Raw genomic sequence first — 57,671 nt, 5'->3', positions numbered from 1 at the left:
GATATCGCCAGGTGACTCCGCCTTCGAGGGACACCACCGTCTTGTCTTGCGGGTTGATCAGTTGGAACAGATCCGTCACGCGCCAAAGATCCCCTTCAGGCTCGAAGAAGATGTTTCGGGCCTGAAGCGTGAAGGGGAATCCGCTCACCGGGGCGACGAGCGTGTCATAGGCCTGAATGGTGTATGCTGAGTCGAGCTGGACGGCCAACGTGATTGGGTTTCCGAAGTAGAAAACCCCTGAGTGTTCGATCGACACGAAGAAGACGTCCTGCCTGTCCGGGTCCGGCAGGCTGGGTAGCCGGAGGCTGAAAGACCCGTCTTGCGACACCGTCGCGGAGTCGACTTCGCCCTCACCGTCCGCACGGAGGTGATGGAGCGTGACCATACCCTCGGTAAGCATGGTATCCCCCACACTCACCGTCCCGTTCAGGACGGGGTCGCCCACGACCTGCGCCTGGAGGGCGAAGGGGCTGCACAGCAGGAGCGTGAGGAGGGCAGCCTGGTTGATCAGCCTGTCCCGACGTCCTAACGAGAGCCTACGGATTGAAGCGGCCAAAGTCCTCAGGGGCGAGTCGTTGCAGGTGTTCCTTCAGCTCTTCTGGCCCCATGTCCACCGGGCCCGGGCCATTGCCCTCCTCCGTTGCTGCAAACGGGAGTCCCTGGGGCGTTTCTTCGCCCTCAGAGATCTCGATGGTGTCGGCCTCGAGAAGTTCGTCGTCTACGAAGACCCGAGCGTTGGCTCTCAAAGCCACAGCGATCGAGTCGGACGGACGAGCATCTACCGAGAAGACCTCCCCATTTCGCTCTACAAGCAGCTGCGCGTAGTAGGTCCCTCCCTCCATTCGGGTCACGATGACCTTCTGGAGTGTCCCGCCCAGCCCGTGAAGCAATGAACAAAAGAGATCGTGGGTCAGAGGTCTCGGGAACGGGATCTCTGCCATCTGAACCGCAATAGCGCGCGCCTCGCTGGGGCCGATCCAAATGGGGAGCACGCGCTCACCTTGGAGTTCCTGCAATAACACGACAGGCGTCTTGTTGGAGTTGTCGAGCCCCAATTCCTGAACTCTCACTTCAACCAGCAACGGCGAGGTCCTCCGACCGAGGATAAAAACAGGACGGTCCGTCCTATGCGCGCCCACCAGTACTCCAAAGCGAGCGTTCGGTTCTACTCCCTCAGGCACCAACCGCATTCTTGAGGTCATCCACTCGATCCGTGAGCTCCCAAGAGAAGAACTGGACCTCGTCACCCCCCGCACTAGGCTTTCGGACCTCAGGCGTGCGCCCGAAGTGGCCGTAGGCGGCCGTGGGCGTGTAGATGGCCGATCGCAGGCCGAGTCGATCGATGATGCCCGATGGCGTGAAGTCGAAGACCTCTCGTAGTGCGCGAGTCAGTTCCGCTTCCTCGACCTTTCCGGTCCCGAACGTGTTGACCCGGATCGACACCGGCTCCGCGACCCCGATCGCGTAAGCGAGCTGAATTTCACATCGGTCCGCGAGCCCGGCAGCCACGATGTTCTTTGCGGCCCAACGTGACGCGTAGGCGGCCGAGCGGTCCACCTTGGTCGCATCTTTTCCTGAGAAGGCTCCGCCTCCGTGCCGTCCCACACCACCGTAGGTGTCCACGATGATCTTCCGGCCCGTCAGGCCGGCATCACCGTGAGGTCCGCCGACCACGAACCGGCCCGTCGGGTTGATGTGCAGGATGCAGTCCTCGTCGAACAACTCGGCCGGAATGACCGGCTTAACCACCTTTTCCGTCAGGGTCGAGATGATGTCGGATTGGTGCACATCGTCGTGATGCTGAGCACTGATCACTACGGTGTGAACCCGAACAGGTTTGTCGCCGTCGTATTCGACCGTGACTTGGCTCTTTCCGTCCGGTCGGAGCCAAGGCACCTCACCCGACTTACGCACTTCAGCCAAACGATGCGTGAGCGCATGGGCATACTGGATCGTAGCCGGCATCAATTCGGGTGTCTCGTTCGAGGCGTACCCGAACATCATGCCCTGGTCACCTGCACCTCCGGTATCCACGCCCATCGCGATATCGGCAGACTGCTGGTCCAGATTCGTCAGAACCGCGCACGTATTCGAGTCGATTCCGTACATCGCATTCGTATAGCCGATCCGAGCCAGCGTACCACGCACCACATCCGGAATGTGCACATAACAATCGGTGGTGACTTCACCCGCAACAAAGGCGAGTCCGGTCGTCACCAACGTCTCACATGCCACCCGCGAGTTGGGATCTTTGGCAAGGAGATGATCGAGGACGGCATCCGAAATCTGGTCTGCGATCTTGTCCGGGTGACCTTCGGTGACGGACTCTGAAGTAAAGAGTGTGCGACTCAATGTGATCTGCCTGGCGTTGGGGTTCTGCGGGCGGCTTCTGGAGCGGCTGAACCGTACCGAATCAATCCGGGACCGACAAGCTCCAGCGACCCTGAAAAAGCTTGAGGTCGACGGAGTCCCCTATGCCTTCAGCGAGGGCTCGGGTGACCCCACGACTGTCCGAGGCAGCCAACGCCTTTTTGGCGGCGTCGCGCGCGTCCGAAATACGAATGTCGCGGATGAATTTCTTGATCTCAGGGAGGGACGGCCACGCCATAGAGAGAGCCGTGATGTCCAACCCTAAGAGGAGAAAGGCGGCGAGAGGGTTCGCGGCGAGTTCGCCGCATACGCTCACCTCGATACCGGCTGCGCGGCCGGCTCGAGCCACCAACTGGATCTGCCGAAGGACGGCCGGATGGAACGGGTTGTACAGCTTCGCGAGGCGGGTGTTCGTGCGGTCCACCGCCAGTGTGTATTGGACCAAGTCGTTGGTCCCGATCGAAAAGAAGTCGGCATGGCGAGCGAGTTCGGCGGCTTCGAGCGCAGCGGCTGGCGTTTCGATCATCACCCCCAGCTTGTAGCCCTTGTTGTACTCGATGCCCTCCTTGTCCAGCTTCGCAGCCTCTTCCTGCACCATCTCACGGGTCCGGCGGATCTCGTCCACTTCGTTCACGAGAGGGAGCATCATGCGCATGTCTCCGAACGCCGTCGCTCGGAGCAGCGCACGTAGTTGCGTCCGAAAGAGCTCAGGCTCATCCAAACAAACCCTTATCGCTCGCCACCCGAGGAATGGGTTCTCCTCCTGAGGCATGTGAAGGAACATCGGAAATTTGTCCCCGCCCAGGTCGAAGGTGCGGATGTATACGGCCTTATTGGGGAATGCCTCGGCGACCTTCTTGTAGGCCTCGAACTGCTCCTCCTCGGTGGGCATCGTGTTACGTCCCACCACGAGGAATTCCGTGCGAAAGAGCCCCACACCGTGTGCCCCGTGAAGCCGCGCCTGTTCTCCTTCTTCGGGCTGATCCAAGTTCGCACGTAGCTCGACGAACTGGCCGTCCTTTGTGACGGAATCCAGTTCGGCGATCGTCGCGATCTCCCCTTCCCATTCTCTCAGGCGCTCACGGCGCGTTTCGAAGCGCGTGACGTCGCTTCCGTCGGGGTCGAGCACGATTCGTCCGAATCGCCCATCCACGATCGCATCCTGTCCCTCGCGCGCCTTCTTGGAAATGCCGTCGACGCCTACAATTGCCGGGATCTGGAGCGACCGGGCCAGGATCGCCCAATGCGCGGTCCGAGTGCCCTGTTCTGTTGCGACCCCACGAACCTTCAGGGCGTCGAGATGGACCGTGAGGCTCGGCGTCAGGTTAGGCGCCACGATGATCACGCCTTCCTCAGCCAGGGCCAGATCGGTCGGATCATGATGTCCCAAGAGCCTATGGAGAACTCTGATCATCAAGTCTTCAAGATCGTTTAGGCGATCCAACACCATGGGATGTGACGTCCTGGCCCACATCGCCTTCAGCTCCAGCATGCGCCACTCGAAGGCTCGCTCTGCCGAGAGGTTGTTCTCCTCGATGTAGCGGACCGTACCGTCTACGACCGCAGGGTCGTCGAGCATGAGGATCTGTGGCTCGAAGATGCGAGCCTCTACCGTACCCAGCCGTTCCTCGGTACGGGCCATAATCTCGCTCAGGCGTTCCCGCGCCCAATCGCGGGCCTCTTGGAACCGAGCCACCTCGGCCTTGGCCTCCTCCGACTTAATGGAGCGGTGGGGAACGACTGGGACACCCCAGTCCAGCAAGAACACCTTGCCAGAGGCGATGCCCTCGGAGGCAGGAAGTCCGTCGAGAATCGTGGGCATCAGTTTTCCTCGAAGCCCCGCTTCACGAGGTCCGCGAGAGCTTCCACAGCCGCCTCGGCGTCCTCACCACTGGCGGTAAGCTTGAGCGTACTCCCCTGCTCTGCGGCAAGCATGAGAACACCCATGATGCTCTTTCCGTTCACTTCCAAGCCGTCCTTCTCGATGGTCACGTTCGCGGCAAACCCCCCGGCGAGCTTCACAAATTCAGCGGCCGGGCGCGCGTGCATTCCGGCCCGGTTCACGATCTGGACCTCCTCTTCTATCCGTGCCTGTTCGGTCACGTCACAATTCCCCAAGTGGAAAGGCTCGCGATGGCGGTTACCACCGCGATTGCCGTGGGCCTCCAGATCCGATGACCGATCTTGAGTCCGACGACGAAGGCTAGCATCCCCAGGGCAGCCCAAGGCAGTCCAGTGTGTACGAGCCCCGTCGGGCTCGCCAAGGCGACCCCGACAAGGAGTCCGATCATCACTGTCGCCGCTTCTCGTAAGCGATCGTGGATGTTGACGAGATTGGCGCGGGTCAACGCCTGCGCCACCTCACGACCCTCTCGGAGACCGCTGCGGAAGCCCCACACTCGTAAGGCCAGGTGCCCCGCGTTGTAAAGCACTAAGAAGAAGACCACCGTCATCCAGTCCGGCGTTCCGACCCACCACAGGGCCAAGGCAAGCATCGATACAGCGGGCAGCCAGGTTGCCCAGACCAAGGCGTCCCCCAGGCCTCCCAAGGGGCCGCGTATGGCCATCTTGAACCGCGTCACTGTTTCCGCGTCGGTGCCATCAGCTTCGAGTCGGAGCGCGGCACCTAATGCCAGCCCGGATAGGTAAGGATGCACATTAAAATGGTTCACATGGCGTCGTAGCGACGCGTCCAACGCCTCTGGGTCGTCCCCGAACATCCGCTTCAGCGCCGGCAGCATCGCAAAGGCGAAGCCATTCCCGATCATGGTGCGGTAGTTCCACGATCCCTGGATCAAAAAGGACCGCAAGAAGGCCGAGATCACAGTGGAGCGGGTCAGCGGAGGGCTCATAAAAAGCGCGCCCCGATGATGCCCAGCGCGAGCCCAGCGACGAACAACACGCGGCGCTTGCGAAAGCCGCCCAGGTCGTGAAGTAAGATGCCTACCGAGACCGCGCCACCGACAACTAGAAGTCCCAGGGACGGAGCTTCTGCGAGGGGCCACGAGTCGGCCAAAGCAGAGACGACCAACCGTCCGAGGCCCGCTCCCACGACGGTCACAATCACCCCTCGGAGGAAGTCCAAGAGCACACTACTCAACTGAACGAGGGTTACCCTACGGACGGTCACAGATGGATCTGAGGACTCCGGAACGAGACGCCCGTTCAGTTTCCGGAGCGTCGTTACCGACCATCCGCCGACCTGGCCCCAAAAAAGGCCTGCTCCGACCGCCAACGGCAAAGCTCCCGCGCTGGGCACCACCGACGCGGCTGCGACTGCGACGACAGTGGCGGTGGTTCCATCCGGGAACCGAGCGCCCCCGCTAGGAAAGGAAACGAGCATGTAGGTCTCGAGGACGACGCCGATCGTCAAGCCGAGCGAGAGGTCGCCCAGTACCCAACCTGTGACGGCCCCTGCCACCAACGGGCGCGAAAACATGAACTGCCCGACGGACGTCGTATCAAGTGCTAGGAGGCCTCCTAGCAGCCCGATGTAGAGGAGTTCCACCTACCGGCCCACAAGCTGAGAGAGGGGGGCCTCGCGTGCGTCTGGAAGATCGCGGGCGGTAACCTTCGCGCCCCCAGCCTCAAGGGCTCTCAGGTCATCCATCTCCGCTTCTGTGAGGTGCAGATAGGTGAGCACTTCGCGACGACCGGGGCCGTGATGAATCCCCCCGAGGTTCACGGACTGGTCGCGAAGTGCTCCACTGTCCCCGAGCCGGCACATCGTTGTGACGTCGCGGGTCAGCAGGATCGTCCTCGGCTCGTCGTCACACCACTCGGCGATCCGGGACACCGCGCCCGCTGTGTCCACAAAGAGGATGTCGGCCGTACCGGCTCCAAGCCGATATAGATCCTGTTCCCATTCACTCGACGCGAGTTCGTCGTCGACAACGACGTATCGATCCGGGCGGACCTGGTGCCCCCAGCCTATGACGACCTGACCGTGGATCAGTCGTTCGTCGACCCGAAACAGTTCAATCGACAAGCGGTGAACCCATACTAGCTGCCGACCGGCGCGATCGCGGCTTGGCCCTTTTCCACGGCTCTCGCCACGATATCAGGAAGCGGCTCCTCGCTATGGAATACGAAGTCGAGAATCATCGGGAGATTGACGCCGCAGATTACGACACGCCGGACCGAATCTTTACAACAGGACAAAGCTGCCATGCCACAGCTTCCGGACTGAAGGTCCACGAAGACCACCGCTCGATTGTTTCCAGCCAAAGAGTCCAATTCCGCTCGGAGCTCGACTGGGCTCTTGCCATCGTTGGAAAGGGCGATCAACGCCTCGGCGGGAGCTCCAGCGATCTTCTTGGCCGCGGAAACCAATCCTTCGGCCATAGCGCCATGAGCTACCACGACTCCGATGGCGGCGCCTTCACTCATAATCCTGCTCCAGGTACTGACGGATCTTTTCGTCGAAACGTCGGGCTGAGTGGACGCCGGAGTACTTCAAGAGATGATCCATAGCGATCACTTCGGCGATCACCGTAATATTTTTTCCGGGATTCAGAGGCACCGTGACTTTCGGTATCTGAATCCCGAGAATGTCCTCGAACTCCTCTTCCAGTCCGGTCCGCGAGTAGTTGCCCTCCTGGTTCCAGTCTTCGAGATAGACGATGACCTCGATCCGCTTCTGTTGCCGGATCGCCCGGACACCGAACATCGCCGAGATATCGATGATCCCGACCCCCCGGATCTCCATGTGGTGCTTTTGCAGTTCGTGCCCACGACCGATGAGGACGTCGTTTCCTTGCTTCGTGACAAGGACCAGGTCATCCGCGACCAGTCGGTGGCCCCGCTCCACAAGATCAAGGACACACTCGGACTTCCCGACGCCACTCTCTCCCACGAAGAGCAGGCCCACGCCGTAAACGTCTGCGAGGGAGCCGTGGAGTGTCGTCTGCGGTGCCATCCCCCGTTCGAGGAACGACTTTATCCGCTCATAGAAGTACTTCGTGCTCTCACTGGATCGAAGTACCGGCACGTCGGCGTTCTGCGCTTCCTCGATGAAATACTCAGGCACCACCTGTCCCTTGGTGATGAACACGGCGGGGACGTCGAAGGCGAACAGGTCGCGCAACCGCGACCGAGCCTCGGCCTCGTCGAGTCCCTCGAGGTACGTCATCTCAGTCTCACCGAAGACCCACATTCGACCGAATGGAGTCCGGGTTGTGTGTCCCGCGAGGGCCAATCCGGGCGAGGTGATGTCCGGATCAGAAGCGGCGCGGTCCAGGGACACATCTGGGGTCAACACCTCAAGGCCGAGCGTCTGGCTCTTGGCTTCGAGGATGTCTCCGATTCCTACACTGTTCAAGCTCAGGAAGTCCTCACAGGCTATGCGATCCGGAACCGATACTCATCAGTCTATTCAGTCGACGCTTCCGAGAGATCTGTCGACACCTCGGACAGTTTCGGGGCTCGGTGATCGGTCCGGCGTCCCCGCTGCTTTTTGAGCATCCGGGTCAATTTGTCGAGGACCCTATCGAGAGCTGAGCGAAACTCCCTCTCTTCAGCCCTGGCGACGATCGGGGCGGCTCCGTCGATATGGAGAATTACTTCAATGTGCTTGGTGTGCTTCTCTTCGCTGTATACCACCTCGGCGGTGCCAACGTGGGGCTCATATTTGTTGAGCTTTTGGACCAAGTCTTCGGTCCGTTGGAGAACGTCATCGGTAACATCGCAGTGTCGCTGAGCGATCTGAACTCTCAAGAGGTAGCCTCCGGACTGACAGAATGACGGATGTTGCACAAAAAAGTTAGCCGGGCTGTGAGTTGCCGACCACCCGCGTGAGGAAGCGTTCGGTGGCCTCCGTTGAAGCATCCCACGAGAATGACTCGGCAAAGGCACGGGCCGCACGGCCCATCTCCGCGCGCAGGCCGGGCTCCCTCACGAGGCGCCCCAGAGCTTCTGCCAGCGCACCAATATCACCGTGTGGGACGAGCAGCCCCGTGCGTTCATGAACGACGGATTCTCTGAGTCCGGGCGAATCACTCGACACTGCGGGCGTGCCACATCCGGCGGCCTCCAAATTGGCGATTCCCCACCCTTCCTTGGGCGACGTCAGGCCATGCACCCAGGAAGTCCGCAGGAGCTCGAGTTTTGTTTCTTCGTCGACGAAGCCGAGGAAATCCACTCGGTCTTGTATGTTCAGTCCCACCGCGAGAGCCTCGAGCGAGGCACGCGCATCACCCGTACCCGCGACCTTGAAGCGCAGGCGGAGGCCTTCCTCCTCAAGGCGAGCGACTGCGCGCAACAACAGGTCGATGCCCTTGTACTTCTTCACTCGGCCCAAATACAGCAACGTGGGATCCGCCGCCTTCTGGGCGGGCGGAGCCGGAAAGTACTTCTCCAGATCGATCCCGTTGGTGATCACTTCGATGTCGGTTTTGAGTCCCCGCCCGATCAAGTCCGCTTTCGTACTCTCGGACACCGCGATACTCGGCATCCCTTTGAAGACCTGTGGGATGGTGCGCTCCAGGAGCCACGTCGCAGCAGCGAGCGGGAACGAAGCTTCCTGAAAGGCGGTCGTCCCGAACAGGTGGTGAACGAGCGGCACGACTGGAGCGTCGGTCCAGTAGGGGGTGAAAAGCGGGACCTTGTTGAGGTCTTCGACGACCACGTCGAAATCGTTGCGGGCGAGGTGCCGTTTGAAGTACCGGGGCCCGGTTAGGGAGAAGGTGTAGCGCGCCCCGGAGCGATGAACCTGAATGCCGTCCAGCACGGTCCTCTGCCTGCAGCCCTTCCAGCCGGAGCAAAGGAGGGTCACGTCATGACCTCGTGCAACGAGTCGCCCGAAGATCTGGTGCAAGTGCTCTTCAGCACCGCCAGCCTGCGGGTTCTCCCGGTCCAGCCAGTTCGCGACCAGGATCTTCATCGCCCGTCCTCGTTCGTCACCCGATGGTTTCCAGAAGTCCCTTGTAGAGGGCATCCAGAACGCCGTTCACGAAACGGGGTGACTCCGAACCACCGTACGCTTCCGCGAGCCTGATGCCTTCCTGAATCGACACTTTGGGCGGCACATCTTCCATGTACACGATTTCCGTTGCCCCGATGCGAAGTACGGCTCGGTCGATCGTAGAAAGTCGCTCCAGCCGCCAGTTGTCCAATGAGTTCTGCAGCATAGCATCGATTTCAGAGAGGTGCTCGTCCATGAGTTGCAAGACCTCCCGGATGTAGGGCAGCCGCCGCTTGGCCACGAGCCGAGTCGCTGTCGTATCGACCAAGGCGTCTCGAAGCGTTCCGTCGAATGCCGCGCTCTCCCACCGATAGTGGATCTGCAGGATCCATGCCCTCGCACGCATCCGATCGATGCGATCCGGAAGGCTGATGGTCTCATCGTCACTCAAGATTCCAACTCCCGGAAAACTTCGATCATCTCGAGCGCGGCGATCGCGCACTCGTAGCCCTTGTTGTTTTTGCCAGCCCCGGCTCGGGCCAACGCCTGAGCCGCATCGTCCGTGGTCAGCACGCCGAACAAGACCGGGATAGCGGCGTCTCGCGCGACGGCGCCGAGGCCCGCAGAGACTTCGCTACACACATAGTCGAAGTGTGGAGTATCGCCGCGAATGACACACCCGAGAGCCACTACCGCATCGTGACGCGTCTGGCGTACCACCTTCGCAGCTGTCTGCGGAAGCTCCCAAGCTCCCGGCACGAACACGACGTCAATGTCCGACTCCTCTGCTCCGTGCTCGGTGAGGCACTCAACCGCCCCGTGCAAAAGACGGTCCGTGATCTCGGAGTTAAATCGGCTCACAAGGAGAGCGATCCGGCGGCCAGAGGCGTCGAAGGCACCTTTCGAACCATCGACGTGTGATCCATCAGTGCTCAAATGATATGTCCCATTTTGGTACGCTTCGTATCGAGGTACTTCTCATTATGCTTCCCCGGCACGACGCGCAAAGGCTCTCGCCCCGTAACCTCGATGTCATAACCATCCAGGCCGACGATCTTCTTCGGATTGTTTGTAAGAAGGCGAATCGAGTGCAGTCCGAGGTCCAGCAGAATCTGGGCGCCGATGCCGTAATCACGAAGATCTGGCTTAAAGCCCAACTTCTGGTTGGCTTCGACCGTGTCGAGTCCCTCGTCCTGGAGCTGGTACGCCTTGAGCTTGTTCGCCAGCCCGATGCCGCGCCCTTCCTGCCGCAGGTATACGATGGCGCCCTGCCCCTCTTCTTCGATCTGCTCCATGGCCGCTGCGAGCTGTTCTCCGCAGTCACAACGCATGGAACCGAATACGTCGCCGGTCATGCACTCCGAGTGCATCCGAACCAAGACGTTGGCCTTCTTGTCGATATCACCCTTGATGAGCGCGAGGTGCTCGCGCTTGTCCAAGACACTTTCGTAGGCGACGACTCGGAAGTCGCCTAGGCGCGTCGGCAGGTCGACCTCCGCGATGCGCTCCACGATTCGGGTGCGCGTCAGGCGGTGAGCCACTAACTGCGCGACCGTGACGAACTTGAGCCCATGCTCTTTCGCGAAGGCTTCGAGTTGAGGGCGGCGCGCCATCGTCCCGTCATCTGAGAGTATTTCACAGATCACACCTACGGGCGGTAGGCCGGCGAGTTTGGCGAGGTCTACCGACGCCTCGGTTTGTCCGACGCGCCGAAGGACACCACCCGCCTTGGCCCGCAACGGGAACATGTGTCCAGGGCGAGTCAGGTCCGACGGCACGGAGTGTTCGTCTGCGAGGACCTCGATGGTTTTGGCGCGATCGTACGCGCTGATGCCGGTCGTGACCCCGAACTTCTGGTGGGCGTCGACGGCAATCGTGAACGCGGTGCCCTTTGGGTCGGTGTTCCGGTCGGCCATCGGTGGCAAGTCGAGCCGGTCTGCACGCTCCGGGGTCATAGCGACACAGATGAGCCCCCGGGCGTTCTTGAGCATGAAGTTGACGTGTTCAGGCGTGACCATACTGGCTGCCATGACGATGTCACCTTCGTTCTCACGATCCTCGTCGTCCGCGACGATGATCATCTTGCCCTGCCGGACGTCTTCAATGGCATCTTCGACGCGATCGAACTTCATAGCCGTATCTCCAATCGGTCAGTCGTCACGAGAAGCGAGGACTCTGCCGACGTATTTGCCGATCATATCACCCTCGATGTTGATGCGGTCTCCCGCTTCGAGAATGCCGAGGTTGGTGTGTTCGTGAGTGAACGGAATCACACCGATCCGGCACACACCAGGCGCGGGCAATTCGCTCACGGTGAGGCTTACCCCGTTGAGCGTGATGGATCCGTGTTTTACGGTGAGCCCGAGAACATCCTCGGGAATCGAGAAGTCCATCAGCCAGAATTCGCCGGACTTAATCGATTCAACGAGGTGGCCGACGCCGTCCACGTGTCCCTGGACCAAGTGCCCGTCCAGGCGTGCGCCGAGTTGCATGGGCCGCTCGAGGTTGACCCTCGTGCCGATTGCATAGGACGCGGCCACGGTTCGCTCCAGCGTCGTCCCGATCGCATCAACGGTGAAGTCACCCCCATCAATGGTGACCGCGGTGAAGCACGCACCATCGATCGATATCGAAGCCCCCAGCGACAGTGATGGAGCGAGCCCCGGCGCCCGGACCGTGAAAGTCCGCGTCGTCTCGCGGTCTTCAGTAGCCGTGATTTCGCCCATGGCTTCAACGATTCCCGTGAACATCAGGACTCCTCTCGGTCCAGAACGATGAGCGTGTCGTGCCCGTGCACTTCCGGAGCGAAGGCTGGTGAGAAGTGCTCCCAGTCCAATGGATGCACCGTGTCCGAGAAGGCCGGGACAGCTTCCGGACCCAACGTCATGGGTGCCACGAACAGGTACAACCTCTGTACGAGACTTTCCCGAAGCAGACTTCCCGCGAGCGTCGATCCGCCTTCGCACAGGATCGACTCGATACCGAGGTCGCCGGCGATACGGAGAACCGCGCTAAGGTCGAGGCGACCCTCGGAGTCGACCGGCACGGGGTGTACCTGTGCGCCAGCCTCTTCAAGTCGCTCGATGTCGAGTTCGGATGTGGCCCTACTCGTGAACACGTGCACCGGAGTCTCCGCGGCGTCGTCGAACAACGCTGCGGACTTCGTAAGCTGTGCGGACGGGTCGAGCACCAGGCGCCGGACAGCTTTTCGTCCGAGAGGTGCCATGCGCACCGTGAGACGCGGATCGTCGGATCTCACGGTGCCCGCTCCGATCAAGACCCCGTCGAAGCCGGTCCGCAAGCGGTGTACTTCGCGCTCTGCCTCGATTCCGGTGATTCGAGTCGGCTCAGGGCCGTTGGTCCCGATGCGGGCATCCATGCTCATCGCCAGCTTCAATGCGACGTAGGGCGTGTCGGACGCGCGGGCGTGGAAGAAGGCGGGATTCTCTGACCGGCCGACCTCGGCACTCCACACGGGGCCGTCGACCTCGATCCCGGCTGCTCGAAGGGTCTCGGTCCCGCCACCGGCGGTTTCACCCGGTTCCGCGACTCCGAACACGACCCTCGAGACACCAGCCTGAATCAGGGCCTTCGCGCAGGGGGGCGTCTTCCCTTCGTGATTACACGGCTCGAGGCTCACGTAGACCGTGGCCCCCTCCGCTTGTGAGCGAGCTGCCTCAAGCGCCGCGATCTCCGCATGAGGGCCACCAAATTCTTTGTGGAAACCTTCTCCGACGACGCGTCCGTCTCGGACCAGCACACACCCCACGAGTGGATTGGGGTGGACTCGGCCCCAGCCACGCCGCGCCAACATACGGGACCACTCGAGGTGGGCGTGGTCCTCTCGAGAGAGAGCGTCGTCGTTCATGTCAGATCGTGAGCCTCGCGGACAAACCTGCGAAGATCGTTCCCTTCGTCGGGTCGAATGGCGCCCCTGCGTATCCCGTGGTCGCCTCGAACCCTTGAGCCCATCCAACCTCGGCGGAAAGCTGCAGGATGAGGAAGTTCAGTGCGGCACCCCCGAACAGAATTTTGCGACCCGCTCCGACGTCCGCAGTGGACGCGATCACTCCGGTCCCGGAATTCAGGAGGATCGATGCATTAGCGGAGTACGAGTCCCAACCGACTCCCGCCACCAATCCAACGGCCAACAGGTCCTTCCCTACGGTCAAGCGATACGAAGTCGTGCCCGGATCCAGGTCGACCTGGGCAGGGTCCCCGAGCGTCGCGTTCGCGAAGCTCACCGTGCCATGGAAATTACGCATGACTGAGAGCGAGATACCGGGCAGCGTGAACGATTCCGTGAGAATGCCGATTCGAGCGCCGAGTCCGAGAGACGAAACCTTGCCGGAAAAGCCTTCGCTCCGGGGAAGGAATGCGACGCTCGTTTGACCCACGAAGTCGACGGAGAGAAAGCCTCCCACGGTTGGCATGAGCCGGAACCCGTCGAAGAGGCCTAGGGCAACGTTTCCGTGGAGGGTGGGGACGAAAATGTTTAACTCACCAGCGGGCTGGTTTTGTCGATCCGTGAGATCAGGCATGCGGAGCTGAAGTCCAGCTCCACGCAGGCTGACTGAGACACGCGGGGTATTGCCGAGTCGGCGACCGAGAGTCGATGCTGCGCCGGGCACAGAGGAGCCGAGGGCGCTCAACAGTCCGATGTGGCCCATAAGCGCGCGCGCTGCCACCGCCGCCTCAGCGCATCCCGACGCGGTTCCGGGCGATGATGCAACACATTGACCTTGGAGAGAGCCGATGTCCTGGGCACCCACTGGTGCGACTCCGGCCACAAACACCACCAAACAACAGAGCGCAGCCCGAATAAACATCAGGAGTAGGACACCCCTTCGCCGTCTTCGATCTGCCCGATGACGTAGGACGCGAGGCCCGCGGTATCCGCTGCGCCCCGAATGGCGTCGGCCCCGTCCTCGTCGACAACGGCGATCATGCCGATTCCCATGTTGAACACACGATCCATTTCGTCCCTGGTGACGTTTCCCCCGTCCTGTAGCGTCTGGAACGTTGCTGGCACCTCCCAGCTAGAGCGATCGACGCGAGCGCCGAGTCCTTCTGGTAAAACACGCGGGAGGTTCCCGGGGATGCCTCCCCCTGTCACATGGGCGAGGCCGCGAATGGACACGCCATCTGCGAGAAGGGGCAAGAAAAGCGGTGCATAACTTCTGTGGATTGCGAGCATTTCCTCGCCCACGGAGTGACCCGTTCCCGGGTACTCGTCCTCAACCCCTAGACCCATGCGGTCGAAGACGATCTTTCGGGCCAGTGTGTACCCGTTCGTATGCATGCCCGAAGACTCGATTCCCACCAGAGTCTGACCGGCCCTGATCTGCGATCCGTCGATGATCGCGTCCCGCTCTACTGCGCCCACGATGAAGCCCGCGAGGTCGTACTCGTCGGCGGCGTAGAACTCAGGCATCTGAGCCGTTTCTCCGCCCAGAAGCGCGCAGGAATTTTCGCGGCAGGCGATGGCGACGCCTCGGACGACGTCATTTACGACCGCTTCGTCCATTTCTCCGGTCGCTAGGTAGTCCAGGAAGAAGAGCGGTCTGGCGCCCTGGACCAGAATGTCGTTCACACAGTGGTTCACCAAGCACTGACCTACGGTGTCATGCCGATTGGACGCGAAGCCGAGCTTGAGCTTCGTCCCCACGCCGTCCGCACTCGATACCAGGACGGGGCCTTTGAGGTCGTCCGGAACTTGGTACAAGCCCCCGAAAGCACCGAGCTCGGACAGCGTGAATCGGTCCCGCGTCGACGCGACCAGATCCTTGAGTCCGTCTTTAGCTCGTTCTGCGGCGTCGAGGTCCACACCGGCGTCACGGTAGCTCATGCGGTCAGACACGTTGCTCGATCCCCATGTGAGTTTCGAAGGCGGTCATTTCATGGAACTCCTGCAACCTCTTGTCCACAAGAGGACGAGACAGGTCAATGAGTCGTTCCACGCTGAAGCGCTCTACTGCAAACGACCCCATCACAGAGCCGAACACCATGGCTCGCCGAAGCGAGGTTGCTTCGAGGTTCCCTGCCTGAGCTAGGGAGCCCATGAAGCCGCCGGCGAAGGCGTCGCCTGCGCCGGTGGGATCGAAGACCTCTTCGAGCGGATATCCCGGTACAAAGAAGAGCCAGTCGTCCGCGAACAGAATCGCTCCGTGTTCACCCTTCTTTATGACGACGATGTCGGGACCGCGGTCGCGAATCCACCGCGACGCCTTAAGGAGGTTTGGTTCGTCGGCGAGCTGACGAGCCTCTTCGTCGTTCACAATGAGGATGTTCACCCGCTCGAGCAGGGAATTCAGCGACTCACGGTTGCCCTCGATCCAGTAGTTCATCGTGTCGCAGGCTACGACATCAGGGGTGTCGACTTGGTCGAGAACGTCGTGCTGTAGGTCTGGATCGATGTTGCCGAGGAAGACGTATTTTGAGGACTTGAACGCGTCCGGGATCTTCGGCTGAAAATCTGCGAAGACGCCGAGCCGCGTTTCCAACGTGTCACGCGTGTTCAGGTCAAAGTGGTACTTCCCTGCCCAGAAGAAGCTCTCCCCCGGGCGTTGTTCGATGCCGGAAAGGTCCGCACCTCTCTTGGAAAGAAAGTCCAGCTTAGCGAGGGGGTAGTCGTCACCGACCACTCCAACCACTTGGACTGGACTGAACAGGGTCGCGGCTGACGTGAAGAACGTCGCGGAACCGCCGAGAACGCGCTCAGCCTTGGCAAAGGGCGTCTCGACGGAGTCGAGGGCTACGCTACCTACACAAAGAATCGACATTGTGGCGTCGGAATTCCTTCAAGAAGAAGAGTCGTCGGAAGGACGATCGAGGCGCTGTGGTGCATCGATGCCCAACACTGCGAGGCCGTTCCGAAGAACGACTTGGACCGCCCTGGCGAGCGCGAGACGAGCGTTGCGCAGGTCGGGATCGTCCACCAATACAGCCAACTCGGGGTTCCGACTTGGATTGCCGGCATGGTACCAGGCGTTGGCCGCACCAGAGGTCTTCTCGAGGTACTCGGTTACCCCATGGGCCGAAGCCGTGGCAGCACCTCGCTCAAGCGTCTTGGTGAACTCCCCAAGTTGCTTCAGGAGTTCACGCTCGAGATCGTGGCTCAGAACGGAGAGATCGACCGATTCCGCTGAAATGTCCTCCGGCTCTACCCCCGCTTTCACGAAGATCGAACACATGCGCGCGTGCGCATATTGGACCTTGAAGACCGGATTCTTATCCGACTGATCCAAAGCAGCATTGATGTCGAAGAGCATGTGCGCATCGGGCTTCCGCATTTGGAAGAAATAGCGCGTGACGTCTACGCCGACCTCGTCGACAAGCTCTCGCAAAGTCATTCCCGAACCCGACCGTTTCGAGAATTTCACCGGAACACCGTCCCGTTCTACGCGCACCATCTGGTGAATGACATACTCCGGGAAGCCTTCGGGCATGCCCAGCGCGCGAACACCACTCTGCACTCGATCTACTGTGCCGTGGTGATCCGCACCCTGCACGTTGATCACCCGGTGATACCCTCGCTCCCACTTGTGTTTGTGGTAGGCGGTGTCGGGAAGGAAGTACGTGGGCAGACCATTGCTACGCACCATCACCCGGTCTTTCTGATCTCCGAATTCGGTCGTCTTGAGCCACGTGGCACCATCGAGTTCGTAGGTGAGCCCGGTATCTTTCAGCGCCTGGATGGTCCCGTCGACGCGCCCCTCGTCGTAGAGAGAGGACTCTAGGTAGTACTCATCGAAGTGTACCCGGAACTGACCTAGGTCACGGTCTTGGTCCGCACGGACGATCTTCACCGCCATGCTTCTGATGGCATCCATGGCTTCCGGAGAAGCGTCGGCTATGAAGCGATCGCCATGGTCGTCGACGAGACTCCGGGCAATGTCGATGACGTAGTCGCCGTGATAACCGCCCTCAGGGATTTCCGCCTCGTGTCCGAAGTGCTGCAGATAGCGGGCTCGCACACTTTCCGCGAGGCGCTCCATCTGGAGACCACCGTCGTTGTAGTAGTACTCCCGGTGGACGGTCCATCCGGTCCAATCGAGGAGCTCAGCGACCGCATCGCCGAGTGCCGCTTGTCGGGCGTGACCAAGGTGTAGTGGGCCGGTCGGGTTTGCCGAGACGAACTCCACCATCACTGATTGTCCAGCACCGGTCTCGGTACGCCCGAAGTCACGATCCTTGGTGAGGATCTCTCCGAGGATGGAAGCGACAGCACCGGCGGACAGCCTGAAGTTCAGAAATCCTGGACCGGCAATCTCTGCTGCCTCCACACCCATGGCACCCAGGTCCAACGCCGCGACGATGTCTTCCGCAATCTGCCGGGGTGCCTTTTTCAGCTCGCCCGCGAGCGTCATCGCCACACTGCAGGCCACGTCGCCGTGCGAAGGGTCCTTGGGGCGCACAAGCTGGATCTTAGCGCCTGAAACGCCCATGGTCTCGAGGGCTACCGCTAACCCAGCTCTGATCTCTTCGTGCTCCATTGCTTCAGTCTTTCGAAGGAATGGGTGGAGCCGCGTCTTTCTTGGGCGCGGCCGCCTTCTTAGGCGAGTCGCCCGAGGCCGAAGACGAGTCTGAAGGCGAATCCGCTGACGCCTTCTTCTTGTAGTCATCCGAGCGGGACTCGGTGATGTAGAACCCGTCACCCTTGAAGAGAAAGCCCACGCCGCCGGAAATCACGCGCTCTGCGACAGCACCGCACTCCGCGCACTCGGACACGGGTTCGTCGGACATGCGTTGGAACACCTCGAAACGGTGTCCGTTCGGGCAGCTGTAGTCGTACGTGGGCATAGGAGGCGCGGGCCAAGACAGGGCTTGATAGAGCCCAAAAAACTAACGTTGGCGGCCTATCCTGTCAGCGACGCGCGGATGAACCGTCGTGGGTAGAGCGTCATCCGTCGTATGTGCCCCAGGCAGACCTGAGCTGGTTGCTGACCTCACCTAGAGTCACACCGGCTTTGACGGCCTCGATGATATGTGGCATCAGGTTGTCGCTCCCCCGCGCAGCGTTGCCGATCGCGTCGAGTCGGGCAGAGACCTCTCCGACATCCCTCGCCGACTTGTGCTCAGACAGTCGACCGAGTTGGCCTTCCTCTAGCTCTCCGTAGTCCGGCTTTCCGATATGAGGGCTGCCCTCGTCTTCCGCATGCACGTTGACTCCGACCACCGCACGCTCGCCCGACTCAATGTCCATCTGGTGCGCGTAGGCGGCCTGGTGGATTTCTTCCTGCATGTAGTCGATCGCCTTCGACGCGCCGCCCAATTCGTCGATCTTCTCGAGATACTCCAGCGCGATGCGCTCGATTTCATCCGTCAGAGCTTCCACGTAGTGGGAGCCCCCGAGCGGATCGGCCGTGCGTGTGATACCAGACTCGGAAGAGAGGATCTGCTGCGTCCGGAGCGCGACTTTGGCCGACTCCTCCGTAGGAAGCGCCAATGCTTCGTCGAAGCCGTTGGTGTGCAGAGACTGAGTGCCCCCCAACGCAGCAGCGAGCGCCTGAACTGTGACCCGAACCACATTGTTGTGCGGTTGCTGAGCGGTCAGCGTCGATCCTCCCGTTTGCGTGTGAAAACGCAGCCGGCTGGACTTGTCCGAGGCGCCGTAACGTTCTCGGAGGAGCGTCGCCCAAAGACGGCGGGCGGCTCGAAATTTGGCCACTTCTTCGAAGAGGTCGTTATGTGCCGCGAAGAAGAAAGACAGGCGAGGTGCGAAGGACTCTATGTCGAGTCCCGCTTCCAGAGCCTGTGACACGTACTCCAGGCCGTTCGCAAATGTGAAGGCCACTTCCTGAGGAGCGGTCGATCCCGCTTCCCGGATGTGGTAGCCTGAGATCGAGATCGTATTCCACTTCGGGATATCTTTCGAACAAAAGGCGATGATGTCAGAGACGAGCCGAAGCGAATGATCGACCGGATAGATGTACGTCCCCCGAGCGATGTACTCCTTGAGTACGTCGTTCTGGACGGTCCCTGAAAGCCGGTCACGCGACACGCCTTGCTCGTCGCCCAGCGCCACGTAGAAGGCCAAGAGTACAGCAGCGGTTGAATTGATCGTCATGGACGTGGACACCTCGCCCAGGTCGATCTGACTGAACAACCGCCTCATGTCGTCCAGCGAGTCGATCGCGACACCGACGCGGCCAACCTCGCCCTGGGCTATGGACGCGTCCGAGTCGTACCCCATTTGTGTGGGTAGGTCGAACGCTACAGAGAGCCCGGTCTGTCCTTGATCCAGCAAGTACCTGAAGCGCTCGTTGGTCGCATCAGCCGTCCCGAAGCCGGCGTACTGGCGCATGGTCCATACACGCCCACGGTACATATTGGGGTAGATGCCTCGTGTGAACGGAAAAGAGCCCGGCGCACCTCGTGCCGTCTCGTCCCCGTATAGCCGTTCGACGTCTAGGCCACTGTCTGTAGTGAATCGCGGGTCTTTCGGCTCACTCACTGACGGGCTCCTCCTCCAGCGATGTGAAATCCACCAAGACTTGGTCCTTTTCGACTGTGTCTCCCTCGGCCACGTGGATGGCGTCGACCCTTCCCCGGCCCTGGGCCTTCAGTTCGTTCTCCATCTTCATGGCCTCCACGACGGCGACGCCTTGGCCAGCCTCTACGATGTCGCCTACCTCAACTTCCACCTTCACCATGAGGCCGGGCATCGGAGCCTTCACAGGTACCGGGCCGGTCGGGCCCGCCCCTGCGCCCGTCATTTCGCGGATCGATCGGGTTCTCTCGTCCAGGACTTCGGCTTCGAATCGCCGTCCACGCAGATGAAGACTCCATCGACCCTTCCCGTCATTTCGCGCCACCAGGCGATGCGATGCGTCGTCCAAAAGCAGGTTTCTGACGTCGGTGCCGTCGACGTGCGCCATATCGACTCGAACGGGTGAGCCATCGACCTGTACCCCTTCAACGCCTATGTCGACCACGAAGCTCCGGTCACCGATCGAGACGTGGTAGATCATTCTTCGGACGCCGCTTCCAAGACTGCGACAGTCTCGATGTGGGCGGTCTGAGGGAAAAGGTCGAACGCTTGGATTCGGACCAGCTTAAAGGCCGGCGACAGACGATCGATGTCCCGGGCTAACGTCGCTGGGTCACAGCTCACGTAGATCACCCGCTTCGGAGGGCTCGCTTGAATCACGGCGGGAATAGACTCGTCCAGTCCGGTGCGTGGTGGATTGAGAATCAACACCTCGGTTGGTAGTGTCTCGGCGAGACATTCCTCCACGCTTCCCTCGACGATCTGGAGCGTCGCGGGGGCCTCGAATCGCGCCGCTTCGCAGGCTTCAGGGTCCAGTTCGATCCCGGTTACAGAGGCTCCGCGTCGGGCGAGCACCCGGGCGTACGCACCGACGCCACAATAAGCATCGACCACGGAATCAGCTTCGCCGACTTGGACACCGACGTACTGCTGCATCTCTTTCGCGACTGCGCGGTTGACCTGTAGAAATGCCCCGGCGGCCACCGGCACGGACTCGTCCTCCCAAGCCTCGAATACTTGGTCGCCCGTGATACGTACCGCGGGCTCGTTGCCTGAGGGCCGGTGCCAGATTGCGACGAGTTGCGTTGCGGCTTCCGCGAGCGCCTTGGCCCGCCACCCGGCTTCACCACCCTCCACGAGGAGGACGACGCCGCCCGCAGACTTGCGCAGTGTCAGACGTAGCCGTCCGGCGCCGGGCAAGAGGCGCGCCCCCATGCCCCAAACGGCGCGCAGTTGAATCCAAGCGCCCTTGAGTTCAGGCTCGGGAAGCATGCATTCATGCTTGACTTCAATGACGTGTGCCGGACGTCCCAGCGCATGGAAGCCGGCGATGATCCGTCCGCCTCGGAGCCTGCGAAGAGTGTAGGTCACCCTGTTCCGGTATCCGAGCGGGGCTGGAGATGGCGTCACATCTGGGGTCTCCACCTGGATGTGTGCGATCCGCTCCAGGGCATCTCGAACCCATTGGGCTTTCCACTCGAGCTGCGTCTCGTATGGAATGTGCTGAAGCGAGCAACCACCGCATTCATCGAAGAGAGCACATGCTGGCTTCACGCGATTAGCGGACTGCTCCAGCATTTCGTCGATGGTGGCCTTTCCCCAGCGCTTCTTCATTTTGCCGAGCCGGATACGCACGCGGTCGCCGGGCGCGGTCCTGGGGACGAACACCACCTGTCCTTCGGGAAGATCCGCTACGCCCGCACCGCTCGATGACAGGGCGCGCACAGAGACTTCTACCAACTCTTGGTCCGTCGCTTCGCCGCTCATCGTGCTCCATCCCGTCCCGGGAGAATCGCTGCTCGCCAGGGAGACATTCCCGAGCCGTCCGAGGTGCCGATCCGAGGAGAACGATGACGCTGCCGGTCTTCGTCTTCTAGGAGCGCGGCGGCCACGGCCACGGCAACCAGCGACGACTCGTCGGCGTCGGGCTCCAAAAGCTCGGGGTGCTCGTCCAAGTACCGGATGGTCAGCCGGCCCTCTTGAAAATCAGGTTCGTCCATCACGCGACGGTGGAACGGGGCGCAGGTGTCGATGCCCGAAATGACCAACTCGTCGAGCGCGCGTGCCATGCGTTCGATCGCCATCTCGCGGGAAGGACCATGCACGATGAGTTTTGCCAGCAACGGGTCGTAGTGCAGCGAGACCTCGAAGCCTTCCTGGATGCCTCCGTCCCAGCGTACGCCCGGTCCGGTGGGGACCTCGAGGTGGGTGACCACGCCGGTTGACGGAAGGAAGCCTGAAAGAGGGTCCTCTGACGTGATTCGACACTCGATCGCGTGCCCCGACAGCGTGATGTCGTCCTGACTGAAGTCGAGCTCTTCTCCGGACGCAACCCTGAGCTGCCAGTCCACCAGGTCAACACCTGTGACGAGTTCCGTCACCGGGTGCTCCACCTGAAGTCGGGTGTTCATTTCTAGGAAGAAGAACTCTCCGTTTTGGTAGAGAAACTCGATAGTTCCCGCACCTCGGTAGTTCACTGCCTGTGCGGCCATGACTGCGGCCTGGCCCATGGCTGCACGTTCCTCGGGGGTGAGCACGGCCGAGGGCGCTTCTTCAACCAACTTCTGATGTCGCCTTTGGATCGAGCACTCGCGCTCCGCCAGATGCACGACGTTGCCGTGTGAATCGCCTAGGACCTGAATTTCGACATGGCGCGGATTGTCCAAGTACCGCTCTAGATAGACAGCTCCATCTCCAAAAGCAGCCGTGGCCTCCCGGACAGCAGCGTCGAAGGCACGTTCGATGTCGTCCGGGCCTTCAACGACGCGCATTCCCTTCCCGCCACCTCCAGCAGAAGCCTTGAGGAGCACAGGATATCCGATCTCGCCAGCCGCCCGGAGCGCCTCCGCAGGATCAGCGAGGGCTTCCGTGAGACCCGGCACGATGGGGACGCCGGCGTCGGCCATTCGGCGCCGCGCCTCGGTCTTGTCTCCCATAGAGGAGATCGTATCCGCGGTGGGCCCGACGAAGATCAAACCAGCGGCTTCCACGTCCGCCGCAAACGATGCACGTTCCGCGAGGAATCCGTATCCGGGATGAATCGCTTCGGCGCCTGCGGCTAGGGCGACCGCAATGAGCTTGTCGGCTCGCAGATAGCTCTCCGCAGACGGTGCTGGGCCGATCAGATATGCCTCATCCGCCTCCAAAACATGAGGCGCCAGCCGATCAGGCTCGGAGAAGACCGCCACCGTGCGAATTCCGCGTTCTCGAGCGGCTCGGACGATTCGAACTGCGATCTCACCGCGGTTCGCGACAAGTAGGGACCGGATCAAGCGTGATGCCTCGAAAAGGAAGATGCGGCCCCGAAGTTAAGCCCCCTCCCTTCGATGAGGGAGTGCCCACAAAAAGCGGGCGGGGTCCCGAGTCTTCAGAAACCCGGCCCTGCCTCCATGTGATCCGTGAGAAGAGCTAGTCGCTGAGTCGTCCGGCCACACTCATCTCCGGCCCCTGCCGCATGATGTGCAGGGTGATTTCTTCGTCTTCCTGGTAGCTCGTCAGGATCCGTCGTGCTCGGTCGAACGGGTTCCCGCGAATGTGTGAAAAGCCCCTTAGAGCGGGATGTTTCCGTGCTTGCGGGCTGGATTCTCATCGCGCTTGTTGCGGAGCATATCGAGCGCGTTAATCAGCCTCGGGCGGGTTACGCGAGGGTCGATCACGTCGTCCACGTATCCGCGGGCAGCCGCGATGTAGGGATGCGCGAACTTCTCCCGGTACTCCTCGATGCGTGCGTCCGTAGCAGCCTGCGGATCGTCGGAGGCAGCAATCTCTTTTCGAAAGAGCACTTCGACTGCCCCTTTCGGTCCCATCACAGCGATCTCGGCCTGTGGCCAAGCGAGATTGATGTCGCCTCTGATGTGTTTGGAATTCATGACGTCGTAGGCACCACCGTACGCTTTCCGTGTGATCACGGTGATCTTGGGCACGGTCGCCTCTGCGAAGGCGTAGAGGAGCTTGGCTCCATGGCGGATAATTCCGCCGTGCTCCTGAGCTACGCCGGGCAGGAACCCAGGTACGTCTTCGAACACGACGATCGGTATGTTGAACGAGTCACAGAAGCGGACAAAGCGAGCGCCTTTGTCGGATGAATCGATATCCAATACTCCGGCGAGGACCGAAGGCTGATTCGCTACGATTCCCACAGAATGACCACCAAGCCGCGCGAATCCGACGAGGATATTTCCTGCGAAGTCTTTGTGAACTTCGTAGAAATCCCCGTGGTCAACTACGCGACCAATGACATCTCTCATGTCATAGGGGCGATTAGGGTTATCTGGCACGATCTCGAGTAATTTCTCGTCCTGTCTGTCATGTGGATCGGAGGTCTCGAGAGACTCTGGGAGCTCCATGTTGTTCTGCGGGAGGTACTTCACGAGATCTCGCACCGCACCGAGGCACTCGGGCTCTGAGTCCAGTGCGAAGTGGGCGACACCCGACTTGGACGCGTGAACGTCCGCGCCCCCCAGACCTTCCATATCGATGTCCTCGTGCGTCACAGTCTTCACCACGTTCGGGCCGGTCACGAACATGTAGCTCGTGCCTCGGACCATATAGATGAAGTCCGTGATGGCAGGCGAATACACAGCTCCACCAGCACATGGACCCAAAATCACACTGATCTGCGGAATGACGCCCGAAGCCAGTGTGTTTCGTAGAAAGATGTCGGCATAACCGCCCAGAGAGACGACACCCTCCTGGATACGGGCTCCTCCCGAGTCGTTCAACCCAATGATGGGGGCGCCATTCTTGAGAGCCATCTCCTGGATTTTCACGATCTTCTCGGCGTGCGTCTCTGAGAGAGACCCTCCGAAAACGGTGAAGTCCTGGCTGAAGACGTAAACCAGGCGACCGTGAACCGTGCCGTAACCCGTGACGACTCCGTCACCCAGGTATTGTTGGTCCTCCAGCCCAAAATCGGTCGATCGGTGCGTGACGAACTTGTCCAACTCAACGAAGGAGCCCTCGTCGAGTAGAAGGTCGAGACGTTCCCGGGCCGAGAGTTTTCCCCGCTTGTGTTGCGCTTCCAGGCGGGCTGCGCCCCCACCCTCTTCGGCTGAGCGGCGGAGTTCGTCGAGTCGGTCCAGCTTTTCGTGGATGGACATCAGGTCTCTATCCGATCGGGATGAGGGTACCGTTGTCGATATAAACGACTTCCGAGCGGCGCACCACTATTCCGTCGATCACGGAGAAGACACCTGTGGCGCCTTCGATATCGCGGAGTTGCTCCATGTTCGCTCGGAGTTGCCGTCGGGACGAGGGGCCGGGCCTAAGCCCCTCAAGGAGGAGCAAGGCCGCGTCGTAGCCAACTGCTGGTACGGACGAGACCAGACTTCGCTGAAAGTGGGCCTCGTAAGCCTCACGGAAGCGCCCGGCGCCGGCAGAGCCAGTGCCTCGACCTTCCGGTGCCGTGGCTACCACGCCATTTGTGTGACGCGAGTCCACATCAGCAAGCACCTGAGGATCGGTCCACGCCGAAGTGCCTAGGACGGCGATGGCGAGCGTGTCCAAGGCGTAATGAGTGATCTGTGGTGCCACTAATTCGACGTCTTCCGTCGGAATCGGGACGAACACCGCGACGGGCTCGAGCAGTTCCACATGGAGGGTGTCTTCTTCCCCGAGTTCCAGGGCAGCGATCTCGGCCCGGCGGAGCGCGTCACGGGCCCCGAGGATCTGGTCCTCGAAGTTCGTGACCCCAAGAGGGTATCCGTATCGCCCCACGACCGGGATCCCAAGCGTTTGCATGGTCGCTTCGAAGGCATCTGCTTCCGCCACCGACTCTAATGCGTCGGAGTGGACGATCGCGACGCGTAGGTATCCCTCATCCGCAGCGTAGTGCGCCATCGAGGCCGCCGCCAACGGGTCCGGTCCTTCAAGCGAATAGGCACCATCCCCAGCACGTGAGGCGCTACGGGCAGTCGGTGAAATCAGCGGCAGATCGCGTGTTCGCGCGCGCCCTCCCGCTTCGAGCGACGCATCTTCTAGAAAGCCAACGATCCCGACCGCAGATCCCCGCTCAATCTCACGAACGAGCGTACCGGCCAGAGCCGGATCAGCTTGGTCGTCCTTGGCTGTCACGCGGACATCGAATCGGCGGCCCAGCACAGAAGCCGCTGCGACTTCGACGCCTTCAGCCACGAGAGCCGCGTAGTTGGCTAAGGCCGGCGGACCTCCAGTTGGGAGGACGGTGGCGATCTCGAGCGTCGTCACGCGTTGCCTGCCCCCGTCCCCCGGCAGTTCACCTCGACGGAGCCCTTCTGCAATCACTGAATCCGGCCCAGCGGCACCCAGCACGAGCGCTCGCTCCGCAAAGGCGGTGGCCGCTGCGTCGTCACCGGCCTCTAGGGCCAACACACCGGCTCGGATCTCCAGGACCCACCGGAGTGGCGCGTCGTCGGACGTCCGAGAAAGGCCCGAGACCACGTCCGCTTCAACGAGAGTCCCCACCGCTTCACGCGCCATTCGCGTCGCGCGATCCAATTCGGTCCTGGGCACTGTGTGCGGGATCCGCATGAGGCGGTCGACCCGCGCCGACGCATCGTCCACGAAGGCCTCGGCCTGGAGTAGTCGTGCGGCAGCAATGCGTGAGTCGTCTGCTGCGAGTAGCGAGATGTATCGCTCCGCGGACGCATCGGCCGTTGCAGCGTCCTTTCCGTCACGGGCGACCTGTGCCCGCAGAATGAGCGCCCGCCCCGACACCGCACTGCTCGGATACTCATCAATGACTTGGTCCGCGAGCTCGGCTGCGACATCGAGCCGACCGACGGCGAACGCCTCACGAGCCTGTGCAAATATCTGCGCGGCTCGGTCGACGTCACCCGACGAGATTGGGGCGTCGGTGATGACTGGGTCTGCGGGGCCCATGTCCCGGGCCGGTTCCGCAGTGGACATTCCTGACACCTGACAGGCTCCGAGTAGTACTAGGAGCCACAGGAAACGCCCGGACGCATTAAGCGTCCGGGCGTTTCGGAGGTAGCGTGTCACTAGAGACAAGTCGTTACTCCTCCTTGGCGCCTTCCTCGACGTCGTCGGCAGCTGTCTCTTCCGCTTCGGCTTCAGGCTCAGCTTCAGCTTCAGGTGCTTCTTCAGCTTCAGCCTCCGCTTCAGCCTCCGCTTCCGCCTCAGCTTCAGGCTCAGCTTCAGCCTCCGCCTCAGCTTCAGGTGCTTCTTCAGCTTCCGCCTCAGCTGCAGGCGCCTCTTCGGCTTCAGGTGCCTCTTCGGCTTCTCCCTCAGCTTCAGGTGCCTCCGCGGCTTCGGCTGCTGACTCAGCTGCCGCTGCATCCGCTCCCGCGGCTGCCGCTGCAGATTCCAGCCCGCTCGGCACTGCGGCTTCTCCGTCAGACACCTCAGCCACTTCCGGCTTCGGTACGACGGCCTTCTTCTGGAAGTCCTCCTCGTCGTCCGGTCCGCCCTCGGCTTCGGCCTTCGCGGCGATCGCAGCTGCTGCAGCGAGGCGTGCCGCTTCGATCTCTTCCTGCGGCTTACGCTCAGGCGTTTCCGTCACCTCAAGCACGATGCGGCGGTTGGCCCCATCCGACTCGATCACACGTAGGCTGACCGAGTCACCGGCGCCGTAGTACTCCTCGAGCTTCTCGACGTCTTCAATGCCAGTGTTCGCTGCCGGCACGAAGCCTTCGACATCGTCTCCGAGGTCGACAACGACGCCCTTGTCTTGCACGCGGACGACCGATCCATCCTGCTCGACTCCCGGCGCGAGGCGTTCGGAGATCGCAGGCCACGGATCGTCCGCGATCTGCTTCACACCGAGGGAGATGCGCTTGTTCTCGGCATCCACGTCGAGGACGATGACTTCGAGGTCCTGACCCTTCTGGACGATTTCGGACGGGTGCTCGACCCGCTTGGTCCAGCTCATGTCCGAAACGTGCACCAGACCATCGATTCCCGGCTCGATCTCAACGAACGCACCGAACGAGGTCAGGTTGCGGACCGTACCGGCCAGCTTGGTGCCGGTCGGGTACTTCACCGGCAGCGACAACCACGGGTCCTCTTCGATCTGTTTCATACCGAGCGAAATCTTCTCGTCGTTCGGATCGACCTTGAGGACCACAGCTTCGATCTCTTCACCAATCGACACGACCTTCGAGGGGTGACGCACATTGCGCGTCCACGACATCTCGGAGATGTGCACGAGACCCTCGACGCCCTTCTCGAGCTCGACGAAGGCACCGTAGTTCGTGATCGAGACGACCTTGCCCTTCACACGCGAACCGACCGGGTACTTCTTGTCGATGTCCGTCCACGGATACGGGAGGAGCTGCTTGAGCCCCAACGAGATCCGTTCGCGGTTCCAATCGATGTCGAGAACCTTCACGTCCAGCCCAGCGCCGATGTCGACGACCTCGGACGGGTGCCCAACGCGGCCCCACGACATGTCCGTGATATGGAGCAGTCCGTCCAGGCCGCCCAGATCGATGAACGCACCGAAGTCGGTGATGTTCTTGACCTGACCCTCGCGGACCTGACCGACCAAGAGCTCCTTCACGAGCGTCTCGCGCTTCGTCTCGCGCTCGGCCTCGAGAATCACGCGACGCGAAACAACGATATTCCGGCGACGCTTGTTGAGCTTGATGATCTTGAACTTGTAGACCTCGCCAATGAGGTCCTCGATGTTCGGAACCCGGCGCAGAGCAATCTGCGAGCCCGGGAGGAAGGCGTCGACGCCCATGAGGTCGACGGTAACGCCACCCTTGATCTTGCGAACGAGTGTTCCCTTCACCGGGCGATCCGCATCGTGTGCTTCGCGGATCTTCTCCCAGACGCGGAGGAAGTCAGCCTTCTTCTTAGAGAGCACGACAACACCGTCGTCGTCTTCAAGGCTCTCAAGGAGAACTTCGACGTCGTCGCCTGCCTCGGGCGGGTCCTTGAATTCGTCGAGTGCGACCGAGCCTTCGCTCTTAAAGCCGAACTCGAGAATGACGGAAGCATCCGTAACACGGAGGACCTTCGCGTTGACGATTTCGCCTTCACGGAACTCCTGGAAGTCCGCACTGAACTCCAGGAGGAGAGCTTCGAACTCCTCCTTCGAGGTCGACAGCGGCTCTTCGCCGTACGGATCGTGGAAGAGTTCCGGTGAGATGCCGTCTGGCATAGCGGCGAGTGCGGCTGCACGAGCAGCTTCTGCAGCCTCCTCAGCGGCTTCTTCGGAGGCGAGTTCTTCGGCAGTCATGGTGGTGACTTCGCCGGTCATCGCGTCGACAACAACCTCTACTCCCTCAGGGAGTTCGTCCGTCGGGTCGACATCGGGGGTTTCGTTCTCAGTCATGGGTATCCTGCGGCCACTCTCGAGAGAAATCGAGGCGGCGCTTTGCCGGGCTCGGGGGACGAGCGCGGGTTAGGGTGTACGTGAAAGGATGACAGCCAGGAAAGCTAGATACGGCTTAAGATGGAGTCAATCGGAGAACCAGTTGGACAACCGCGGCCACTTGGGCGTCGAAGGTGAGCCCTGTGGTATCGATTTCAACGGCGTCTTCGGCTTTCTTCAGTGGTGAAAGTTCACGTTCCGAATCTCGACTGTCACGGGCACGAATCGCCTCGATCTGACGGTGGAGTTCGGCTGGGTCGTCGTCCGTCGCGCCCTCGTCCAACAGGCGTCGCCTGGCTCGTTCAGCAACGTCGGCCACGAGGTACACCTTCACTTCGGCGTCTGGGAATACGACGGTGCCCATGTCACGCCCCTCCGCGACAAGTCTCCCGCACTCACCGGCGCGTTGCTGGAGGTCTAACAAGATGGCTCGTACGGCCGGCAGTTTCGCGAGATGAGACACACCCTCCGTGACCTCCTGCGTGCGTAGCTCGGCGTCGACCACCTGACCAGACACCAGAACCTGGAAGCCATCGTCTGTCGGTGTGATGTCTACGTCGAGCGCCCCAAGATCGGCTTCGGTCAACCGCGGCCATTCCTCCTGCGCTACCCCTCTTTGCGTAAGCGCCAGGGTTAGAGCGCGGTACAAGGCCCCAGAGTCGAGGTGCCGGAAGGACAGTCGCTTGGCGACCTCTTTCGCTGTGCTGGACTTACCTGAGCCTGCTGGCCCGTCCAGCGTGACGACGGGGCCTTCGCGCGTCATTCCCCTCCCTCTGTCGAAACGTTGTGGAGCATTTCCCAAAATCCAGGGAAACTCACCGAGGCTGCATCGGGGTCATCGATCTCTATTGAGTTACCCGGTTGGGCTCCGAGAACGCCGAAAGCCATCGCGATGCGATGATCGTCAAAGCACTTAACTCGGCCAGACAGAGGTTCCCGAGAGCCCTCGACCGCCAGTCCGTCTGCAAACTCTTCGACCGAGACGCCTAACCCTCGGAGGTTCTCGACGAGCGCCGAGATCCTATCGGACTCCTTGGTCCGGAGCTCCGACGCGTCGCGGATGATCGTCGTCCCTTTGGCACGTGCACCCAAGATCGCCACCAGCGGAAGCTCGTCGATTAGTCGAGGTACTTCGTCGGGGGCGATCACCGTGGCACGCAGATCGGCTGATTCCGCAGAGATCGTGCCCACGGGCTCCGCTCCGCTGTCTGGTCTCAGGGCGATGTTGAGGTCGACACCCATCCGGCGAAGTACATCCAAAAACGCCGTCCGGGTCGGGTTGAGTCCGACGCCTTCCACGGTCAGAACGTCCTGCGTGGCGCCCAGTGCAGCGAGGGAGAGCACAAAAGCTGCAGAGGAAATGTCACCGGGTACGGCGAAGTCGAAGGCCTCGATCTGCGCTGGAGGATCTCTGAGCTCGACACGCCATCCGCCAGCGACAGCATGCGAAATCACCGAGACACCGAGCTGATTCAGCATACGCTCAGAGTGGTCTCGGGAGCGACGGGGTTCGGTGACCTGAACGAATGTGTGGCCCGTCAGTCCGGCGAGGAGAATCGCGCTCTTCACCTGAGCGCTGGCGACATGACTCGGCCAATCGACCGCGGAGAGCCCAGCCGCACTCGTGATCGTGAGCGGAAGCCGGTCCTGCTCCTCCAGAAATTCGAACGAAGCGCCCATCGCACAGAGCGGGGCGGTCACCCGCTTCATGGGTCTGCTTTGGAGCGATGTGTCCCCGGTAAGCGTCGCTCCCACCCCCGCTCCTGCCAACAGTCCCAGGAGGAGCCTCGTGCCCGTCCCGCTGTTTCCTAGATCAAGAGGCGCATCTGGGGTGGCCAACCCATCGAGCCCAACGCCCTCAACTTCGATCGCACCTCCGTCTTGAGGGATCGGCGGGATATTGGCACCCATAGCCCTCAGTGCATTGGCGGTCGATTCAGCGTCGCCGCCGAACAAGAGGCCGCGAAGCGAACTCGTTCCGGACGCAATCGATGCCAGAATCAGCGCTCGCTGGGTAAGCGACTTATCGCCTGGCACTGTGATCCTCACGAGCCGGCCTTCCACTTCGCGGATCGCATCATGGCTTCGCGCACCTCCTGCATGTCCCCACCCTCCACGGCGTCGGTCAGGTCGCTGACGGTTTTCCCAAGGAGCCGGAGTCCCACAACCAGGTCTTCCGGGAGCGCTGAAAGAATGTCGATCCATATGTCCGGGCTGGATGTGGCGAGACGCGTCATGTCCGAACCGCCTGACCCGAGTTGTTCCGGGCCGATGCCTGCTTCTGCCAACGTCGTCGCCAGAGCGTTGGCCGTGAGCTGGGGTAGCGCGCTGACCAAAGCGATCATGCGATCGTGCTCGTGGGGATCCGCTTGTTGAGGTGTCGCCCCGAACCGGGCCCATAGCGTGCGCATTCGGTCAGCGGAATCTTCGGCTTCCGGGTCGTTCGTGATCCAAACAGTGGCTCCGTCGTACAGCGTGGGGCTCGATGCCGCGAACCCAGACTCGGCAACGCCAGCCATAGGGTGACACCCGACCCACCGCCGAGTGAGTCCGGCCTCTGCGGCAGCCTCGGCGACCGGGCCCTTGAGACTCGCCACGTCCGCTACGACCACGGCGGGTTCAAGAGTCGATGCCAACTCTGCCATCATCTTGCATGTCGGTCCCAGGGGAATGGCGAGCATCACGAGGTCAGCCCCCGCGACCGCATCGCTCCAGCGTTCGGGTGCTGCGGCCACCGCTTCTGCATCAACGGCGGAGAGGCGCTCAGCGGGATCCGGAGACCACCCGACCACCTCGGCCGACGTCGTAGCCGTGGCGGCACGGGCGAACGAGCCACCCATCGCGCCCAACCCGATTACCGCGATCCGGCGGAAACTGGACTCAGTTCGTTTCGGGGTCGACGACATAGATCAGATCCACTCGGGAGAGAATTGGGTCTCTCGTGACGCAGGACATGAAGATCTCCTCATGTTCCTTCAGTGAACGTCGACGCGGGCAAACGGACCCTCCAGGTGAAGGAGGCCCCCGACGTCCCAGCGCTGACGAAGCGCCGCATGAACCGGTTCCGGGGTCGGGCCTTTGATGAGATCAGCAAGAAACGCAGTCACGAGCCGGCGCGCTTCATCTCAGTGCGGAACGGGATCTCGATGACGAGACCGTCCTTCGCCACTTTCGAGTCCGCAAAGATCTCGACTGCCTCGTCCTTCAGGGGGGACGAGTCGTCCGAGTACCGAGCCGATAGGTGCGTGACGACGAGACGTTGGACTCCAGCTCGTTTCGCGATGCCGGCCGCGCCCGCCGCCGTAGAATGAAATGTCTCTCCGGCGCGGTCCTTTTCTTTTTCTTCGAACGTCGCTTCGTGGATCAAAAGATCCGCACCCATCGCGCGAGAAACGGTTGAGTCAGCGGGTCTCGTGTCTCCTGTGTATACGACGGTCCTGCCCGGCCGCGCGGCGCCGACCAAGTCGGCAGCTCTCACCGTATTGCCGTCGACTTCGACGTCCTCGCCCTTGTGGAGTTTACCGAAGGATGGCCCTTCAGGTACGCCCATTTCCCTGGCTAGCTCCACATCGAAGCGACCCAGGCGATCCTCTTCAATAAGAGCCCAGCCGACCGCACGCGTTCCGTGTTGGACTTCGAAGGCCTCGATTCTGTATTCGTCGAGAACCAAGCCATGTCCGGGAGGAGCTTCATGGACCTCTACCGGAAAGCCGACCCGATCATTTCCCAATGCGACGGCGTCCCGCAAAATTCTGGACGAGCCGGGAGGCCCATAGATGTCCAGAGTTTCGGTGCGGCCCTGCAGCGCCATGGTCCGGAGCAGTCCAGTGATCCCGAGGAAGTGATCGGCGTGCGTATGCGTCACGAAAATGGCTCGAACTGAGAAGCCGGTACCGTACCGCATCATCTGACGCTGGGTCCCCTCACCGCAGTCGAAGAGGTAGTGGTCACCTTCTCGCTGGACGGCGATCGCGCTCACATTTCGGCCCACCGTGGGACGAGATGCAGCGGTGCCGAGAAAGGTCACTCGGATCATGTGACGCCCCCTCTACCAGACGCGGAATTGCACCTGGAGGGTACGGCCGGGCTGTGGAAGACCGCACTGATCGTAGGAAGTCGAGTTCGTAGCATTCCGCACGCTCGCAGAGGCGTCCACACGCGACAAGGCTCCACGGCCACCAAACTGGAAGATCTTTCGCAGCGAGAAGTCAGCCGATCCGCTGGCCCCGAACGATTGTAGCCCCCCAATCTCAGGGTTCGCGCACCGCTGATCGCTTACGAAGCGGAAGTCCGATGCGGCCCTGTAACCGCCCCCCAAGGGGCTCTCCAGAGAGAACTTCCCTGTCACTGACGGCTCATACTCCAGCTCGATTCGTGTCCCGTCGGGCTCCACTCCACGCACGTGCTGCAGCGTGAGGTCCGTGGAGATCGTCGCGACCCCCAAGGTGCCGATCGCCAGCATCTCGATGCCCGTGCTCTGGATCTGGTCCTGGTTCACACGCTTGAAGAGCCGTGTGCCAGAATCGTCAGTTACGGTCGTCCGAATGATTCCATCTGCGAGCCGCTGATGGAATCCTACGACCTGAATCTCGAGATCGCCGGTGTGGACTGTGAATCCGCCTTCGGCTCCCAACATGATCTCGGCCTCGAGCGACGGATTCGGGATGAAGCGCCCGAGGGCGCCTGAATAGAGTTCGCGAAGCGAGGGGAAGCGGGCCCGCCGGCTCGCGCCTCCATGCACGAGGAGGCCCCCGCTCAACAACGAACTAATCCCGATCCGGGCACCGAAGTCATTTAGGCGCGCGAGTGGAGGCTTGTCCCCGCTCTCCGGGGTATCGGCACCGTCGAGCACCGCTCCGAGCGACAGGCGGGTCCCGTCCGTCGGCCCGAGCTTCCATTCCGTTTCGGCACCCAGACTCCAAAGCCTTTGGCGAAATTCGCTTGACCCTCCTGGCGTGAGTACTTCGTCGTGATTCACATCCGCGTACGTCGCAGAGGCGCGGAAGTCTCCCTGGTCCCCGAGTGTGTGCTCACCCTCGAGCCGGAACGACAGGTTACGGTCGTCTGAATCCTCACGCTCCACGACGGACTGAAAAGCCCCCGTATCGTATTGGTCGATTCGGGTGCTGCCTAAGTCCATGCCGAGACTGACCTCGACATCGCCCCTGCCCGACCCCGTGGACCGCGAGCCGGTCCCAAACGAGAGTGCTGTGAGGAGGCGGGTCTGCTCGGGGTACCTCCAGAAGCGTGGTTCGTCCTGATGTGCTTCCGGCGGGACGCCGCGTTCGACGTCGTACGCCGTCGTGGCGAGCGAGGCCCAACCACCGTCCTCCCCTCGCACCCGAGCCGCGAAATAGGCGTCCATTCTCCTCGTGTCACTATTCAGCCGCAGGCCGTCTGCGTTCCGCAGGAACTCAGGCCGGATGTCCGGGTCGTCCGAGGCGCCGTTGGGCACGGTGTAACCGGGGCGGTCACTGAAGCCAGCCCCGGCCCGAAACAGCCACTGGGTCTCGTCTCGGTCTATGAGATGGGCCGCACCCACGGCGATGTTCGTCCCACCCGATTCGTTCACCGAAATGCCGACATCCATCGGATTCACGCTTTCGATGCTGCCTGGGACTCGGGCAACATCGACTTCGATGACCCCACCCAGCGTGTTGGGTCCGTAGAGCACGGACGAGAGTCCCCTTATCAGCCGGATCCCCTGCGCCGCGGTGAGTGGGATGATGGACAGATCTGTCCGGTGATCCCACCCCACCGTGAGCGGCACTCCGTCCAGAAAAATGCCGATTTGCCGTTCTTCAGATCCACGAATAGAGGGCTGAGACTCTCCGCGGCTGTTTTGGCGAATGACCAGGAGGGGCATCGCGCGCACGACGTCTTCCATGGTCGGGGCGGGCACCGAACGCAGTGAATCCAAGCGCATTTCGACAGCACTCGATCCGCCTGTCGTGAGGGCAGGCCGCGGCACGCTGATGGTCAGCCCCTTGATATCGTACTGGCGTGCCACTCGTGTGGAGTCCACACGAGTGGAGTCCTGAGTCGCCTGGGCCGAAAGCACGGCCGGCGCTGACAGAATGAGTGCTGCGAGAATGAGACGTAGAAATCGCATCTATTCCGAACAGAGTTGGGTTTTTTAGGATTGAGCCGCGCGCAACCATCTAGGACACCCGACGACAGATGTTCCGACCCACGCACCTGTGTCTCGCCCGATGAACACGGAAAGTAATGAGATCGTTGACCGAATCGACCCAGTAGTCGTTGGACACAGGGCCGGGCGGGGCGTATCCTGAGCTCAACTCAGACCACATAGTGGAGGACCCGATGCACAGTCGCCGTCAATTCCTCGGAGCCGCGTCATTTCCTGCCCTCGCAGCAGTTGCCGGAGTAGGATTTCGGCCGTCTGAATTACGTGCCAGTGCAACCGACGTCGCAGCGTCACTCCGGGCGCATCCCGGGCTCGCTGCGGACATCGCACGCAACGAGGATTTTTGGTTTGAGGTGGCGCGCGCCTTCACCGTGGACCGGACCCTGGTCAATCTGAACAATGGCGGTGTCAGTCCTTCACCCGGTTGGGTTCAGGATGCCATGAAGCGCCATTTGGATTTCTCAAACCTCGCCCCCTCCTACACGATGTGGGAGATCCTTGAGCCTCAACGTGAGGGGGTCCGCGAGCGGATGGCCCGGCAGTGGGGTGTGGACGCCGAAGAGATCGCTTTTACGAGGAACGCGTCAGAGAGCCTGCAGACCATGCAACTGGGCATCGATTTGCATCGGGGCGACGAGGTCCTCACGACCACGCAGGATTACGGTCGGATGATCACGACGTTCAAGCAGAGGGCGCGACGGGAAGGCATTACGCTGAACCAGATCAAGATTCCGGTTCCGGCGGAGGACCCGGCGGAGGTGGTCCGCTTGTTCGAGCAGGCGATCACTCCGCAGACCAAGGCGATCCTGGCGTCCCATATGATCAACTTGACCGGCCAAATTCTGCCGGTCACCGAACTGAACGCTCTGGCACGTCGCCACGGAATCCCGTTGATCATCGACGGTGCGCACGCGCTTGCGCACTTCGACTTCACATTGGATGAACTGGACGTCGACAACTATTCGACGAGCCTGCACAAATGGCTCTTTGCTCCGCACGGCACGGGCATGCTCTACGTGCGTAAGGAGAAGATCCAGGAGGTGTGGCCGCTTATGGCCGCGCCGGAGCGGATGGACACCGACATCCGGAAGTTCGAAGAGATCGGGACCCATCCTGCGGCCAACTACCTCGCGATTGCGGAAGCTCTGACGTTCCATCAAGGGATCGGCCCGGACCGGAAGGACGCGCGACTGGTCTATCTGAGAAATTACTGGGCCGAACAGCTTCTTCAGAATGACAATGTGCGACTCCATACCAGCCTCAAGCCTGGCCTGGCCTGCGGGATCGCAAACGTTGAAATCGTCGGCGTCGCGCCCAACGACTTACGTGACTATCTCTGGCGTGAACACCGGATCATCACGGTGTCCATCAACCATGCCGAGTTCCAGGGAATCCGAGTGAGCCCGAGCGTCTATTCGACGTTGCCTGAGCTCGACCGTTTTGTGGAAGCAGTAGACGGTGTCGCGCGCCACGGATTGCCCGCCTAATTCGGAAGCCACAACCCCAGATCGTGGAATCACTTATGCTGGATCGTCTTGTGAAGGCGGTTGGTTTCGTCGTTGGCGTGTTCTTCCTGGCTGGTACGCCGGCGGCATCTCAGGCTCCGCTCTCCATCCGCGACGTAATGTCCTATTCGTTTGCGTCGGGCTTGGTGGCCTCTCAGACCGCCGATCGCATCGCGTGGTTCGAAAATCGAGAAGGTGAACGCAACATCTGGGTCGCTGAAGGCCCATCGTGGGAAGGCCGGCAGCTGACCGACTATAGTGGCGACGACGGCCAGGAACTCGCTTCGCTCGTCTTCATGCCCGATGCCGACCGGCTGCTTTTCGTCCGAGGAGGCGCACCGAATCGCCAGGGCGAGATCCCTGACCCTCTCTTCACGCCCGACGAGGAAGGGCGAGCGATTTGGCTGGTCCCGTTCGCGGGAGGGGTGCCGGCCCAGATCATGGAGGGAGGTGGCTTTGCGCTCTCTCCCAGAGGTGACCGGATCGCCTTCAGTCGCGGGCGGGACCTCATGGAGTTGCCACTCGCGGATGGGGCCGAGCCCCGACGGTTGGCGCGTCTTCGTGGTGGAGCCAGCGGGCTGACGTGGTCCCCGGATGGTTCTGACTTGGCTTTTGTCAGCAATCGGGGTGATCACTCTTTTGTGGGGGTGTACGACGGGGACCGTGCTGAGGTTCGGTATGTGGCGCCAAGCGTGCACCACGACGGGAACCCCGTGTGGAGCCCGGATGGGCGACGCATTGCGTTCCTACGCATTCCCAACGAGCGAGTCGTGCACATGTTCGCACCGCGGCGTGAGGCCCTCCCCTTCTCGATCCACGTGGCAGACGCGGCGGGCACGACCTCGACCGAGGTTTGGAAGGCAGACCCAGGAGTGGGTAGTGCGTTCAGTGGAGTAAATGCGTCGAGCCAGTTGTTTTGGGGTGAGGGTGACAGGATCGTCTTTCCGTGGGAGGGCACTGGCTGGAAGCATCTGTATAGCGTTCCGGTCACAGGTGGCCGAGCCATGGATCTGACGCCTGGAGCTGCTGAAGTTCAGTTCGCCTCGCTCGCTCCGGATGGTCGTTCGATGATCTACGATTCGAACGACGGCGACATCGACCGCAAACACGTTTGGCGCACACGTGTGGCCGGGGGCCAGAGGGAGATCTTGACTCCAGGAGACGGCCTCGAGTGGGGTGCGGTCGTGACCGGAGCGGGCACAGTCGCGTTCCACGCAGGGTCTGTGAATGAGCCGTCCCATACGGAGGTGCTGGTGGACGGGGACCGAAACTGGGTCAGCCCAGAACTGTCCTCATCGTTCCCAAAAGATCGGTTGGTCACACCCGAACAGGTCGTATTCACAGCCGCGGACGGCATGCAGATCCACGGCCAGCTGTTCCTGCCGCCGGGTCACGAACCAGGTCAACAGCATCCCGCCATGCTCTTTTTCCACGGAGGGTCCAGACGGCAGATGCTCCTGGGTTTCCACCACCGCGGGTACTACCACAACGCTTACGCCTTCAACCAGGTGTTGGCGTCTGCGGGATATGTGGTCCTGGCCGTGAACTATCGCTCCGGCGTCGGATACGGGATGGAGTTCCGCGAAGCCGAGAACTACGGTGCTACAGGAGCCAGTGAGTTCGCGGATGTGCTGGGTGCGGGCCTCTACCTGAAAGGGCGAAGCGATGTGGATCCGGATCGCATCGGGCTCTGGGGTGGATCCTATGGTGGTTATCTGACCGCCCTGGGATTAGCCCGCGCTTCCGATCTTTTCGCCGCCGGAGTAGATCTCCACGGGGTTCATGATTGGAACGTGGTCATCAACGGCTTCCGTCCGTCCTATGAGCCCGAGGACTACCCCGAGTTTTCACGGGTCGCCTACGAGTCGTCTCCCATGGCGTTCATGGATGGGTGGCGTTCGCCGGTGCTCTTGATCCACGGGGATGACGACCGGAACGTTCCCTTCAGTGAAACCGTAGATGTTGCGGAGGCCCTTGCAAAACGCGGGGTCGACTTTGAACAATTGATCTTCCCCGACGAAGTGCACGGATTCCTCCTCCACAAGAACTGGCTTGCAGCGTACGAGGCGTCGTTGGACTTCCTCGGCCGAAAACTGCGGCGTCCGATTTCTTAATTCCCTCGCTTCTGAACCCGATATGCTCACTACTCTGACGCTCGCTTCGCTTTTCGCCTTCAGCCCCGCCGTCGGACCTTCGATTTGTGTGGCCCCTGGTCCCACTGAGGTGATCGAAAATTACCGCGAGCTGTATCAGGCCGGCATCGGATACGAAGCGTTCCTCGAGGCCGCGAATCGTCGGAAAGATCTGTGGCACGGCAATTCGGCGAAGGCAGAAGGGATTGCGATGTCCGTGGTGGAACGAGCCCGTGCGGTCGGTGGCACCTGGCACTTCTTAGTGGTCGCGATCGACTCCTGCTCCGACTCGGTCTCCACCGTGCCTTACCTCGCAGAGTTGGCGGCTCAGGTCGATGGCTTGGAAGTCCGGATCGTTGATCCGACGGCTGGACGAGCTGTGATGGAAGGACACCGTACACCGGACGGCCGAGCCTCTACTCCGACCGTGCTTCTTTTGGATTCGGAATATGAAGAGGCGGGGTGTTTCATCGAGCGTCCGATCTCTTTGCAAGATTGGATGTTGGCGAACGACGGCAAGATCGCCCGCGCTGACCTCATCAAGCAAAAGATGGAGTGGTACGCGGAGAACGCTGGCCAGGAGACCGTTGCGGAGTTGGTCTCGATCCTCGAAGCGGCGGCCAGTGGTCGAGCCGTTTGTGGTCGCTAGGTCAGCTCAGCCCACTTCCGCGGTTTGTGTCCGTCGGGTTGGCGCCGGCGGTCAAAAGCATCTGTGCCACCGCACGGTATCCGACCCGAGGGGCATACATGCACGAGTGTCGGGAGCGCCCTAGGGAGGGCTGTGGCCGGCGCGGTGACGGCGAGGCTTGGTCCCAAACCTAACAAAGCTTAAAGATTGTCCCCCGTCCGAGGCATTGGTTTCAGCAGCATTTGTGGGTGGGCAGGTTCGCCGCTGTACCCCTTCCCGCTCCCGCCACACCAGAGGCAGATCAGGTGCCGAGCTTAATCCCGACTTCTTTGCGTTTCATCGCGGTGTGTGCGCTGCTAGCGTCGTCGGCTGCGTGCGCCGATACGACGGGGTCCGAGCGCGAGAATAGGCAAGGTGTCGTCTGGCGCGCAGGTCCGGCCCTGCCACAGCCCATCACGAACAACGCGGTGGCCGCGATAGAATCGGATCTGGGCGTCGCCGTCTTCTCCTTCCTGGGGCTCGATTCGACGAAGGTCTGGGACGGCATCACGAACGCGGCCTATAGGTGGGACGTAGGGTCGGACGCGTGGATCACCGTCGCTGAAGTGCCAGGCCCCGGACGCTTGGCTTCGACAGCACAGGTGATCGACGGACTGATCTACCTGATTGGCGGATACACTGTGGCCGCGGACGGGCAGGAGCGATCTGTGCCCGATGTGAACGTCTATGATCCCGCGTCAGATAGCTGGAGCCGAGGCGCGAATATACCGCTTCCCACGGACGATGCGGTGGCAGGTGTTTGGGGGGATACGGCCGTAGTTCTCGTTTCGGGATGGCATGATGATGGCAACGTCCCCGATGTGCAGATTTACTACCCAAGCACGGACCGGTGGACGTCGTCGACCCCGATTCCTGGGACCCCGGTGTTCGGCCACACGGGAGCCGTTGCTGGGAACTCTGTCATCTACGTCGACGGTGCCGCCGTGGTGGACGATGATCCGCGATTCGCAATCGACCGCAGTTCGTGGCGCGGGGATCTCAGCGCAGGGGCTATCGAGTGGCGGTCGCTCGGGGACCATCCTGGGCCAGTCCTCTACAGAGGTGCCGGTGGTACCGTGGGCACCCTCGCCGTCTTCTTGGGCGGGAGTGAAAACCCCTACAACTACAATGGAATCGGGTACGACGGAAACCCATCTGATCCGGTTCGCCAGGTTCTGGCCTACTCGCCGGCATCTGGCGAATGGCGACACCTCGCTGCGCCACCGTTACCCAGTATGGATCATCGGAATTTGGGGGTGGCAGGTGGTAACGTATTCTTGGTCGGTGGGATGCATGAGGGCCAAGAGGTCACGGATAACGTGTGGTATGCAGCTGCCGAAGCACTGCTGGCGAGCATCTTTTAGGGGCGCCCCGAGCATAGTGCTGATGCTTCACACGGAGAGGCGATTACGTCCCTTCTTCTTCGCACCCTACAGCGCTCGCGAGGACGGTTCCGACTCCATCTCTGGGGCGCTCCCCTCCACGGGGTCGAGCGCTCCGAGGCCCAGCACCGCCGTCAAGACTGCGACCGGTGAAAGCAACCGGAAAAGAGCCAAGTGTTAAGGAGTCGCATTACGTGGGCGGACGGCTCCAGCGGGCCTCGTTCACACGGCGCTGAGGAAGTCCCGCTGGCTAGGGCTCCGAGACGATAGGAGGCAGCCCCCGCTCGACGAGCATCCGATTGAATCGAGCCAGTTCGTCCGCAGACAGCTCATCCCACATGTCCAAACTCTCTTCAAGCCACTGGCGGTAAACCTCTTGAATCTCGTTGGCCTGATTCGTCGGGGCGTCGTCTGTCCCTGAGGAGTACCCGGTCAGACTCGCGAGTTTGGCGTAGAGTTGTCGGGGCCAACGGATCGTATCTTGTCGCGCGCTCTCACCGGTGAGCCTCAGGTCGAAGAGGCGCATCTCGAGTTCCATCAGGAGTTGGCCGAGCGCCTCCCCCGCCTCGACGACGTCACTGTATCGAGCTTCTCCGCGTACGCGCTCCTCGAGGTCCATGAGCCCCTTTCGTGCCCACTCGATCCGATCGATCAAAGCCGCGGTCGAGTCGCTCATCTCTCTTAACTCCAGGTGCAGGTCAAGCTGCGCCATCATGTCTGTGGCGCTGCCATCCGAGGCCGGGTCTTGAAGCACCTCGAGCCACGTCGTTTGCTCCTCGCCCGCGATGTTAAGCGTCACCCGATAGCGACCGGGGACAGCCAAAGGCCGGATGGCACCACCGTCAGGAGCAGAACGCCAGCCTGACGGTCCTACGTCACGGTGACTGTGTTCGAGGGCCGGTGTGCGCAGACGCGGCGTCTGAGAAGCATCGTAGCGCAGGTTCCACTGGACCCGGTTCAGGCCGGCTTGGAGACCTCCTGCGCGAAGCGTCCGCACGGGGTCACCTGCTTCGGTCTCGATGGTGATCGTCCCACCGCCTTCGGCTTCTGCGAGGTAGAAGTTGATCGAGGCACCGTAGTCGGGGTTCTCACCGGCTGCGGGATCACCGGGCTGGCTGTTTGGAGACTCCCGAGGAAGGAAGCGGTAGGCGGGTCGTGGCTCGAACAGGTGGACGGAGCTGGCCAGGACTTCATCCGTCAATTGCTGGATTGCCGTGATGTCGTCCAGGATCCAGAAGCCACGCCCATACGTCGCGATGACGAGATCGTTGAAGTGCGGCTGTACCGTCAGCCAGTGCGCAGGTGCATGGGGCAGATCACCCTGGAGCGAAATCCAAGACTCTCCGTCGTTGTAGGATGCGAAAACTGAATTCTCCGTTCCCAGGTAAAGCAGACCAGCACGCGTCGGGTCCTCGCGGATCACGTGGGCGTAGCTGAAGACGCTGCGTGGGACATCACCACTAATCGAGGTCCACGAGGCACCGTAGTCTGACGTCCTGTAGACGTAGGGGTCGGTATTCCCGAGTTGATGGAAGTCGACGGTGATATACGCCGTGCCCCCCGCAAATCGGGAGGGCTCGACATTGCTCACTGTCCCCCACTCGGGGAGGTCCGGAATGTTCGGAGTGACGTCGGTCCATGTCGTGCCCCCGTCCCGCGTCACTTGGACCAGGCCGTCGTTGGAGCCTGTCCAAATCAGTCCGGGTTCCACGGACGATTCGGCGATAGCGAAGAGCACCGATGCGTAGGTTGGACTGACATCCTCCGTCGTGAGTCCACCTGTCTTTTGCTGCTTGCTCAGGTCGTTACGGGTCAGGTCTGGGCTGATCACGTCCCAGCTCTGCCCGCCGTTCGTCGTGCGATGCACATGCTGCGACCCGGCGTAGACGGTTTCGCCGTCATAGGGAGAAATCGCGATCGGGAACGTCCATTGGAAGCGGTATTGCACGTCGCCCGCGCTCCATCCCTCGGGGTTGTCCGGCCACACGCTTACCGTACGTGTGATGCCTGTCGACGGTTGATGGCGGTCCAGAATTCCTTCGTAGCATCCCGACCACACGACATCGTTCGTCACCGTATCCGGAATCGCGAATCCTGACTCACACCCACCGACGGACTTGAACGCGCTAATGGGAATCGAACCGCCACTCAGTGAATTCGAGGGCCCGCCACGCGATGCACCGTCCTGTCGATTGCCGTACAGGTTGTAGGGCACCTTGGTGTCGGTATACACGTGGTACATCTGCGCGATGGGCAGCAGCGGTTGGTACCAATTCCGTCCACGGTTTGTGGAGATGCGCACGCCTCCGTCATTTCCGATGATCATACGATCGGGAAGCAGCGGATCGATCCACATGTCGTGGTTATCACCTCCGAAGATCGAACTGAAGGTCACCCCTCCGTCCAACGACTTCGTGTACACGGTGGACATGAAGTGCACTTCATCCGCGTCGTCCGGGGCGACGGCCATGCGGGAGTAGTAGAGCGGTCGCTGCGCGAGCGCATGGTCTGCGTTCACCATGGTCCAGCGTGCGCCGCCGTCATCAGATCTCCATAGCGTCCCCTCGTGGTCATCGAGCGGTTCGAAGTTGCGGTTCGAGTTCGTCTCGATGAGGGCGAAGACTCGATCTGGGTTATCTGCAGAGACGCCCAGCCCGATCTTGCCCATCGTGCCGCGGGGCAGGCCGTTTCCTTCGAGGCGGGTCCACGTGTCTCCCGCATCGCGGCTCATCCAAAGACCCGACTCGGGCCCCCCGCTTTCCCTGCCCCACGTCCACATCTGCATCTGCCACGTCGCGGCGAACATGATGCGCGGGTTCGCAGGATTCATGACGACATCTACGGCACCCGAATTCACGCCGGAGAACAGCACGCGTTCCCAGGTCGTTCCTCCGTCTTCCGTCCTGAAGAGGCCGCGCTCTTCTTGGGGCCCGTAGAGATGCCCTGTGGCCGCAACGAAGACGATGTCGGGGTTGTCGGGGTGGATCGCAATTCGCCCCACGCGTCCGGTCTCGTCGAGTCCCATATGGGTCCAGCTCTCACCACCGTCGGTCGATCGGTAGACGCCGTTTCCTATCGACACGTTCGAGCGAATGAACGCCTCACCGGTGCCGGCCCATACCACATTGGGGTCAGACGGTGCGACGGCGAGGGCACCAATGGACTGGGCTGCCTGTCCGTCGAACACGGGACGCCACGAGTGACCCGCGTCCTCACTCTTGAAGACACCCCCCGACGCTGCGCCGACGTAGTAAACGTTGCCGTTGCCTGGCTCACCGACAACAGCGCTAACGCGGTTCCCGACCGGTCCGACATGTCTATAGTCGGCCGAGGCGAAGAAGTCGCCAGGAAGCGACGACAGCGACTGAGATGACGCCGTGGCCGGGGTCAGGACAGACGCACACGCGATCGCGAGAGACAACGAACACGGGCGGTGACGGCGTCGGATTGGCGACGGCATACGGGACTCCGAAGGGGGGTTCGCGGACATGTTCACAAGGAGAACAGTGCGAGGAAAAGTAGACCACCCCGTATGTGCGAGAAAGCGGCCTTGCGGCTTCTGGACACCCGAAAACATTATCGGGGTCGATGCCGACAGGGTGTTGGAGGGGCCGGAGCCGTCCCATATTGTCCATTGTTCCGGCCAGGTGCGAGAGCGGCCGACCCAGTCGAGAAGTACGAGCCAACATGCGGGAGACCCTCCATGATCATCCGTGTTCGAAAGCCTTCTGATCTGCCCTCATCTGAGATCACGTCGGAGAGCGTCTATGTCGACCGTCGTCGGTTCATCAGGGACGCGGCCGCTGGTGCGGCGGCGCTTGCGCTCGCGCCGAAGTTGCTCGGTGCCGCCGAGGGTCGTCCTCGCCAACAAATCCCGGCTCGTTTCCAGAACATGAAATCCGAGTTGGGGGAGGATCTGAACTCGTACGAAGATGTCACGACGTACAACAACTTCTACGAATTCGGCACCGCAAAAGGCGATCCGGCAAAAAATTCGGGACCGTTCAATCCGAATCCTTGGACCGTCTCGATCTCCGGGCATGTCAACAAACCGGGTGACTATCAGCTCGAGGATTTCCTGGCGCCGCACACGATTGAGGACCGAGTGTATCGACTAAGGTGCGTCGAGGCTTGGTCCATGGTCATCCCGTGGCGCGGCTTCCCGCTGGCTGACCTCGTCCGGCGGGTCGAACCCACGGGGAATGCCAAATACCTCGAGTTCAAGACCGTCGTACGACCAGAGGAGATGGTCGGGCAGCGCAGGGGAATACTCGACTGGCCTTACATCGAAGGGCTACGCCTGGATGAAGCCATGAATCCGCTGGCCCTTTTGGCCAACGGTGTCTACGGGATGGACCTGCCCAACCAAAACGGTGCGCCGCTTAGGTTGATCACTCCTTGGAAGTACGGTTTTAAGGGGGTCAAGTCGATCGTGAGCATCCGTTTTGTGGAGGAGATGCCGGTCAACACTTGGCAGGTACAGAACTCCAACGAGTACGGCTTCTTCGCGAACGTGAACCCCGAAGTCGATCATCCTAGGTGGACGCAGGCTCGGGAACGTCGATTGGGTGAGATCCGCCGTCGCCGGACGTTGATGTTCAACGGATACGGTGATGAGGTCGCCCATATGTACGCCGGCATGGATCTCCAGCGCTGGAAGTAGTCGCTGCTCCCTCGGGCCCTCTTGGCTGAATAGACATCCTATGGATCAGAAGAAGAGCGTCCTTCTCCTAAAGGTCCTGCTATGGCTCGGTGCGTCGGCGCCTGGGGCGTGGCTGATCGCAGGTGTGTTTCAGGAATGGCTGGGTGCCAACCCAATCGAGAAACTGACACACGTCACCGGGATGACGGCCCTCATATTGCTGCTGCTCACCCTGTCGATCACTCCACTACGGCGCATGACAGGATGGAATCCGGTCATCAAGCTCCGGCGACCCATGGGGTTGTTCGCGTTCTTCTACGCGTTCTCCCATTTCGGGATCTGGGCCGGGCTTGATATGACTTTGGTTTGGGAGTGGATGGTCGAGGACATTCTAGAGCGTCCGTATATCACGGTGGGCTTCAGTGCGTTCGTGATCCTCATCCCATTGGCGCTTACGTCGACCAGGGGCTGGATCCGACGTCTAGGAAAGCGGTGGGCTGTACTGCATCGCGGTGTGTATGTCGCGGCCATCCTGGGGGTTGTCCACTTCTTTTGGCTGGTGAAAGCCGATTTGCGACTTCCGCTTCTCTTTGCGGCGGCCCTCGTCGTTCTCTTTGGATTCCGCGTCACGGAAGCTCTCAAGAAACGTCAGAAGGCGTCCCATTAGGAACACCTCCCAAGGGTGAATCCGTGGGAGCGTGGTGAGCAGTCAGTGAGTCAGTGAGTAGAGAACGACGTTAATACCGAGGGCGTACGCCTGGGGAGAGTAGGCGAAGAAGTAGTCGTCCTCCTCCCCCTCTCGTTCCCATCCATCAGCGATATCGGTGTTGTGCGTCATGATCACCAGAGGGCGGCCCTCTTCGTCAAAGATGGCCCGCAGGTGCGGCGTCTCGCTGTCTCGGCCACGTTCGGAGGTCTCGTATCCTCCGTTCCTGCGCCACCACTGGATGGAGGGAATCTGTGGGATCTCCTCTACGGAATAGAGCGTGTGCATCAGCGTATGATCCGGTCCGATGTCAACGATTGAGTGATCCGGAAGCACACGGCGAATCTGGCTCTCCCATTGATCCCAAGCGTTACTCCCCCAGAAGTCGTCGACCCAGATGAAGCCGCCCTTGAGGAGGTAGTCGCGGAGGTGGTCCACTTCGCCTTCATCGAATCCCAGCGTGCCCACATCCGACATGAAGATGAAGGGGCACTCGTAGAGTTCGTCCTGGTCGGGACGGACTACAGCGTAGCCCGGTTCTCCATCCGCCCACTTCGCCGGCCGGGTCGTGGTGAGCTCCTCCATGCGGAGCACGAAGTTGTAGTCCGAACCGGGATAGTCAGTATTCCACCCATACCCACCTGGTTCGCGTCTCACGCTCTGATACAAGAGCCGGCAGAACGTGAAACTCCGGTTTGGGACCCCGTTGGAAGCCGTCGGGAGACCTTCCCGAAGTGGGGTCGGTCTCCACCCTGTGCCCCACCCCGCGCGGGTACGGACTTGGAACGCGGTGAGCAGGAGGAAACACACGATCGGGACGATCACCCGGGCCTTGTGCGTCGCCACCCACCCGGGGATCACGCCTGCATCACCGTGTTAAGGAAGCGAAGCATGAGCGGTTCAGTCTCCGGCGTGCGTTCTTCGAACTCTGCCACGGTCCGGGCGCCAGTCAGGGGCAGGCAGGACGGGTACCGAGCGATACGTGCGATCAGGTCGTGTCGACTCAGCTCAGGGTCGATTCAGGTCGACGATTTTCTGATTCTGCACCACGTTGACGAAGTCGTAGCTGAAGATGTTTGGCAGCATAAAATTTCTCGCAGGACGAGTCGACATCAACACCTTCTGCTTGTCGACCACTTTCTTCCTGAAGAAACCCTCCCGGTGCGACTTTTCCTTTTGGAGTGTGTAATCTTCGCCCTCAGCGCCTGCACGTGTGGTCATCAGTTGGATCATATGATCCGTCGCGGCATGGGTCCCGCCGTGAGCCTTCCCGCCGGACTGCGAGAAGGCCTTTGTTGCTCCGGATTCGATCCCCGTCCGTGACGCTGGGTTCAGGTACGTCTTCTGCCAGTAGAGTTGCCAGAGGTGTGAACGGATTCCCTCGAAGTGGTCAACATTGTGCTCATATTGTCCACGCAATCCGTTGCCGATCACCGTATCCAGCGTATGCGTCCCTTCATAGACGCCGCAGATGCTGAGCCCTTGATCATTAACTGGCTTTTTCTTGTGCTTCGAGAAGCTGTGAATTCCTTCCCCCTGATTGATCACACCGGCAAAGCTCTCTTCATCGAAGATGCACACCATCCCGCCACCCGCTCTAGTGATCTCAGCCAGCGTCTTTGTAGCCAGATTTCCGTTGCCCGTATGCAGGGACCCCATCCCACTTCTCTTCACAATTTCATGCGCCCTTGTGTCCAGACTCGTGTGGGATATCCGGAAGATCGCAACTTCAGTTCGATGTACCGAGCACCACAGGGCTGCTGATTCCAATGTTCTGTCGACGGAGAGACTGCCATACGCGCCCTGCCCCGCCGTCGTATGATGAGGAACAACTTCCCCAGTCGATTTCGATGCCAGTCGGAGATCAAAAAATCTGGTTCCCGCCGCCAACTGCTGGGTGATCGTCAGATTTTGTGTCACCGCATTAGAGACCGTCCCCAAACGCGTTAGGTCAACGAAGCCCTTGACCGTTCCCGCGTCATGACTTCCGGGCAAGTGAAGCTCCGCCAACCGCCTATTCTGATAGTCTGCCATCCAGTCCGACAATGCCATCACTCACACCTCGGTTGATTCCTCTCATGGTCATCATTCCCCGAGACCAGAGGTGAACATATATGAAACAATCCGGTTCAGTCTCAGGGTTTAACGCAGGTTAGAGCGGTGGTGATTGGGAGGCAAGACGATCGAGTTGATCCGGCAGGCGTAGCAGAACATCCGGTGGATTCGGGGAGAAAGGATTCAGCATCGACACCTCTTTCATGGAGCAGGCCCTGGGTGCGGGAACCGTCAAAGCATCCGATTGAGGCCTGCTCGTATCTTGTGTTCAATTACCTGAAAACCAAGCTTGGGTACAATGCCAAACTCTCTGCCATAGCTTCGTTCGTATACACCTTCCATAGGTGAACAATGGCGGATTAATCTGCGTGCTGGGAAGCGTCAATGCTCACATTCCTGGTGCGTTCCAATAACCCTTCAACCCCTACGCTGACGCGATCGACAGATCCGTTCAGAAACAACAAAGGGAAATGAGAAAATGAGGGGGGGGCTCCATAGGCCCGGTGTTTGTCGCGGCTTTTCTGCGTCGCCGCGGTCACGAGGCTGAGCGGCGCGGTGGAGGCCGAACTCTATCAGGTCGGCGATCAGGGTCCCACGGACAAGATCGCGTCCCCCATCGAACTCAACGACAGGCTGACCGGGCTCCGGAGCCACCTCTAGCGAGGCGATGGAACGCCTGCCGGGGTGTATGCGGCGGTGCTGGAAGAGCTGTCCGTCGAGCTCGACACTCACCTTTCCGAACCGAATCGGCTGCGCGCCGAAGAGCTGCCTGTGCTGAATCGCCGGCTCGCCGCAGCGGGACTCACGCAGATCACGGTGCGCCGGCGGCCCATCGTGGATTAGTATACAGACGTCTGAGCCCTCACGTTTTGCTCTGGAGATGAAGTCCATGAAAAGAAGTTGGCTTCTGGCCGTCGGCGCGCTCGCCGTCGCCCCCGCCCTGCTGCTCTCCCAGGCTCCCCCCAATTCAGTGTTCATCGAAGCTCTTACGTGGGAGGAGATCCGTGACGACATCGCCGCGGGTAAGACGACGATCATCATTCCGACCGCCGGGACCGAGCAGAAAGGTCCGCACATGGTGATGGGCGAGCACAAGTACGTCATGGAGTACACCATGAACGAGGTGGCCCGCGTGCTCGGTAACGCGCTGGTGTCGCCCATCATGACCTATGTGCCCGAAGGCAACTGGGGAGAACAACCGACCGGTCACATGCGCATGCCCGGGACGATCACGCTGCCCGAGGAGTGGTTTCGTGACCTGCTGATCCATACCGCGAAGAGTCACGCTACCGGGGGCTTCACCGACATCGTCTTCATCGGCGACTCGGGTGGGAACCAACGCGGCATGAGCGCCGTGACCGATCAACTCAACCACGAGTGGGCCGACACCGGCATACGCGCGCACTTCATCGGTGACTACTACGCGAAGAGCAACGACGACATCAACGCATACCTAAGGGCTCTGGGCTTCGCCGATGCCCAGATCGGCACCCACGCGGGGCTGATCGACACTTCGCAGATGTTGTTCGTGAACCCGCACCACGTGCGCATGGACAAGGCCGTGCCCAACGGCGGTTTTGCGGGGTCGGGGGTGAGCGGCGATCCGTCGCTCGCTACCGCCGCGCTGGGCGAGGCACAGCTTCGAATCAAGATCGACAACGCTCTGGCACAGATCCGTGCCAGCGTCGGAACCCGCTAGGCGGATGATCATGGACATCAGACAACTCTCTTTCGCGCTCGCCTCGGTCCTTCTCATTTCCGGCGGGCTCAACGCCCAAACGACCGGTGACCCCTACATCGAGCAGATGACGTGGACGGAGATCCGCGACGCGATGGCCGCAGGCACGACCAAGGTCATCGTGCCGATCGGCGGGACCGAGCAGAACGGGCCCCACATGGTCATGGGCAAGCACAACTACGTCGTTACCTTCGCCGCGGCTTTGATGGCGAGACAACTCGGAGATGCGCTCGTCGCCCCGACCGTCGCCTGGGTTCCCGAGGGCAGCTATGAGGCGGACGGCTTCGGTGACAAGCCCGGTGTGATCACCAACCCTTCGCCGAGCTACAACAACCTTCTCGAGGCCGCAGCCCGGAGCCTGGCATCACACGGCTTCACCGAGATCATCTTCATCGCCGACAGCGGTGGAGACCAGCCCGGAATGGCCGAGGTAGCCGGCAGGCTCAACACCGAGTGGGCCGGCGGAGCGACGAAGGTCTTCGCGCTCACAGACTACTACCAGAAGGGGCAAGAATATTCCCGAGCCTGGCTCAAGGCCGCATACGGTTACGACATGGAGACGATCGGAAGCCACGCGGGCATCACAGACACGTCGGCGGTGATGTACGTGTTTGCGGAAGGCGTGCGAAAGGACCGCCGATACCGTTTGGGCGGGCGGCCCGACGCCGGCGTGACCGGTGATCCCACCCTGGCAACACCCGAGATCGGACGGATGGTCGTCACATTCAAAGTCGTGGCAGCCATGCAGCAGTACGAGGCGATCAAGGCGCCACCGCGACGGGGGCGGGGCGAGTAGGGTCCGTCCTGCCGACGCGCTTCGACGAGATGAACGCTCGACGCGCGCGCTGCGGGCACCCAGGCGGCGATGATCCCCACGCCACTCATGAGGAGCATGACTGTGGTCAGGGTGACCGGGTCGTTGGGGCTCACGCCGAAGATCCGTCGCGACAGGACGCTCGAGGCGAAGACGGAACCCACCGACCCGATCACGAGCCCGATTATGAGCAGGTAGGCCCTTTCCTTGACGACCACAGTGAGCACACCCGCTCGGCCTGTTGGTCCGCCATAGACACTCGCATATTGACCCGTCTCAGGTCGGCCTGACCCCTCTCGTTGGACTCGCGCATGAACTGGTTGCTCGCTTTTGCTGTGGACTCGCCCGTCCAAGACGGAGCTGGCCTGCGACGTGTGGCCTACCCGGTCGGGGCCAGCTACAAGCCACCAAGGGTTGGTAATTCAAGCGCTTCCTGGCCTGCACCGATGGCGGTGGGTGATTTGGACCGGGTTGGGCCCTAACTGGAACGCCCGACCACGGGCGAGTCCATGACTCGTCGAAGGGTGTTTCCGACGCTGGCCAAATGGGTGGCCGCGGCGAACCTGATCGGTCTCCTCGGTGGGGCCGGGCTGGCAAGCGCTCAGGAGCCGAGCCTAGGAGTCCCGGGCATGTCGCTCAAGCGGGCTGTCGCAGTCGCAGTCCCCCCGGGGAGCATACGCGTTGACGGACGGCTGGACGAAGTATTCTGGGCGCAGATCCCCCCTGTGGCGGACTTCACACAGAAGGAGCCCGTCGAGGGTGCGGATCCCACCGAGCGAACGGAGGTCCGCTTCGCGTTCGACGACGAAGCTCTGTACGTCGGGGCACGGATGTTCAGTAGTGGTGGGCGGGCGGCGATTCAGGCGCCTCTGGGGCGACGCGACGCGGGAGACCTCGCCGAATACCTCCTCGTCTCTCTGGACACGCACCTCGACCGCCGCACCGCATATTCGTTCGGAGTCACCGCGGCCGGTGTGCGCCTCGACCACTTTCACGGAAGCGATAGCGAGAGCGAGGTCGATCGCGGCTTCGATCCGGTCTGGAGGGCGAGCGTTACGACCGATGACACGGGGTGGACCGCCGAGATGTGGATCCCGCTCTCTCAGCTCCGCTACAGCGCCTTGGGGGAACAGGCGTGGGGTCTGAATATGGAGCGCTCGATCCCCTCGAAGAACGAGTCGGACTACTGGATCGCGGTCCCCCGGACCGAGCGCGCGTGGGCGTCTCGCTTCGGTGAACTGCGCGGCGTTCGGACGGAGGACCTCGGGCGGCGCGTCGAACTCCGCCCATACGCGACTGCGGGTTCGAGCCGCAACGGCGACCGGGACCGCGCGAACCCCTTTGACGACGGTGTGAACCTGCGAGGTCGGATCGGTCTCGATCTCAAGATGGGGGTCGGTCCGAACCTGACGCTCGACGCCACGATCACACCGGACTTCGGGCAGGTGGAGGCGGATCCCGCAGTCGTGAACCTGACCGACGCAGAAACGCTCCTCCCAGAGCGGCGGCCCTTCTTCACCGAGGGGAACGCGCTCATCAACGGTCCCGTGAACAACTATTTTTACTCCAGGCGCATCGGGGCCGCACCCCCAGGCTCGGCCCAGGGCGATTTCGTGGACCGACCGAATACCTCTACGATCATCGGCGCGGCGAAGGTCACGGGCCGCCTCCCTTCGGGAACACTCATCGGGGTGCTCGCCGCGGTCACGGGACAAGAGTCCGCAAAGACCTACGATGTCGGGTCCCAGGCCTTCGACGAGGTGGTGGTCGCGCCCCGCACCGCATATGGCAGCGCTCGAGTCCAGCAGGAATTCGGTCCCGACGGGTCATCGGCGGGCGTGATGGTCACGGGTGTTCATCGGGACCTCGCGGCGGATGATCCGCTTGCTTCATCCCTCGTGCAGAACTCGGTGACGGTGAACGGAAACACCTTCCTCCGGCTCGCCGACGCGACGCACGAGTTGTCGATAAGCGGGGGCCTCACCTACGTCGGTGGAGAAAAAGAGGCGATCACTCGGCTGCAACGGAACAGTTCGCGGTATTTCCAGAGGCCGGATGCCACGCACGTCCGCGTGGATCCTGAGCGAACGAGCATGGTGGGTGCCAAGGCAACCGTTCAAGCCGAGAAGATCAGCGGACGGCACTGGCTCTGGAACATCACTGCCGACCTAGAGTCCCCTGAGGGAGAGTTCAACAACCTGGGCCGCCTCGTCACTGGAGATGGGCTGCAACTGCGTCCTTCGATCACGTACCGCGAGTTGACCCCTGGCAGGTTATTCCGCAACTATCGGTTCGACTTCAGCGACACGTCGGAGTGGAACTTCGCCTACGAGCACCAGTCGACGTTTCTCGCGCCCTCGGCCTCGTTCACATGGACCAACTTCTGGACGACCCGGCTCTCGGCGCGCTTCAGCTTACCGGCACAAAGCCAACGCCTGACACGGGGTGGTCCGTCCATGGGAACGCCGTTCGGGTGGACCTCTTCGCTCAACCTCGGCAACCGAGCTTCGTCTCAGACCCGGTGGACGCTCAAGCTCGACTACGGACGTGACGACCTCGGTCGGCGAACCGAGGGCGTCAACGGCAGGGTGTCGATGGTGCCGAGCCCACGTTGGCAGGTGTCGCTGTCTCCTTCCTATGACCACGAGATCAATCCCAGGCAGTACGTATCGGTACGCGGCGGTGGCGGGCCAGCGACCTATGGAAGCCGATACCTCTTCGCGTTCACCGACCGCACCACGTTCGCGATGGAGACGCGGCTCAGCTTCACGCTCAAGCCCGATGTGAATCTTGAACTCTACGCCCAGCCCTTCGCCGCGAGCGGGCGATACTACAACTTCGGCGAGCTCGAAGCCGCCGGCAGCCGATTCCTACGCACCTACGGGACCGACGGCACCACCATCAGCGCCCCCGGAACCGGCGCGCGCACCGTGGTAGACGGAGCCGACTCGTTCGTAATTCCGAACCGTGACTTCAACGTGAAGTCGTTTCGGAGCACGATGGTGCTGCAGTGGGAGTGGCGCCCTGGAAGCACCCTTTACCTAGTGTGGCAGCAGGATCGCAGCGACACCGAGGCGATCGGGAACCGGGTCGGCCTCGACGATCCATTCCGCGCGTTGAGCGCTACGGGGAGCAACTATTTCGCGATCAAGGCGAGCTATTGGCTCGGCGGGCTCGTCGGCGGGTAGTCTAGCAGCCGACGCACCTGTGATTATTCTTCGATCCGAGGCTTTCGAGTAGCGCTACGGTCCCAAGGAACGGCGAAATACGCTGGACCGGCCCGTTCGCCATGTCGGCGGTGGTCTGACCACTCCTAGCGACCGCCGTCACGTCGACGCCTTCTCCGACGAGGTACATGATTAACTCGTCATCGCCGCGCGCCGCCGCGTGGTGGATGGCGTTGAAGCCCTTGAAGTCCCGCGCGTTCACATCTACGCCGACCTCTTCTACCAGGAACCTCACCGAAGCCAGCCAGCCTTCGGGCACATGTTCGTGGATGTTGGCCGCGAAACCCTCCCCGTACCCTACACCCGAAGCGGCATGGATCGGCCAGACACCGGGACCGCCGACCGGCACTGGAGGCAGTCCTGACTCGTCAGCCCCGACAGGTCGGCCGCGGCTGCGGCCGGCCGGCTTGAGCGTCGGAATATTGGGATCCGCACCATGCGCGAGCAGGAGCTTCATCGCGTCGATATCGAGCGCGTACGCCGCCCGCCAGAAGGGCGTCGCACCCATCCGGTCCACACCGAGGTAGTCGTCCCCGAAGGTGGTGAACCAAAGCGACATCTCGAGTCGTCGGTTCGGATCGGCGCCGGCCTCCAGAAGCGCGCTCATCAACTCCAGATACGTCACGGCCTGCTGTAGCCGAGCTGCCGGCTGAGGATGCCGTGACCGGGGAATCCACTGCGCATTCACGGTAACGTAGAGAGGGGTGGCGCCCGCGATGCTCGAGGCGTTCGCGTCGGCCCCAGCTTCCAAGAGTCGCATCGCGAGGTCGAAGTGCCCGTTGATCGAGGCCATCAAGAGTGGCGTGGTACGATCGCCGGCACTCGGCTGATCTACATCGGCACCTCCCTGAAGGAGCGCAGCAGCGACTTCCGCGTGGCCGTCACGCACGGCCATGAGGAGCGCGCTGAGTCCCCCGTAGGGCCCGAGTCTTTTAGCCCGCGATATCGGTTGGGCGACACGGTCGCGCTGAGCTTCGTTCACGTTCTGGGACGTCGGTCCCTCTGGGAGCTCGGCGAACGGCACGCCAGCGCGCTGAGCCTCGATGCGGCGATTACGGCGAGACTGATCGGCCTGATCGGCCGCATCCCTCTTCTCCATGTCGATCACGCGTGCCGTGAGCCATGGGTCGGCGCCTTCGGCGAGCAACGCCCGTACAGCGACCACCTGCCCCGCAGCAGCAGCGAACATGAGGGGTGTTTGTCCCCACGAGGTCTCCCGAGCATTCGGGTCGGCCCCGGCCTTCACCAGGGCCCCTACGGCCGGGGCGCTTCCCGCGGCTGCAGCAAAGTGGAGTGCGGTCGCCTGCCCAGAGGTCGTAACCGCCGCGGGATCGGCACCGGCTGCGAGGAGCGCATCGACGACGCCCGCGTGACCGCTACGCGCCGCGAGATGGACCGGGGTGTAGGCCGCCAGTCGCGTCACTGCGGTGGTGTGCGCACCGGCGGCGAGAAGGACGGCGGTGAGTTCGGCGTCGCCACGGTCGGCAGCCCAGTGGAGACCGGTCATGCCGTCCCCCTGCGCGGCGTCTACCTCCGCCCCGCGAGCGAGGAGCGCCCGCACTTCAACGACGTCACCGCGCATCGCGGCGTCCGCGACCGGTGACTCAGGGAGCGCCGCGCCGAGAAACGCCAGACCCAACAGGGCCAATAAAGCGGCGGATCTCATCAGCTCAGCGGCAGCACGCCGGTGCTGTCTCCGAAGGACTCGAGGTCGTCCATTCCAAGCGTGTGCATCAGGCCGAGGAGCGCGTTGGCCATTGGTGTCTCGTCGGGCGCACGCACGTGCGATTCGCCGCGCAAGCGCCCCTTCGCGCCGCCCAGAACGATGAGTGGGCAGCGACGATGGTTGTGGAGGTTTCCATCCGCCATCGGCGAACCGTAGAGGATCATCGTCTTTTCAAGGAGGTTCGAGTCACCCTCGGCGAGTCCCTCGAGCTTCTCCAGGAAGTACGGCAACAGGCTCACGTGATACTGGTTGATCTTCGCAAAGTCGACCACCGCTTGCTCCCGACCGCCGTGGTGCGACGCGGGGTGGAATCCGGTGTCAGTGCCACTTTCCGGGTAAACGCGAGACGATGCGTCACGCCCGAGCTTGAATGAGAACACCCGCGTCATGTCGGAGGCGAACGCGAGTGCCTGAAGATCGAACATCAGCTTGACGTGATCACTGAACGAGTCCGGGACGCCGGCCGGCGCGGTCGGCAGTTCGCGGGGCTCACCACTCGCGTTCTGGGACTCGACGGCCTGAATGCGCCTCTCCAACTCCCGAACATTGTCCAGGTAGCGGTCGAGGCGCTCCATGTCCTGCGCGCCGAGCTCGCGCTTGAGGCGCGCGATATCTGAAGTGATCCAGTCGAGAATGCTGACCGTCGTATTGCGACGGCGAGCCCGTTCCCTAGCGGTCCCCCCCGCGCCGAACAGCTGATCGAAGGCGACTCGCGGATCGCGGATCATCGGGAGCGGATCGCTCGGAGACGCCCAACTGATCGTGTCCGTGTAGGCGCAAGCGTAGCCGTACGCGCATCCACCAGCCTGGTCTACGTTCTCGATGCAGAGTTGCATGGAGGGAATCGGCGTGTCTTGCCCGAAACGGCGAGCGTAGATCTGATCGAGCGAGGTGCCGACGTGGACGTCGGAACTCTCGGTCTGTTTGGGGTGCGACTGAGTGAGGAATACGGCGCTCGAACGAAAGTGATCACCACCGATCTCCGGGGCCTGAGCCGCCTCGGCCATGCGCACGTCGGTGTTGCTGATGATCGTGAGGGCCTTCCGGTAGGACTCGAGCGGGGAAAGCGCGCTGGGTGTGAGATCGAAGTCTCTGCCTTCGGCCGCGGGGGACCACAGGTTCTGGCTCGCGCCCCAGGCGTTGCTCCCCGCAGCTCCGTGGACGATCTCGATTGCGACGAGTCGGGTCGGATCGCTTGCACGGGCCGCCCTGGACCATACACGCCCGGCGGGCTCCATCGCATCGAGAAACGGAAGCGCCACCGACGCCCCGACCCCGCGGAGGAACGTCCGCCTTGGGAGGTGCACACCACTGATCAGATTCATCTCACCTGGCTCCTGGCTGTCCTTCGAGGTCGGCACTCGCCTTCACGCCACTTCCTGCAACCTGCATCCGGAACGCGTCACTCGCGATCACACCGCGGACGAACGACGACATCCGGTATCCGTCGGCCGCTGCGGCGGCGGCAATCCGGCGCACAGTCGGCTGATCAAAATACTCGACGCGGCGACCCAGCGCGTAGGCCATCAGATTTTCCGTGAAAGCACGCACGAGCGGAATGGGGCGTGCGAGCAGCGCGGCCCGCAGGTCCGCCGGCGACGTGACCGGCGTGCCGTCATATAACTCACCGCGCGTGTCGAGCGGTTGGCCGTTCTCACGGATCCTCCACTTCCCGGAAACATCGAAGTTGTCGAGCGCGAGCCCGATCGGATCGATGAATCGGTGGCACGAATTGCACGTAGGGTTGGCCCGGTGGACCTCCATCCGTTCGCGCGTCGTGAGCGAGCGTCCGTCCACAACCGCCCCGGCCTCGTCGAGATCGGGTACGTCCGGTGGCGGCGGCGGCGGCG

The 57,671-nt window shown here is 61.7% G+C and carries 53 protein-coding genes (1 of these 53 running past the window's edge); 13 read left to right on the top strand and 40 right to left on the bottom strand.

The features are described 5' to 3' along the window. The 10 genes from P8L30_10245 to hprK form a co-directional block, all read right to left on the bottom strand. Positions 1-556, bottom strand: partial view of a hypothetical protein gene (locus P8L30_10245; protein ID MDG2240573.1) — the start only. 593 nt of this gene lie to the left of the window's left edge; 556 of the gene's 1,149 nt are visible here — the first part of the coding sequence; its start codon is at positions 554-556; its stop codon lies off the left edge, out of view. After that, on the bottom strand, positions 537-1,202 hold the full coding sequence (locus P8L30_10240; GenBank protein ID MDG2240572.1) for a bifunctional nuclease family protein: 666 nt from the start codon (positions 1,200-1,202) through the stop codon (positions 537-539). Before P8L30_10240 ends, P8L30_10245 begins: the two co-directional genes overlap by 20 nt. Then, on the bottom strand, positions 1,174-2,352 hold the full coding sequence (gene metK, locus P8L30_10235; GenBank protein ID MDG2240571.1) for a methionine adenosyltransferase: 1,179 nt from the start codon (positions 2,350-2,352) through the stop codon (positions 1,174-1,176). Before metK ends, P8L30_10240 begins: the two co-directional genes overlap by 29 nt. 61 nt (positions 2,353-2,413) lie before the next feature. Then, positions 2,414-4,192, bottom strand: a complete 1,779-nt coding sequence (gene ptsP, locus P8L30_10230) for a phosphoenolpyruvate--protein phosphotransferase (GenBank protein MDG2240570.1) — start codon at positions 4,190-4,192, stop codon at positions 2,414-2,416. Further along, positions 4,192-4,473, bottom strand: a complete 282-nt coding sequence (locus P8L30_10225; GenBank protein MDG2240569.1) for an HPr family phosphocarrier protein — start codon at positions 4,471-4,473, stop codon at positions 4,192-4,194. The genes ptsP and P8L30_10225 overlap by 1 nt, the downstream gene beginning before the upstream one ends. Further along, complete coding sequence (locus P8L30_10220) at positions 4,470-5,222, bottom strand: PTS system mannose/fructose/sorbose family transporter subunit IID (protein ID MDG2240568.1); 753 nt, start codon at positions 5,220-5,222, stop codon at positions 4,470-4,472. The genes P8L30_10225 and P8L30_10220 overlap by 4 nt, the downstream gene beginning before the upstream one ends. Continuing rightward, positions 5,219-5,878 (bottom strand): PTS sugar transporter subunit IIC, encoded by a 660-nt coding sequence (locus P8L30_10215; protein MDG2240567.1) that lies wholly within the window; start codon positions 5,876-5,878, stop codon positions 5,219-5,221. The genes P8L30_10220 and P8L30_10215 overlap by 4 nt, the downstream gene beginning before the upstream one ends. Beyond that, positions 5,879-6,358 carry a PTS sugar transporter subunit IIB gene (locus tag P8L30_10210; GenBank protein MDG2240566.1) on the bottom strand — a complete coding sequence of 160 codons (480 nt, stop codon included), beginning with the start codon at positions 6,356-6,358 and terminating at the stop codon, positions 5,879-5,881. Between the two features lie 14 nt (positions 6,359-6,372). Next, on the bottom strand, positions 6,373-6,759 hold the full coding sequence (locus P8L30_10205) for a hypothetical protein (GenBank protein MDG2240565.1): 387 nt from the start codon (positions 6,757-6,759) through the stop codon (positions 6,373-6,375). Then, the gene (hprK, locus tag P8L30_10200) at positions 6,752-7,690 is read right to left on the bottom strand and encodes an HPr(Ser) kinase/phosphatase (protein ID MDG2240564.1); all 939 of its coding nucleotides are present in this window, start codon (positions 7,688-7,690) and stop codon (positions 6,752-6,754) included. Before hprK ends, P8L30_10205 begins: the two co-directional genes overlap by 8 nt. Before the next feature lie 230 nt (positions 7,691-7,920). Here hprK and P8L30_10195 point away from each other — a divergent pair, with 230 nt between their 5' ends. Beyond that, positions 7,921-8,112, top strand: coding sequence for a hypothetical protein (locus P8L30_10195; protein MDG2240563.1), 192 nt, complete (start codon positions 7,921-7,923; stop codon positions 8,110-8,112). Positions 8,113-8,131: 19 nt separating this feature from the next. Here P8L30_10195 and P8L30_10190 read toward each other — a convergent pair whose 3' ends face one another. From P8L30_10190 to P8L30_10075, 24 genes are all read right to left on the bottom strand, one after another. Beyond that, on the bottom strand, positions 8,132-9,250 hold the full coding sequence (locus tag P8L30_10190) for a glycosyltransferase family 4 protein (protein MDG2240562.1): 1,119 nt from the start codon (positions 9,248-9,250) through the stop codon (positions 8,132-8,134). A gap of 16 nt (positions 9,251-9,266) precedes the next feature. Beyond that, a complete protein-coding gene (nusB, locus tag P8L30_10185) occupies positions 9,267-9,722 on the bottom strand; it encodes a transcription antitermination factor NusB (GenBank protein MDG2240561.1) in 456 nt (151 codons plus the stop codon). Then, a complete protein-coding gene (gene ribH, locus P8L30_10180; GenBank protein MDG2240560.1) occupies positions 9,719-10,207 on the bottom strand; it encodes a 6,7-dimethyl-8-ribityllumazine synthase in 489 nt (162 codons plus the stop codon). Before ribH ends, nusB begins: the two co-directional genes overlap by 4 nt. Beyond that, positions 10,204-11,403 (bottom strand): bifunctional 3,4-dihydroxy-2-butanone-4-phosphate synthase/GTP cyclohydrolase II, encoded by a 1,200-nt coding sequence (locus P8L30_10175; GenBank protein ID MDG2240559.1) that lies wholly within the window; start codon positions 11,401-11,403, stop codon positions 10,204-10,206. Before P8L30_10175 ends, ribH begins: the two co-directional genes overlap by 4 nt. An 18-nt stretch (positions 11,404-11,421) precedes the next feature. Then, positions 11,422-12,021, bottom strand: coding sequence for a riboflavin synthase (locus tag P8L30_10170; protein MDG2240558.1), 600 nt, complete (start codon positions 12,019-12,021; stop codon positions 11,422-11,424). Beyond that, complete coding sequence (gene ribD, locus P8L30_10165) at positions 12,021-13,139, bottom strand: bifunctional diaminohydroxyphosphoribosylaminopyrimidine deaminase/5-amino-6-(5-phosphoribosylamino)uracil reductase RibD (protein MDG2240557.1); 1,119 nt, start codon at positions 13,137-13,139, stop codon at positions 12,021-12,023. The genes P8L30_10170 and ribD overlap by 1 nt, the downstream gene beginning before the upstream one ends. A gap of 1 nt (position 13,140) precedes the next feature. Continuing rightward, positions 13,141-13,959, bottom strand: a complete 819-nt coding sequence (locus P8L30_10160) for a hypothetical protein (protein ID MDG2240556.1) — start codon at positions 13,957-13,959, stop codon at positions 13,141-13,143. A gap of 140 nt (positions 13,960-14,099) precedes the next feature. Beyond that, positions 14,100-15,119 carry a phosphoribosylformylglycinamidine cyclo-ligase gene (gene purM, locus P8L30_10155; GenBank protein MDG2240555.1) on the bottom strand — a complete coding sequence of 340 codons (1,020 nt, stop codon included), beginning with the start codon at positions 15,117-15,119 and terminating at the stop codon, positions 14,100-14,102. 4 nt (positions 15,120-15,123) lie between these two features. Beyond that, positions 15,124-16,053, bottom strand: coding sequence for a PfkB family carbohydrate kinase (locus P8L30_10150; protein ID MDG2240554.1), 930 nt, complete (start codon positions 16,051-16,053; stop codon positions 15,124-15,126). Between the two features lie 18 nt (positions 16,054-16,071). Then, positions 16,072-17,766, bottom strand: a complete 1,695-nt coding sequence (gene argS, locus P8L30_10145) for an arginine--tRNA ligase (GenBank protein ID MDG2240553.1) — start codon at positions 17,764-17,766, stop codon at positions 16,072-16,074. A 4-nt stretch (positions 17,767-17,770) separates the two neighbouring features. Next, on the bottom strand, positions 17,771-18,073 hold the full coding sequence (locus tag P8L30_10140) for a zinc ribbon domain-containing protein (GenBank protein ID MDG2240552.1): 303 nt from the start codon (positions 18,071-18,073) through the stop codon (positions 17,771-17,773). 100 nt (positions 18,074-18,173) lie between these two features. After that, positions 18,174-19,727, bottom strand: coding sequence for a methylmalonyl-CoA mutase family protein (locus P8L30_10135; GenBank protein ID MDG2240551.1), 1,554 nt, complete (start codon positions 19,725-19,727; stop codon positions 18,174-18,176). After that, positions 19,720-20,244: a hypothetical protein gene (locus P8L30_10130; protein MDG2240550.1), complete on the bottom strand. Its 525-nt coding sequence runs from the start codon at positions 20,242-20,244 to the stop codon at positions 19,720-19,722. The genes P8L30_10135 and P8L30_10130 overlap by 8 nt, the downstream gene beginning before the upstream one ends. Then, positions 20,241-21,530 carry a class I SAM-dependent RNA methyltransferase gene (locus P8L30_10125; protein MDG2240549.1) on the bottom strand — a complete coding sequence of 430 codons (1,290 nt, stop codon included), beginning with the start codon at positions 21,528-21,530 and terminating at the stop codon, positions 20,241-20,243. Before P8L30_10125 ends, P8L30_10130 begins: the two co-directional genes overlap by 4 nt. Beyond that, on the bottom strand, positions 21,527-23,035 hold the full coding sequence (locus P8L30_10120) for an acetyl-CoA carboxylase biotin carboxylase subunit (GenBank protein ID MDG2240548.1): 1,509 nt from the start codon (positions 23,033-23,035) through the stop codon (positions 21,527-21,529). The genes P8L30_10125 and P8L30_10120 overlap by 4 nt, the downstream gene beginning before the upstream one ends. A gap of 276 nt (positions 23,036-23,311) precedes the next feature. Further along, complete coding sequence (locus tag P8L30_10115; GenBank protein MDG2240547.1) at positions 23,312-24,862, bottom strand: acyl-CoA carboxylase subunit beta; 1,551 nt, start codon at positions 24,860-24,862, stop codon at positions 23,312-23,314. A gap of 7 nt (positions 24,863-24,869) precedes the next feature. Further along, a complete protein-coding gene (locus P8L30_10110) occupies positions 24,870-26,741 on the bottom strand; it encodes an ABC transporter substrate-binding protein (protein ID MDG2240546.1) in 1,872 nt (623 codons plus the stop codon). Between the two features lie 13 nt (positions 26,742-26,754). Next, a complete protein-coding gene (locus P8L30_10105) occupies positions 26,755-29,040 on the bottom strand; it encodes a 30S ribosomal protein S1 (GenBank protein ID MDG2240545.1) in 2,286 nt (761 codons plus the stop codon). A 115-nt stretch (positions 29,041-29,155) separates the two neighbouring features. Beyond that, a complete protein-coding gene (gene cmk, locus P8L30_10100; GenBank protein ID MDG2240544.1) occupies positions 29,156-29,842 on the bottom strand; it encodes a (d)CMP kinase in 687 nt (228 codons plus the stop codon). Then, positions 29,839-31,128 carry a 3-phosphoshikimate 1-carboxyvinyltransferase gene (aroA, locus tag P8L30_10095; protein MDG2240543.1) on the bottom strand — a complete coding sequence of 430 codons (1,290 nt, stop codon included), beginning with the start codon at positions 31,126-31,128 and terminating at the stop codon, positions 29,839-29,841. The genes cmk and aroA overlap by 4 nt, the downstream gene beginning before the upstream one ends. Then, a complete protein-coding gene (locus tag P8L30_10090; protein MDG2240542.1) occupies positions 31,125-31,985 on the bottom strand; it encodes a prephenate dehydrogenase in 861 nt (286 codons plus the stop codon). The genes aroA and P8L30_10090 overlap by 4 nt, the downstream gene beginning before the upstream one ends. 69 nt (positions 31,986-32,054) lie before the next feature. Next, positions 32,055-32,186: a hypothetical protein gene (locus P8L30_10085; protein ID MDG2240541.1), complete on the bottom strand. Its 132-nt coding sequence runs from the start codon at positions 32,184-32,186 to the stop codon at positions 32,055-32,057. Further along, complete coding sequence (gene rnz / locus P8L30_10080; protein MDG2240540.1) at positions 32,183-33,115, bottom strand: ribonuclease Z; 933 nt, start codon at positions 33,113-33,115, stop codon at positions 32,183-32,185. Before rnz ends, P8L30_10085 begins: the two co-directional genes overlap by 4 nt. 12 nt (positions 33,116-33,127) lie before the next feature. Beyond that, on the bottom strand, positions 33,128-35,191 hold the full coding sequence (locus P8L30_10075; GenBank protein MDG2240539.1) for a TonB-dependent receptor: 2,064 nt from the start codon (positions 35,189-35,191) through the stop codon (positions 33,128-33,130). Between the two features lie 212 nt (positions 35,192-35,403). Here P8L30_10075 and P8L30_10070 point away from each other — a divergent pair, with 212 nt between their 5' ends. From P8L30_10070 to P8L30_10055, 4 genes are all read left to right on the top strand, one after another. Beyond that, entirely contained in the window at positions 35,404-36,714 is a 1,311-nt protein-coding gene (locus P8L30_10070) for an aminotransferase class V-fold PLP-dependent enzyme (protein MDG2240538.1), read from the top strand. A gap of 35 nt (positions 36,715-36,749) precedes the next feature. Further along, positions 36,750-38,846, top strand: coding sequence for a prolyl oligopeptidase family serine peptidase (locus P8L30_10065; GenBank protein MDG2240537.1), 2,097 nt, complete (start codon positions 36,750-36,752; stop codon positions 38,844-38,846). A gap of 22 nt (positions 38,847-38,868) precedes the next feature. Further along, complete coding sequence (locus P8L30_10060) at positions 38,869-39,513, top strand: thioredoxin family protein (protein ID MDG2240536.1); 645 nt, start codon at positions 38,869-38,871, stop codon at positions 39,511-39,513. Positions 39,514-39,797: 284 nt separating this feature from the next. Further along, positions 39,798-40,895: a hypothetical protein gene (locus P8L30_10055; GenBank protein ID MDG2240535.1), complete on the top strand. Its 1,098-nt coding sequence runs from the start codon at positions 39,798-39,800 to the stop codon at positions 40,893-40,895. A 268-nt stretch (positions 40,896-41,163) separates the two neighbouring features. Here P8L30_10055 and P8L30_10050 read toward each other — a convergent pair whose 3' ends face one another. Then, positions 41,164-44,373 (bottom strand): hypothetical protein, encoded by a 3,210-nt coding sequence (locus P8L30_10050; GenBank protein ID MDG2240534.1) that lies wholly within the window; start codon positions 44,371-44,373, stop codon positions 41,164-41,166. 243 nt (positions 44,374-44,616) lie between these two features. On the opposite strand from P8L30_10050, the gene msrP reads away from it, so the two are divergent. Together msrP and P8L30_10040 are read left to right on the top strand one after the other, a co-directional pair. After that, positions 44,617-45,576 carry a protein-methionine-sulfoxide reductase catalytic subunit MsrP gene (msrP, locus tag P8L30_10045; protein ID MDG2240533.1) on the top strand — a complete coding sequence of 320 codons (960 nt, stop codon included), beginning with the start codon at positions 44,617-44,619 and terminating at the stop codon, positions 45,574-45,576. Between the two features lie 40 nt (positions 45,577-45,616). Beyond that, complete coding sequence (locus P8L30_10040) at positions 45,617-46,222, top strand: sulfoxide reductase heme-binding subunit YedZ (GenBank protein MDG2240532.1); 606 nt, start codon at positions 45,617-45,619, stop codon at positions 46,220-46,222. Positions 46,223-46,264: 42 nt separating this feature from the next. Here P8L30_10040 and P8L30_10035 read toward each other — a convergent pair whose 3' ends face one another. Both P8L30_10035 and P8L30_10030 read right to left on the bottom strand, forming a co-directional pair. Beyond that, positions 46,265-47,122, bottom strand: coding sequence for a DUF4159 domain-containing protein (locus P8L30_10035; protein ID MDG2240531.1), 858 nt, complete (start codon positions 47,120-47,122; stop codon positions 46,265-46,267). A 147-nt stretch (positions 47,123-47,269) separates the two neighbouring features. Then, positions 47,270-48,316, bottom strand: coding sequence for a hypothetical protein (locus tag P8L30_10030; GenBank protein ID MDG2240530.1), 1,047 nt, complete (start codon positions 48,314-48,316; stop codon positions 47,270-47,272). Between the two features lie 507 nt (positions 48,317-48,823). Here P8L30_10030 and P8L30_10025 point away from each other — a divergent pair. From P8L30_10025 to P8L30_10000, 6 genes are all read left to right on the top strand, one after another. Next, on the top strand, positions 48,824-48,976 hold the full coding sequence (locus P8L30_10025; protein ID MDG2240529.1) for a hypothetical protein: 153 nt from the start codon (positions 48,824-48,826) through the stop codon (positions 48,974-48,976). A 24-nt stretch (positions 48,977-49,000) separates the two neighbouring features. After that, positions 49,001-49,159 carry a hypothetical protein gene (locus P8L30_10020; GenBank protein ID MDG2240528.1) on the top strand — a complete coding sequence of 53 codons (159 nt, stop codon included), beginning with the start codon at positions 49,001-49,003 and terminating at the stop codon, positions 49,157-49,159. A gap of 46 nt (positions 49,160-49,205) precedes the next feature. Then, positions 49,206-50,015, top strand: coding sequence for a creatininase family protein (locus tag P8L30_10015; GenBank protein MDG2240527.1), 810 nt, complete (start codon positions 49,206-49,208; stop codon positions 50,013-50,015). Positions 50,016-50,025: 10 nt separating this feature from the next. Continuing rightward, positions 50,026-50,850, top strand: a complete 825-nt coding sequence (locus P8L30_10010; GenBank protein ID MDG2240526.1) for a creatininase family protein — start codon at positions 50,026-50,028, stop codon at positions 50,848-50,850. Positions 50,851-50,937: 87 nt separating this feature from the next. Beyond that, on the top strand, positions 50,938-51,066 hold the full coding sequence (locus P8L30_10005; GenBank protein MDG2240525.1) for a hypothetical protein: 129 nt from the start codon (positions 50,938-50,940) through the stop codon (positions 51,064-51,066). 311 nt (positions 51,067-51,377) lie between these two features. Further along, positions 51,378-54,056: a DUF5916 domain-containing protein gene (locus tag P8L30_10000; protein ID MDG2240524.1), complete on the top strand. Its 2,679-nt coding sequence runs from the start codon at positions 51,378-51,380 to the stop codon at positions 54,054-54,056. A 1-nt stretch (position 54,057) separates the two neighbouring features. Here the strand turns inward: P8L30_10000 and P8L30_09995 are convergent, their stop codons facing one another. The 3 genes from P8L30_09995 to P8L30_09985 all read right to left on the bottom strand — a co-directional run. Next, entirely contained in the window at positions 54,058-55,761 is a 1,704-nt protein-coding gene (locus tag P8L30_09995) for an ankyrin repeat domain-containing protein (GenBank protein ID MDG2240523.1), read from the bottom strand. After that, positions 55,761-57,146 carry a DUF1552 domain-containing protein gene (locus P8L30_09990; protein ID MDG2240522.1) on the bottom strand — a complete coding sequence of 462 codons (1,386 nt, stop codon included), beginning with the start codon at positions 57,144-57,146 and terminating at the stop codon, positions 55,761-55,763. Before P8L30_09990 ends, P8L30_09995 begins: the two co-directional genes overlap by 1 nt. Before the next feature lies 1 nt (position 57,147). After that, a partial coding sequence (locus P8L30_09985) for a DUF1585 domain-containing protein (GenBank protein ID MDG2240521.1) occupies positions 57,148-57,671 on the bottom strand: 524 nt, incomplete at its 5' end.

The organism is Longimicrobiales bacterium, from assembly GCA_029245345.1.
Classification (GTDB): domain Bacteria; phylum Gemmatimonadota; class Gemmatimonadetes; order Longimicrobiales; family Gaopeijiaceae; genus CALFPJ01.
This window is presented reverse-complemented; position numbering and strand designations above follow the sequence as displayed.

What these genes read in the sequence shown, in the direction of transcription:
- P8L30_10240 (MDG2240572.1), bottom strand. Translation starts at nt 1,202, where the DNA reads ATGACCTCAAGAATGCGGTTGGTGCCTGAGGGAGTAGAACCGAACGCT.
- ptsP (MDG2240570.1), bottom strand. Translation starts at nt 4,192, where the DNA reads ATGCCCACGATTCTCGACGGACTTCCTGCCTCCGAGGGCATCGCCTCT.
- P8L30_10220 (MDG2240568.1), bottom strand. Translation starts at nt 5,222, where the DNA reads ATGAGCCCTCCGCTGACCCGCTCCACTGTGATCTCGGCCTTCTTGCGG.
- P8L30_10205 (MDG2240565.1), bottom strand. Translation starts at nt 6,759, where the DNA reads ATGAGTGAAGGCGCCGCCATCGGAGTCGTGGTAGCTCATGGCGCTATG.
- P8L30_10195 (MDG2240563.1), top strand. Translation starts at nt 7,921, where the DNA reads ATGGAGAATTACTTCAATGTGCTTGGTGTGCTTCTCTTCGCTGTATAC.
- P8L30_10190 (MDG2240562.1), bottom strand. Translation starts at nt 9,250, where the DNA reads ATGAAGATCCTGGTCGCGAACTGGCTGGACCGGGAGAACCCGCAGGCT.
- P8L30_10175 (MDG2240559.1), bottom strand. Translation starts at nt 11,403, where the DNA reads ATGAAGTTCGATCGCGTCGAAGATGCCATTGAAGACGTCCGGCAGGGC.
- P8L30_10170 (MDG2240558.1), bottom strand. Translation starts at nt 12,021, where the DNA reads ATGTTCACGGGAATCGTTGAAGCCATGGGCGAAATCACGGCTACTGAA.
- ribD (MDG2240557.1), bottom strand. Translation starts at nt 13,139, where the DNA reads ATGAACGACGACGCTCTCTCTCGAGAGGACCACGCCCACCTCGAGTGG.
- purM (MDG2240555.1), bottom strand. Translation starts at nt 15,119, where the DNA reads ATGAGCTACCGTGACGCCGGTGTGGACCTCGACGCCGCAGAACGAGCT.
- P8L30_10150 (MDG2240554.1), bottom strand. Translation starts at nt 16,053, where the DNA reads ATGTCGATTCTTTGTGTAGGTAGCGTAGCCCTCGACTCCGTCGAGACG.
- argS (MDG2240553.1), bottom strand. Translation starts at nt 17,766, where the DNA reads ATGGAGCACGAAGAGATCAGAGCTGGGTTAGCGGTAGCCCTCGAGACC.
- P8L30_10140 (MDG2240552.1), bottom strand. Translation starts at nt 18,073, where the DNA reads ATGCCCACGTACGACTACAGCTGCCCGAACGGACACCGTTTCGAGGTG.
- P8L30_10130 (MDG2240550.1), bottom strand. Translation starts at nt 20,244, where the DNA reads ATGATCTACCACGTCTCGATCGGTGACCGGAGCTTCGTGGTCGACATA.
- P8L30_10125 (MDG2240549.1), bottom strand. Translation starts at nt 21,530, where the DNA reads ATGAGCGGCGAAGCGACGGACCAAGAGTTGGTAGAAGTCTCTGTGCGC.
- P8L30_10115 (MDG2240547.1), bottom strand. Translation starts at nt 24,862, where the DNA reads ATGTCCATCCACGAAAAGCTGGACCGACTCGACGAACTCCGCCGCTCA.
- P8L30_10105 (MDG2240545.1), bottom strand. Translation starts at nt 29,040, where the DNA reads ATGACTGAGAACGAAACCCCCGATGTCGACCCGACGGACGAACTCCCT.
- cmk (MDG2240544.1), bottom strand. Translation starts at nt 29,842, where the DNA reads ATGACGCGCGAAGGCCCCGTCGTCACGCTGGACGGGCCAGCAGGCTCA.
- P8L30_10090 (MDG2240542.1), bottom strand. Translation starts at nt 31,985, where the DNA reads ATGTCGTCGACCCCGAAACGAACTGAGTCCAGTTTCCGCCGGATCGCG.
- rnz (MDG2240540.1), bottom strand. Translation starts at nt 33,115, where the DNA reads ATGATCCGAGTGACCTTTCTCGGCACCGCTGCATCTCGTCCCACGGTG.
- P8L30_10075 (MDG2240539.1), bottom strand. Translation starts at nt 35,191, where the DNA reads ATGCGATTTCTACGTCTCATTCTCGCAGCACTCATTCTGTCAGCGCCG.
- P8L30_10070 (MDG2240538.1), top strand. Translation starts at nt 35,404, where the DNA reads ATGCACAGTCGCCGTCAATTCCTCGGAGCCGCGTCATTTCCTGCCCTC.
- P8L30_10065 (MDG2240537.1), top strand. Translation starts at nt 36,750, where the DNA reads ATGCTGGATCGTCTTGTGAAGGCGGTTGGTTTCGTCGTTGGCGTGTTC.
- P8L30_10060 (MDG2240536.1), top strand. Translation starts at nt 38,869, where the DNA reads ATGCTCACTACTCTGACGCTCGCTTCGCTTTTCGCCTTCAGCCCCGCC.
- P8L30_10050 (MDG2240534.1), bottom strand. Translation starts at nt 44,373, where the DNA reads ATGCCGTCGCCAATCCGACGCCGTCACCGCCCGTGTTCGTTGTCTCTC.
- msrP (MDG2240533.1), top strand. Translation starts at nt 44,617, where the DNA reads ATGATCATCCGTGTTCGAAAGCCTTCTGATCTGCCCTCATCTGAGATC.
- P8L30_10040 (MDG2240532.1), top strand. Translation starts at nt 45,617, where the DNA reads ATGGATCAGAAGAAGAGCGTCCTTCTCCTAAAGGTCCTGCTATGGCTC.
- P8L30_10015 (MDG2240527.1), top strand. Translation starts at nt 49,206, where the DNA reads ATGAAAAGAAGTTGGCTTCTGGCCGTCGGCGCGCTCGCCGTCGCCCCC.
- P8L30_10010 (MDG2240526.1), top strand. Translation starts at nt 50,026, where the DNA reads ATGGACATCAGACAACTCTCTTTCGCGCTCGCCTCGGTCCTTCTCATT.
- P8L30_10005 (MDG2240525.1), top strand. Translation starts at nt 50,938, where the DNA reads ATGAGGAGCATGACTGTGGTCAGGGTGACCGGGTCGTTGGGGCTCACG.
- P8L30_10000 (MDG2240524.1), top strand. Translation starts at nt 51,378, where the DNA reads ATGACTCGTCGAAGGGTGTTTCCGACGCTGGCCAAATGGGTGGCCGCG.
- P8L30_09995 (MDG2240523.1), bottom strand. Translation starts at nt 55,761, where the DNA reads ATGAGATCCGCCGCTTTATTGGCCCTGTTGGGTCTGGCGTTTCTCGGC.
- P8L30_09990 (MDG2240522.1), bottom strand. Translation starts at nt 57,146, where the DNA reads ATGAATCTGATCAGTGGTGTGCACCTCCCAAGGCGGACGTTCCTCCGC.